Annotated in this window: 52 protein-coding genes and 1 pseudogene (1 of these 53 running past the window's edge); 28 read left to right on the forward strand and 25 right to left on the reverse strand. The window is 65.4% G+C overall.

The window, feature by feature from the left end:
• From EN846_RS20815 to EN846_RS20830, 4 genes are all read left to right on the forward strand, one after another.
• Positions 1 to 388 (forward strand): cobalamin-dependent protein (locus tag EN846_RS20815; protein ID WP_187331410.1); only part of this gene is annotated, 388 nt, incomplete at its 5' end.
• A 90-nt stretch (positions 389 to 478) separates the two neighbouring features.
• On the forward strand, positions 479 to 1588 hold the full coding sequence (locus tag EN846_RS20820) for a mandelate racemase/muconate lactonizing enzyme family protein (RefSeq protein WP_127392542.1): 1110 nt from the start codon (positions 479 to 481) through the stop codon (positions 1586 to 1588).
• A 171-nt stretch (positions 1589 to 1759) separates the two neighbouring features.
• Entirely contained in the window at positions 1760 to 2239 is a 480-nt protein-coding gene (locus EN846_RS20825; protein ID WP_127392541.1) for a DUF3828 domain-containing protein, read from the forward strand.
• Positions 2240 to 2243: 4 nt separating this feature from the next.
• Positions 2244 to 2819 carry a hypothetical protein gene (locus EN846_RS20830; RefSeq protein ID WP_127392540.1) on the forward strand — a complete coding sequence of 192 codons (576 nt, stop codon included), beginning with the start codon at positions 2244 to 2246 and terminating at the stop codon, positions 2817 to 2819.
• 20 nt (positions 2820 to 2839) lie between these two features.
• On the opposite strand, the gene queF is transcribed toward EN846_RS20830, so the two are convergent.
• The gene (gene queF, locus EN846_RS20835; protein ID WP_127392539.1) at positions 2840 to 3301 is read right to left on the reverse strand and encodes a preQ(1) synthase; all 462 of its coding nucleotides are present in this window, start codon (positions 3299 to 3301) and stop codon (positions 2840 to 2842) included.
• 140 nt (positions 3302 to 3441) lie between these two features.
• On the opposite strand from queF, the gene EN846_RS20840 reads away from it, so the two are divergent.
• Positions 3442 to 5487 (forward strand): NADH:flavin oxidoreductase, encoded by a 2046-nt coding sequence (locus EN846_RS20840; protein ID WP_127392538.1) that lies wholly within the window; start codon positions 3442 to 3444, stop codon positions 5485 to 5487.
• A 113-nt stretch (positions 5488 to 5600) separates the two neighbouring features.
• Positions 5601 to 6338, forward strand: coding sequence for a DUF6817 domain-containing protein (locus EN846_RS20845; protein ID WP_127392537.1), 738 nt, complete (start codon positions 5601 to 5603; stop codon positions 6336 to 6338).
• 137 nt (positions 6339 to 6475) lie between these two features.
• Here EN846_RS20845 and EN846_RS20850 read toward each other — a convergent pair whose 3' ends face one another.
• On the reverse strand, positions 6476 to 6883 hold the full coding sequence (locus EN846_RS20850) for a hypothetical protein (RefSeq protein ID WP_127287112.1): 408 nt from the start codon (positions 6881 to 6883) through the stop codon (positions 6476 to 6478).
• Positions 6884 to 7025: 142 nt separating this feature from the next.
• Between EN846_RS20850 and EN846_RS20855 the strand changes: the two genes are divergently transcribed.
• The 3 genes from EN846_RS20855 (at position 7026) to EN846_RS20865 (ending at position 8195) form a co-directional block, all read left to right on the forward strand.
• Positions 7026 to 7424: a MarR family winged helix-turn-helix transcriptional regulator gene (locus EN846_RS20855; RefSeq protein WP_245511343.1), complete on the forward strand. Its 399-nt coding sequence runs from the start codon at positions 7026 to 7028 to the stop codon at positions 7422 to 7424.
• Positions 7425 to 7491: 67 nt separating this feature from the next.
• On the forward strand, positions 7492 to 7734 hold the full coding sequence (locus EN846_RS20860; protein ID WP_127287110.1) for a type II toxin-antitoxin system Phd/YefM family antitoxin: 243 nt from the start codon (positions 7492 to 7494) through the stop codon (positions 7732 to 7734).
• Positions 7735 to 7751: 17 nt separating this feature from the next.
• Positions 7752 to 8195 (forward strand): type II toxin-antitoxin system VapC family toxin, encoded by a 444-nt coding sequence (locus tag EN846_RS20865; protein ID WP_127392535.1) that lies wholly within the window; start codon positions 7752 to 7754, stop codon positions 8193 to 8195.
• 241 nt (positions 8196 to 8436) lie between these two features.
• On the opposite strand, the gene EN846_RS20875 is transcribed toward EN846_RS20865, so the two are convergent.
• Complete coding sequence (locus EN846_RS20875; protein WP_128346368.1) at positions 8437 to 10506, reverse strand: EAL domain-containing protein; 2070 nt, start codon at positions 10504 to 10506, stop codon at positions 8437 to 8439.
• A gap of 1 nt (position 10507) precedes the next feature.
• Complete coding sequence (locus EN846_RS20880) at positions 10508 to 10711, reverse strand: hypothetical protein (RefSeq protein WP_127393983.1); 204 nt, start codon at positions 10709 to 10711, stop codon at positions 10508 to 10510.
• Positions 10712 to 10806: 95 nt separating this feature from the next.
• Here EN846_RS20880 and EN846_RS20885 point away from each other — a divergent pair, with 95 nt between their 5' ends.
• Positions 10807 to 11994 carry a glycine C-acetyltransferase gene (locus EN846_RS20885; protein WP_127393984.1) on the forward strand — a complete coding sequence of 396 codons (1188 nt, stop codon included), beginning with the start codon at positions 10807 to 10809 and terminating at the stop codon, positions 11992 to 11994.
• Between the two features lie 44 nt (positions 11995 to 12038).
• Positions 12039 to 13073 carry an L-threonine 3-dehydrogenase gene (tdh, locus tag EN846_RS20890; RefSeq protein WP_127310564.1) on the forward strand — a complete coding sequence of 345 codons (1035 nt, stop codon included), beginning with the start codon at positions 12039 to 12041 and terminating at the stop codon, positions 13071 to 13073.
• A gap of 203 nt (positions 13074 to 13276) precedes the next feature.
• On the opposite strand, the gene EN846_RS20900 is transcribed toward tdh, so the two are convergent.
• Complete coding sequence (locus tag EN846_RS20900) at positions 13277 to 13723, reverse strand: MarR family transcriptional regulator (protein ID WP_127393985.1); 447 nt, start codon at positions 13721 to 13723, stop codon at positions 13277 to 13279.
• Between the two features lie 129 nt (positions 13724 to 13852).
• Here EN846_RS20900 and hmgA point away from each other — a divergent pair, with 129 nt between their 5' ends.
• Genes hmgA through EN846_RS20925 form a run of 5 tightly spaced genes read left to right on the forward strand, consistent with a single transcriptional unit; the run spans position 13853 to position 17957 of the window.
• Positions 13853 to 15166 carry a homogentisate 1,2-dioxygenase gene (gene hmgA / locus EN846_RS20905; protein ID WP_128346369.1) on the forward strand — a complete coding sequence of 438 codons (1314 nt, stop codon included), beginning with the start codon at positions 13853 to 13855 and terminating at the stop codon, positions 15164 to 15166.
• Positions 15163 to 16116, forward strand: a complete 954-nt coding sequence (locus EN846_RS20910) for an MBL fold metallo-hydrolase (protein ID WP_245493366.1) — start codon at positions 15163 to 15165, stop codon at positions 16114 to 16116. Before hmgA ends, EN846_RS20910 begins: the two co-directional genes overlap by 4 nt.
• A complete protein-coding gene (locus EN846_RS20915; RefSeq protein WP_127393630.1) occupies positions 16113 to 17126 on the forward strand; it encodes a fumarylacetoacetate hydrolase family protein in 1014 nt (337 codons plus the stop codon). Before EN846_RS20910 ends, EN846_RS20915 begins: the two co-directional genes overlap by 4 nt.
• Before the next feature lie 4 nt (positions 17127 to 17130).
• Positions 17131 to 17424, forward strand: coding sequence for a hypothetical protein (locus EN846_RS20920; protein ID WP_127393629.1), 294 nt, complete (start codon positions 17131 to 17133; stop codon positions 17422 to 17424).
• Positions 17421 to 17957, forward strand: coding sequence for a DinB family protein (locus EN846_RS20925; RefSeq protein ID WP_127393628.1), 537 nt, complete (start codon positions 17421 to 17423; stop codon positions 17955 to 17957). Before EN846_RS20920 ends, EN846_RS20925 begins: the two co-directional genes overlap by 4 nt.
• A 20-nt stretch (positions 17958 to 17977) precedes the next feature.
• On the opposite strand, the gene hppD is transcribed toward EN846_RS20925, so the two are convergent.
• Positions 17978 to 19093 carry a 4-hydroxyphenylpyruvate dioxygenase gene (gene hppD, locus EN846_RS20930; RefSeq protein ID WP_128346370.1) on the reverse strand — a complete coding sequence of 372 codons (1116 nt, stop codon included), beginning with the start codon at positions 19091 to 19093 and terminating at the stop codon, positions 17978 to 17980.
• Positions 19094 to 19230: 137 nt separating this feature from the next.
• Here hppD and EN846_RS20935 point away from each other — a divergent pair, with 137 nt between their 5' ends.
• Positions 19231 to 19698, forward strand: a complete 468-nt coding sequence (locus EN846_RS20935; protein ID WP_127284603.1) for an Lrp/AsnC family transcriptional regulator — start codon at positions 19231 to 19233, stop codon at positions 19696 to 19698.
• Here EN846_RS20935 and EN846_RS20940 read toward each other — a convergent pair.
• The 4 genes from EN846_RS20940 to aztA all read right to left on the reverse strand — a co-directional run bounded on the left by EN846_RS20940 (position 19695) and on the right by aztA (position 22856).
• Complete coding sequence (locus EN846_RS20940) at positions 19695 to 20033, reverse strand: TIGR01244 family sulfur transferase (RefSeq protein WP_127393203.1); 339 nt, start codon at positions 20031 to 20033, stop codon at positions 19695 to 19697. The two genes, EN846_RS20935 and EN846_RS20940, sit on opposite strands and share 4 nt — an antisense overlap.
• Before the next feature lie 169 nt (positions 20034 to 20202).
• The gene (gene aztC / locus EN846_RS20945; RefSeq protein WP_135913953.1) at positions 20203 to 21129 is read right to left on the reverse strand and encodes a zinc ABC transporter substrate-binding protein AztC; all 927 of its coding nucleotides are present in this window, start codon (positions 21127 to 21129) and stop codon (positions 20203 to 20205) included.
• A gap of 24 nt (positions 21130 to 21153) precedes the next feature.
• Positions 21154 to 22029: a zinc ABC transporter permease AztB gene (gene aztB / locus EN846_RS20950; protein WP_127311492.1), complete on the reverse strand. Its 876-nt coding sequence runs from the start codon at positions 22027 to 22029 to the stop codon at positions 21154 to 21156.
• Positions 22029 to 22856: a zinc ABC transporter ATP-binding protein AztA gene (aztA, locus tag EN846_RS20955; RefSeq protein ID WP_127393202.1), complete on the reverse strand. Its 828-nt coding sequence runs from the start codon at positions 22854 to 22856 to the stop codon at positions 22029 to 22031. Before aztA ends, aztB begins: the two co-directional genes overlap by 1 nt.
• A gap of 233 nt (positions 22857 to 23089) precedes the next feature.
• Between aztA and EN846_RS20960 the strand changes: the two genes are divergently transcribed.
• Positions 23090 to 23434: a RidA family protein gene (locus tag EN846_RS20960; protein ID WP_127393201.1), complete on the forward strand. Its 345-nt coding sequence runs from the start codon at positions 23090 to 23092 to the stop codon at positions 23432 to 23434.
• 121 nt (positions 23435 to 23555) lie between these two features.
• Here EN846_RS20960 and hutC read toward each other — a convergent pair whose 3' ends face one another.
• Together hutC and EN846_RS20970 are read right to left on the reverse strand one after the other, a co-directional pair.
• Complete coding sequence (gene hutC, locus EN846_RS20965) at positions 23556 to 24302, reverse strand: histidine utilization repressor (RefSeq protein WP_127393200.1); 747 nt, start codon at positions 24300 to 24302, stop codon at positions 23556 to 23558.
• Between the two features lie 24 nt (positions 24303 to 24326).
• On the reverse strand, positions 24327 to 25682 hold the full coding sequence (locus EN846_RS20970) for a formimidoylglutamate deiminase (protein ID WP_127393199.1): 1356 nt from the start codon (positions 25680 to 25682) through the stop codon (positions 24327 to 24329).
• 96 nt (positions 25683 to 25778) lie between these two features.
• Between EN846_RS20970 and hutI the strand changes: the two genes are divergently transcribed.
• The 8 genes from hutI (at position 25779) to EN846_RS21010 (ending at position 43640) form a co-directional block, all read left to right on the forward strand.
• Positions 25779 to 27014 carry an imidazolonepropionase gene (hutI, locus tag EN846_RS20975; protein ID WP_128346572.1) on the forward strand — a complete coding sequence of 412 codons (1236 nt, stop codon included), beginning with the start codon at positions 25779 to 25781 and terminating at the stop codon, positions 27012 to 27014.
• Positions 27011 to 28552: a histidine ammonia-lyase gene (gene hutH / locus EN846_RS20980; RefSeq protein ID WP_127392336.1), complete on the forward strand. Its 1542-nt coding sequence runs from the start codon at positions 27011 to 27013 to the stop codon at positions 28550 to 28552. The genes hutI and hutH overlap by 4 nt, the downstream gene beginning before the upstream one ends.
• A complete protein-coding gene (hutG, locus tag EN846_RS20985; protein WP_127312090.1) occupies positions 28552 to 29370 on the forward strand; it encodes an N-formylglutamate deformylase in 819 nt (272 codons plus the stop codon). The genes hutH and hutG overlap by 1 nt, the downstream gene beginning before the upstream one ends.
• Positions 29371 to 29398: 28 nt before the next feature.
• Positions 29399 to 31069: a urocanate hydratase gene (gene hutU, locus EN846_RS20990; protein WP_127312089.1), complete on the forward strand. Its 1671-nt coding sequence runs from the start codon at positions 29399 to 29401 to the stop codon at positions 31067 to 31069.
• A gap of 2 nt (positions 31070 to 31071) precedes the next feature.
• Positions 31072 to 31659: a HutD family protein gene (locus EN846_RS20995; RefSeq protein ID WP_127392335.1), complete on the forward strand. Its 588-nt coding sequence runs from the start codon at positions 31072 to 31074 to the stop codon at positions 31657 to 31659.
• A gap of 269 nt (positions 31660 to 31928) precedes the next feature.
• Positions 31929 to 40523: a glucoamylase family protein gene (locus EN846_RS21000; RefSeq protein ID WP_135859275.1), complete on the forward strand. Its 8595-nt coding sequence runs from the start codon at positions 31929 to 31931 to the stop codon at positions 40521 to 40523.
• A gap of 354 nt (positions 40524 to 40877) precedes the next feature.
• A complete protein-coding gene (locus EN846_RS21005; RefSeq protein ID WP_127392039.1) occupies positions 40878 to 42647 on the forward strand; it encodes a glucan ABC transporter ATP-binding protein/ permease in 1770 nt (589 codons plus the stop codon).
• A 240-nt stretch (positions 42648 to 42887) separates the two neighbouring features.
• Positions 42888 to 43640 (forward strand): heme ABC transporter permease, encoded by a 753-nt coding sequence (locus EN846_RS21010; RefSeq protein WP_127286087.1) that lies wholly within the window; start codon positions 42888 to 42890, stop codon positions 43638 to 43640.
• On the opposite strand, the gene EN846_RS21015 is transcribed toward EN846_RS21010, so the two are convergent.
• Positions 43641 to 44699, reverse strand: a complete 1059-nt coding sequence (locus EN846_RS21015; protein ID WP_127310220.1) for a D-TA family PLP-dependent enzyme — start codon at positions 44697 to 44699, stop codon at positions 43641 to 43643.
• Between the two features lie 155 nt (positions 44700 to 44854).
• Between EN846_RS21015 and EN846_RS21020 the strand changes: the two genes are divergently transcribed.
• A complete protein-coding gene (locus EN846_RS21020) occupies positions 44855 to 45541 on the forward strand; it encodes a D-lyxose/D-mannose family sugar isomerase (protein ID WP_127287325.1) in 687 nt (228 codons plus the stop codon).
• A 223-nt stretch (positions 45542 to 45764) separates the two neighbouring features.
• On the opposite strand, the gene EN846_RS21025 is transcribed toward EN846_RS21020, so the two are convergent.
• The 6 genes from EN846_RS21025 to EN846_RS21050 are packed head-to-tail and all read right to left on the reverse strand — an operon-like array spanning position 45765 to position 51718.
• Complete coding sequence (locus tag EN846_RS21025) at positions 45765 to 46631, reverse strand: RDD family protein (RefSeq protein WP_127392038.1); 867 nt, start codon at positions 46629 to 46631, stop codon at positions 45765 to 45767.
• Complete coding sequence (locus EN846_RS21030; RefSeq protein ID WP_128346378.1) at positions 46618 to 47637, reverse strand: stage II sporulation protein M; 1020 nt, start codon at positions 47635 to 47637, stop codon at positions 46618 to 46620. The genes EN846_RS21025 and EN846_RS21030 overlap by 14 nt, the downstream gene beginning before the upstream one ends.
• Positions 47634 to 48938: a DUF58 domain-containing protein gene (locus tag EN846_RS21035; protein ID WP_127392036.1), complete on the reverse strand. Its 1305-nt coding sequence runs from the start codon at positions 48936 to 48938 to the stop codon at positions 47634 to 47636. Before EN846_RS21035 ends, EN846_RS21030 begins: the two co-directional genes overlap by 4 nt.
• Complete coding sequence (locus tag EN846_RS21040) at positions 48935 to 49891, reverse strand: MoxR family ATPase (RefSeq protein ID WP_127286825.1); 957 nt, start codon at positions 49889 to 49891, stop codon at positions 48935 to 48937. The genes EN846_RS21035 and EN846_RS21040 overlap by 4 nt, the downstream gene beginning before the upstream one ends.
• Positions 49878 to 51089: a DUF4350 domain-containing protein gene (locus EN846_RS21045; protein WP_127392035.1), complete on the reverse strand. Its 1212-nt coding sequence runs from the start codon at positions 51087 to 51089 to the stop codon at positions 49878 to 49880. The genes EN846_RS21040 and EN846_RS21045 overlap by 14 nt, the downstream gene beginning before the upstream one ends.
• A complete protein-coding gene (locus EN846_RS21050; RefSeq protein WP_127392034.1) occupies positions 51086 to 51718 on the reverse strand; it encodes a DUF4129 domain-containing protein in 633 nt (210 codons plus the stop codon). The genes EN846_RS21045 and EN846_RS21050 overlap by 4 nt, the downstream gene beginning before the upstream one ends.
• 145 nt (positions 51719 to 51863) lie before the next feature.
• On the opposite strand from EN846_RS21050, the gene EN846_RS21055 reads away from it, so the two are divergent.
• Complete coding sequence (locus EN846_RS21055; RefSeq protein WP_127392033.1) at positions 51864 to 52652, forward strand: hypothetical protein; 789 nt, start codon at positions 51864 to 51866, stop codon at positions 52650 to 52652.
• Positions 52653 to 52776: 124 nt separating this feature from the next.
• Here EN846_RS21055 and EN846_RS21060 read toward each other — a convergent pair whose 3' ends face one another.
• The 6 genes and pseudogenes from EN846_RS21060 to EN846_RS21085 all read right to left on the reverse strand — a co-directional run.
• Complete coding sequence (locus tag EN846_RS21060) at positions 52777 to 53610, reverse strand: hypothetical protein (RefSeq protein ID WP_128346377.1); 834 nt, start codon at positions 53608 to 53610, stop codon at positions 52777 to 52779.
• A gap of 81 nt (positions 53611 to 53691) precedes the next feature.
• Positions 53692 to 53901 carry a hypothetical protein gene (locus EN846_RS21065; protein ID WP_127394366.1) on the reverse strand — a complete coding sequence of 70 codons (210 nt, stop codon included), beginning with the start codon at positions 53899 to 53901 and terminating at the stop codon, positions 53692 to 53694.
• A gap of 3 nt (positions 53902 to 53904) precedes the next feature.
• Positions 53905 to 54142, reverse strand: a pseudogene (locus EN846_RS21070) (hypothetical protein); the annotation flags it as partial.
• Positions 54143 to 54267: 125 nt separating this feature from the next.
• Positions 54268 to 55908 (reverse strand): ABC transporter substrate-binding protein, encoded by a 1641-nt coding sequence (locus EN846_RS21075; RefSeq protein WP_128346376.1) that lies wholly within the window; start codon positions 55906 to 55908, stop codon positions 54268 to 54270.
• A 343-nt stretch (positions 55909 to 56251) separates the two neighbouring features.
• Complete coding sequence (locus EN846_RS21080; protein ID WP_127393565.1) at positions 56252 to 57217, reverse strand: alpha/beta hydrolase; 966 nt, start codon at positions 57215 to 57217, stop codon at positions 56252 to 56254.
• Between the two features lie 10 nt (positions 57218 to 57227).
• Positions 57228 to 57263: the 3' portion of an isochorismatase family protein gene (locus tag EN846_RS21085; protein WP_127393566.1), read on the reverse strand. The gene runs 642 nt beyond the window's last position; 36 of the gene's 678 nt are visible here — the last part of the coding sequence; the start codon falls outside the window, past its right edge — the gene reads right to left on this strand; its stop codon occupies positions 57228 to 57230.

Consider the following 57263-nt stretch of genomic DNA (forward strand, 5'->3'; position numbering starts at 1 on the left):
CAAGATGGTGATCGGCACCGTCAAGGGCGACATCCACGACATCGGCAAGAATCTGGTCGGCATGATGATGGAGGGCGCGGGCTTCGACGTCATCGACCTCGGCATCAACAATGCGGTCGAGAAGTATTTGGAGGCGATCGAGCAGCACCAGCCCGACATCATCGGCATGTCGGCGCTGCTCACCACCACCATGCCCTACATGAAGGTCGTCATCGACACGATGAAGGAAAAGGGCATCCGCGACGACTACGTCGTGCTGGTCGGCGGCGCGCCGCTCAACGAGGAGTTCGGCAAGGCCGTCGGCGCCGACGCCTACTGCCGCGACGCGGCGGTGGCGGTCGAGACCGCCAAAGACTTCATGAAGCGCAAGCACAATGTGCGCGCCTGAGCACGGCGGCGCGATCCGGGTTTGTGAACGTCAGGCGTGAGGTCGGCTGGGTGGCCAAAATCGCTTGGCTCGAAGGGGGCAGATCTCCGTATGCGTATCGCGTCGATCAAGGTCTATCAGATGCTTTTGCCGGTCAAAGGCGGCGCCTACCGGATGGCCAGCGATACCGTGGAGAATCTGGACAGCACGCTCGTTGAAGTCACCACCGAGGATGGACTGTCAGGCTGGGGTGAGACGTGCCCGGTCGGCCCTGTCTACCAGCCCCAACACGCGCTGGGTGCGCGAGCGGCAATTGCCGAAATGGCGCCCGGGCTCATCGGCGAGGACACCGCGTCCATGCGCCGCCTCGCGAAAAGAATGGACGAGCGGCTGAACGGCCACAACTATGCCAAGGCGGCCTTGGACATAGCCTTCCTCGACCTCACCGGCCAGCGGCTGGGCGTGCCGGTTTCAACACTCCTGGGCGGCGCGCTCACCGATCGTGTGCCTTCCTACTACTCGACTATCGTCGGTGCGCCCGACGAGACGGCGCGTATTGCCGCGGACAAGGTCAAGGCCGGATACAAACGGCTTCAGATCAAGATAGGCGGAGGGGATATCGAACAGGACGTCGCCACCGTGCACAAGGTATGGGAGGCGGTGGGCTTCAAGGCCCGCATCGCGGTCGACGCCAATCGTGGCCTCACCACCGCGGCGGCGCTGCACATCGACCGGCTCTGCCAGGCAATCCCGTTCGTCTTCGAACAGCCCTGCAACACCATGGAGGAAGTCGCGAGCCTCAAGGGACGCGTGACCCATCCGGTCTACCTCGACGAGAATACCGAGGATTTGAATGCCGTCCTGCAGGCAATTTCTTCAGGCATCGCGGACGGATTCGGACTGAAGGTCACCCGCCTTGGCGGCCTCACCAAGATGGTCACCGTCCGCGACCTGTGCGCGATACGATCGCTGCCGCACAGCTGCGACGATGCCTGGGGTGGGGATATCATCGCCGCGGCATGCGTGCACCTCGCCGCTACCGTCGAGCCGAGACGTTTTGAGGGGGCCTGGATCGCGCAGGAATACATCGAAGGGCACATGGACCCCGCAAACCCGATCATTATCGAAAACGGGCATATACGCGTCCCCCAGATGCCAGGGCTCGGCGTCAAGCCTGAGCGCTCCCAACTCAAAGCGCCTGTCGCGACGTTCGGAGGCTGAGAATACAGTGACGGTCGCGGCGATTGCATATGGCCAGCATCGTCGGCGATTGCGACCCTCCGCGACATCCGGCGGGCCGCCCGAGGCCGGCGATCCGGGACTTCATGAGCCGCAAAAAAGCCGATATGCAAGGGGCGTCTTGCCATTTTTGCCGATGCCCGGAGATCCTCGATGAGACCGATAGTGCTGGCCGCCGTCCTTTCCGTTGCCATGCCCGCCGCCGCTCTGGCGGGCCCGGCCTCCAACGCCGTGAAGTTCTTCTATGTTCCGCAGGTCAGGTTCGAGGGCGACGAGCAATATCGCGACCGTTTCACCGAGCCGGTGACCAAGCTGTTTGCCCTCAACGATCAGGCCGCCAAGAACAATCCGGACGAGGTCGCCTGCCTCGACTTCGATCCGGGCCTCGACGCGCAGGACTTCGATCAGAAAACCCTGGCGAAAACGCTGAAGCTTGCCGAAGCCGTCAACGGCGATAGCGCCGAGGTCACGGCGACTTTCAGCCTGTTCCCGGAAGGCGATGATTCCAAACGCGAAATGGTCTGGTCACTAAAGAAGGTCGACGGCAAGTGGAAGATTGCCGACATCGCCTCCAAGACCAGCGGCTGGACGCTGAGCGCGCTGGAATGCATGCCCGACAAGGCGCCGGAGTAATGCCATGGTGCGTGGCATTGTCCTGGCGTTTGCGACCATCTCGATGCTGGCGGCGGGTGTGAGCGGCGCCTGCGCCCAGGGCCTGTTCGGCGCGCCACCGGCAAATGCCCCGGCCGACAACGCGCCTTCCGACGACACGGCAACCCCGCCGGCCGCATCGCCGCAAGCGGAAAGTGCGCCGGCAGCACCGGTCCTGCCGGGCTCGCCGACGGCGCTGGTGAAGCCGTTCTACGAGCATCTCGGGCTTGAGCTTGATCCGGCTGAGCGCAAGAACTTCATCGACCCAGCGAAAACCGTGCTCGACAAAAGCGATGCGCTGCGCAACTCCGGGCAGGGCGAATGCCTCGATCCCAATATGGCGCTCGACAATGCCGACTACGACAAGGCGGCGATCGACGGCAGCCTGAAGACCATCGAGGCGGTCAGGGGCGACGAGGCCAAGGTGGTCGTCGCCTTCGTCGTCGCAAACAACGCGCACCGGCTGGAATGGAAGCTGAAGAAGGTCGGCGGTGACTGGAAGATCTCCGACCTTCTGTCGGTCACCGGCGAATGGGCGCTCAGCCAGTACCAGTGCGAATGAGGGCGATCACGCCATCCCGCTCAGCCGCGCCCGCGATAGGGTGCCACGCCGGTGTCGGGCAGCCAGGCGCCTTCGGGCGGCGCGCCGGTCTGCCAGAACACGTCGATCGGGATGCCGCCGCGCGGGAACCAGTAGCCGCCGATGCGCAGCCAGAGCGGCTTGGTCGCTTCAATGATGCGGCGGCCGATCATCACGGTGCAGTCTTCATGGAAGGCGCCGTGGTTGCGGAACGAGGTCATGAACAGCTTCAGCGACTTCGATTCCACCAGCAGAGCATCGGGCGCATAGTCGATGACGATATGGGCGAAATCCGGCTGGCCGGTGACCGGGCAGAGCGAGGTGAATTCCGGGCAGGTGAAGCGCACGATCGCCGGCGGCCCGTCGCCGCGCGTAAACGGCACGGTCTCCAGGACCGCCTGTTCGGGGCTCTGTGGCGTCTCGACGTGCGCCCCGAGCTGGGTGAGGTTTTTGGTGTCGATCATGGGTCCGAGTTCCTTGAGTTTTGCCGCTCATTAGCACCGGACCGAAAGGCGCGCAGCGGTTTTCGGACCGATCCGATGCGAGAAATGGACGCTGGGCGGCGCGCGCTGCTCAACCACAATCTTGAACCAGCAGGAAGACGATGACCAGCAACGACCCGCTTCTCCAGCCCTACCAGCTCAAGCACCTGACGCTGAAGAACCGGGTGATGTCGACGAGCCACGAGCCGGCTTATTCCGAGGACGGAATGCCGAAAGAGCGCTACCGGCTCTATCATGCCGAGAAGGCCAAGGGCGGCATGGCGCTGACCATGACCGCTGGGTCGGCCATCGTCTCGCGCGACAGCCCGGCCGCCTTCGGCAATCTGCATGTCTATGACGACCGCATCGTGTCGTGGCTCGCCGAACTCGCGGATGCCTGCCACGAGCACGACTGCAAGGTGATGATCCAGATCACCCATCTCGGCCGCCGCACCGGCTGGAACAAGGCCGACTGGCTGCCGGTGCTGTCGGCTTCGCCGGTGCGCGAGCCGGCGCATCGCGCCTTTCCGAAGACCATCGAGGACTGGGATATCGAGCGCATCGTCGCCGACTATGCGTCCGCCGCGCAGCGCTGCCAGGCGGCCGGCCTCGACGGCATCGAGTTCGAATCCTACGGCCACCTGATGGACGGCTTCTGGTCGCCGGCCACCAACCATCGTGACGACGAATATGGCGGCTCGCTCGACAACCGCCTGCGCTTCACCAACCTGGTGCTCGACGCCGTGCGCGCCGCGGTCGGCGAAAAGTTCGTCGTTGGCATCCGCATGGTCGCCGACGAGGATTTTGAGAAGGGCCTGTCGAAGGAGGAGGGCGTCGAGATCGCCAGGCGGCTCGCCTCCTCGGGCAAGGTCGATTTCCTCAACATCATCCGCGGCTCGATCGAGACCGATGCAGCACTGACCAAGGTCATCCCGGTGACCGGAATGCGCTCCTCGCCGCATCTCGATTTCGCCGGCGAGGTGAGGGCGGCGACGAAGTTCCCGACCTTCCATGCGGCACGCATTTCCGACGTAGCGACCGCGCGCCACGCGATTGCGACGGGAAAACTCGACATGGTCGGCATGACCCGCGCCCATATCGCCGATCCGCACATCATGCGCAAAGTGATGGAGGGCCGAGAGCATGAGATCCGGCCTTGCGTCGGCGCCACCTATTGCCTCGACCGCATCTACGAGGGCGGCGAGGCGCTGTGTATCCACAACGCCGCGACCGGCCGCGAGGCCGAGATACCGCACATCATCAAGAAGAGCGGCGGGCCCAGGCGCAAGGTGGTCGTGGTCGGCGCCGGCGCCGGCGGCCTGGAGGCGGCGCGCGTCGCGGCAGAGCGCGGCCATCAGGTGACGGTGCTCGAAGCCTCCAGCCAGGCCGGCGGCCAGGTGCGGCTGGCGACGCAGAACCCGCGCCGCAAGGAACTGATCGGCATCATCGACTGGCGGCTGGCGGAGCTGGACCGTCTGGGCGTCGAGATCCGCTACGATACCTGGGCCGAGAAGGATGATGTGCTGGCACTGTCGCCGGATGTGGTGATCGTCGCCACCGGCGGCTTGCCGCAGAATCCGCCGCTGACGGCCGGCGATAACCTCGTCACTTCGAGCTGGGACATCATGGCGGGCGCCGTCAAACCGGCCGAGAGCGTGCTGCTCTATGATGACAATGGCGGCCATCAGGGCATGGGCGCTGCCGAGCTCATCGCCAATGGCGGCTCGAGGCTGGAGCTGGTCTCGCCGGAGCGCTTCTTCGCGCCGGAGATGGGCGGCCTGAACCATGTGCCCTATATGCGCGCTTTCCAGGAGAAGGGCGTCACCATCACCATCAACACCAGGCTGCGTTCGGTGCAGCGCGAGGGCAACCAGCTCGTCGCCGAGCTCGCCTCGGACTTCGCCGACGGCTGGCGCGTCGAGCGGCGGGTCGACCAGGTGGTGGTCGAGCATGGCACCGCGCCGCTCGACGACCTCTATCTTTCGCTGAAGCCGCTGTCGAACAATGGCGGCGCGGTCGACTATGTGCGGCTGGTGAGCGGCGGCGATATTTTCCCCAAGCGCAATCCGGAGGGCGGCTTCATCGTGTTCCGGATTGGCGACGCGGTCGCCTCGCGCAACATCCATGCCGCCATCTACGACGGCATCCGATTCGGCCTGAGAATCTAGGCCGCGGTGGCTGATGGCCGGACTGGACTTGGCCTGTCATATTTGCAATTTTCTGTCGCCGATCCGGGGCTGGCACAGGCTGTGCTGAAGGGTCCGCACAGCCGGGGGCTTACTTGACCGCACAAGACCTGTTCGTTCCGCGCCAGACCAATACGGCGCTTTACATCCAGTTGCACGACGCCGGGCACCCGGTGGAAGATATCCTGCGCGTCCAGAGGGCCTACGGCGTGGCCTGCGCCATGTTCAATGGCCGCTACCGCAAGACCGGGCGACCCTTTATTTGCCATGCCGTCGGCGCCGCGTCATCGGTCGCGCATTTCGACAAGGATCTCGATCTTGTCGTCGCCGCGATGTTCCACGCCGCCTATGACAGCGCCCAATATCCGGACGGCAAATCCAGCCGGCGCAGCGAGACCCACCGCAAGTGGCTGGAGCAGAAGCTCGGACCCCGGGTGGAAGGTCTTGTCGCCAGGGTCGGCGCGATGAAGTTCGACACCGGGGATCCCGAGCGCCTTGTGGCGCAAGGCGTGCCGGCCGGCGACGAGGACATCCTTTTCCTCGTCCTTGCGCATGATGTCGACGATATGGCGGATGGCGGGCTGGCATTCGCGCCCAAATATGGCCGGTCGATTGAATCGCGGGTGGCTGCCTGCGCCATTCTGGCCCGGCGCATCGGCCGCGAGAGCCTTGCTGCCACTATCGAAGCCTATGGCAGCCGCTATGCGGCGCTGGGGTGGGCGGCTGCGCTCGAGGATAGCAGGTTGGAAGGTTTTCGCATTGCGCCGAATGTGCGCAACTACCTCAAATTGCGCCGCGACAGGCTGCGTGGAGCCCGGGTGGAGGTGCTTTGACGGCCGTGCCGCCGCCAGCGCAATTCTAGCGAGGCACGCGCACCGGACCTTCGCAAGGAGAGCCACCTGCCGCTCCGGTCCGGTGCGCGCCGCGCCCGACACCGGCTTGGCGCCGGCGCCCGGCGGTTCTTTCCGGGCTAGAACATCCTTGCGGTTGCCATGCACAGCACGGTGAGCACCAGCAGCCAGGCGGCGATGCGTTCGCCGACGGCCATCTTTGCGCGCAGCATAGGTACGGTGGCTGCATCGGCACCGGCCAACTGGCTGCTCGGCCGGCGCACCATGGCGCCGAGGACGCCGGCGGCCGCGATGGCCGCCACGATGCCGATTGCCAGCACGATCTCCATCGAGCCGAAGCTGCCCTCGTGGAAGAAATACCAAAGCAGCGCGCCGGTCAGGAACACCATGCCCGATGCGCCGAGTTGCGGCCGGATGAAGCGCTCAGCCTTGATCTCGGGATCGCGGGCGAGCGTGATTGTCGTGCCGGCCCAGAACACGCCAGCCATGACGTGAAGGCCGATGACGATGATGTAGACATATTGCATGACCGCATTCCTTCCTTTCCCCCCGCCGACCAAATAATTAGATATCGAATGATTTGATGTCAATGTATAATGGCGCGTTCCAACGCCCCATGCCTTGTTCTACTGTCGGATCATGACACCCTTTGACCGCCCGCCCGTCGGAATGAACCTTGCCCGCACCGCCAAGGCGGTGGCGCAGGCCTTTGACGCCGCCCTGGTCGAGGCCGGCGGCACGCTGCCGGTGTGGCTGACGCTGCTCTCGGTCAAGTCGAAGGAACTCGCCAACCAGCGCGAACTCGCCGGCATGATCGGCATCCAGGGTGCGACGCTCACGCATCATCTCAACGCCATGGAGGCGCAGGGGTTGCTGACGCGGCGACGCGATCCGCAAAACCGCCGGGTCCATCAGGTGGCATTGACCGAGGCCGGCGAAGCGATGTTCGAGAAATTGCGATTGGCCGCTGTCGCCTTCGACAAGCGGCTGCGGGCGGGATTGCCGGACGAGCGGCTGGCAGAGTTCGCGGAGGTATTGGCGGCGCTGCGGGCGAATGTCGGCGGCTGATCAGTCGGATTGTTTCCGCCGGTCATAAGTGCTATATGACTACAATAGTCATAAGCGGAGTTCGCCCATGCGAGAGATTCAATTGAAGGATGCCAAGGCGACGCTCTCGGCGGTGGTCGATCAGGCGGTCGCCGGAAAGCCTGCCGTCATCACGCGGCATGGTCGCAAACAGGCTGTCATTCTGTCATTCAAGGACTATGAACGGCTGTCGCGGGTGCCCAGCTTTGGGCGATTGCTGGCGGCTTTTCCCGGCGCAGAAGCTGACATTCCGCCTCGCTCCCGAAAACCAGCTCGCACGGTTGACCTCTAACGCGGGCTTTGCGTTTGATGTTCCTGCTGGACACCAACATCATTTCGGCGCTGGCGTCTTCCAAGACGGTCGAGCAAGCGGCCTTGGCGGATTGGCTTGATCGGGCCAGCGACTACCTGTTCCTGTCTGTGGTTACGGCATCCGAAATTACCTCGGGAATAGCGAAGGCCGAGCGCGAAGGCGCTAAGAAAAAGACGGCTCTGCTTCGCCAGTGGTGGCAGGCGGTCGAATATCTCTACAACGAAAGAATACTCCCCTTCGATCTGCGTGCCGCTCATGCGGCGGGATCTATCTTGGATCGGGCCAGGGCCCATCAGCCAGGGTTCGAGGACATTGCGATCGCCGCGACGGCCGAAGTTCATGCCTTGACGATATTGACCGTCAACGAGCGTCATTTCGCCCCTCTCGGGGTGCCGATGCTCAATCCGCTAAAGGCTTTGCCGCCTCTGCCGGCAACATAAATGCCGACCATGAACAGCGTCGCCGGAAGCTGCTCGGCCTGCAGCACGTCGAGGATGTTGCTGGTGCCGTTCAGCGGCCGTCGTCGAAGGTGAGATAGATGGTGCGGTCCGCTGCCAGTGCCGCCACGGGATGAGCAGCAGGAACGACAGAACGAGACGAGGGGGCATCCGCGAGATCCGTTTGCGATCTCCGCAGGCCGCCATGGCCGGACCGGCCTTGTCAAGTTTGTCGACGAACGAGCTAAGCCAGGCTGCCCTGCAGCACCTTGAGCTTCGCCTTCTTCGGGCTGCGCGCCAGCAGCCAGTCGCGCGCCTTGTCCTGCGGCATCGGGAAGGCGATCGAATAGCCCTGCACCTGGTCGCAGCCGATCGCCATCAGCGAATCGAGCTCGGCTTCGGTCTCGGCACCTTCCGCCACGATCGAGATGCCCAGCCCGCGCGCAAGCTCGGTGATGGCGCGCACGATCTTGGAGTTGTCGCCGTTCTCGTTGATGTTCTGGACGAAGCGGCGGTCGATCTTCAGCCGGTCGATCTCGTTCGGGTTGACATGGCTGAGCGAGGCATAGCCGGTGCCGAAATCGTCGAGTTCGAGATGCACGCCGGCGGCGCGGATGTGCCTGAGCTTGGCCGCGATGCCGGTCTTCTCGTCGTCGAGGATCACGGACTCGACGATTTCCAGCGACAGTTTCTGCGGCGCCAGCCCGGCCTTCTCCAGCGTTCCGAACAGGAATTTGTCGAAGTCCGGCTCGCGCAGCTCGGTGCCGGAGACATTGACGGCGAGCCGCCCGAAATCGATGCCGGCCTGGTCCCACTCCGCCGCCTCGTTGATCGCCTTGGTGATGACGATGCGGCCGATCTCCGGCATGAAGCCGCATTTCTCGGCGACCGGGATGAACTCGCCCGGCGAGATCATGCCGCGCGAGGCGTGCTTCCAGCGCACCAGCGCCTCGATGCCGCTGATCTTGCCGCTGGTCAGCGACACCTGCGGCTGGAAATAGACCTCGAACGTCTTGTCGGCGATGGCGGCGCGGATGTCGTGCTCGAGCTGCTTGCGGTAGTCGAGCTCGCGCCGCAACTCCTCGGAGAAGAACGAGAAATTGCCGCCGCCTAGCTTCTTGGCCGAGTAGAGCGCAAGGTCGGCGTGGACAAGCAGGTCCTCCGCATTGTCGGCGTCGACCGGATAGACCGCGATGCCGGCGCTGGCGCCAGGCAGGATGGTCGTGCCCTGGAAGGTGATCGGCTCGTTGATCTGCTCCAGGATGCGCCTGGCCAGCATGTTGATGTCCTCGGTGCCGCCGGCGCCGTTGAGGATCATCACGAATTCGTCGCCGCCAAGCCGGGCGCACAGATCCGAGGCGCGGCAGGAGTCGCGCATGCGCTGCGCGGTGACGACCAGCACGTAGTCGCCGGCCGCGTGGCCTAGCGTGTCGTTGATCTGCTTGAACCGGTCGAGGTCGAGCTGGATCACCGCCAGCCGCTCGCGCCGGCGATGCGCGCCCTTGATCAGTGTGTCGAAATGATCGGTCAGGAAGGTGCGGTTGTGCAGTCCGGTCAGCCCGTCATGCACGGCGATGAAGGCCATCGAGTTGCGCGCGTCGACCAGCTCATGCGTCTTGCGCAGGATGGCCTTCGACATCGGCCTGAAGATGAACAGCGCCACCAGCACGATGACGCCGATGGTGGCGAAGAACAGGGTGCGGTGGAGATCGAGCAGCTTTCCCGAGCGCTCGTCGGCGAAGGCACTGATGCGCTGGCCGAGCGCGGCATAGCCCGACAGCGTCGCATTGGCCACGGAAGCGTCGAGATCGACCCGGTCGGCGCCGCCCTTGTAGCCGTCGACGCCCGTCGTCAGCTTGGTCTCGAACGAGGAGATAAGGCGTTTGCCATTGGCGATCAGGCCGACCGAGAAGTAGTCGAGATGGAACGGCTTGGCGAACAGCACGTTCTCGATCGACTTCGGATCGAAGCGCGCCGGCGACATCGGATCGGCTCCCGTCTTGTCCAGGAGCAGGTCGTAATTGGTTTCGAATTCGACGGTCGCCTGCTTGAGCGCGGCAACGAGGGCTGGCTGCTTGTCGCGCGAGGCCGCACCGGTCGCGCCGGCCAGGAAAACGATGCGCTGCGACAGCGCCTTCTGCATGCTGACGATGTTGATCAGCGTGTCGTTGTTCTGCTGCGCCGCCATCATCTGCTGCAAGAGCACGAACGAGCCCATCACCATGGCGGCGATGATCAGCAGCGCCAGCCAGTAGCCGCTCTTGATCAGCAAGATCAGCTTGCGCGAAACGCTCTGCACCGGCTGCTGCGACATTTCAGGGCGACCCCTCCCGCCGACGGAATCCCGCCTTGGTTTCGTTCTGCGAACACCATTGACTTGAAAGGGTTAACAGGCAGGCAAGCAGCCCGGCCGGTTGCGCGGGCAGAGAGGGAAAGCTGCGGAGATGGTTATCATGTTCTTTCACCGCGTCGATGCATTTGAACGCATCAACGCTCGCGCCGCCGAAATTGGGAGCCATGCGGCTTTCGCCGCGCCACCGAAGCCGTCGCTTTTGCGGTGGATTTTTCGGTCGCGCGGGGCGACAGTCCGGCTCGAACCGAACAGGGCTGGATCATGAGCACAGCATTCCTTTCCCACATCGACAATGAACTTGCCGGGCTGAAATCGGCCGGCCTCTACAAATCCGAGCGGGTGATCACCTCGACGCAGTCGGCTGAGATCGAGGTTGGCGGCGACAAGGTGCTGAATTTCTGCGCCAACAACTATCTCGGCCTCGCCGACAGCGCCGAACTGCGCGAGGCGGCGAAGCAGGCGCTCGACCGTTACGGCTACGGCATGGCCTCGGTGCGCTTCATCTGCGGCACGCAGGAGGAGCACAAGCAGCTGGAGGCGACGATCTCGTCCTTCCTCGGCATGGACGACACCATCCTCTACGGCTCCTGCTTCGACGCCAATGGCGGCCTGTTCGAGACGCTGCTCGGCGAGGAGGACGCCATTATCTCCGACGCGCTGAACCATGCCTCGATCATCGACGGTGTCAGATTGTCCAAGGCCAAGCGCTTTCGCTACGCCAACAACGACATGGCAGATCTCGAAGCGCGGCTGAAGGAGGCGAAGGATTGCCGCTTCCGGCTGATCGCCACCGACGGCGTGTTTTCTATGGACGGCATCATTGCCAACCTCAAGGGCGTCTGCGATCTCGCCGAGAAATACGACGCCATGGTCATGGTCGACGACAGCCACGCCGTCGGCTTCGTCGGCAAGAACGGCCGCGGCTCGGCCGAGCATTGTGGCGTCGAGGGCAGGGTGGACATCATCACCGGCACGCTCGGCAAGGCGCTGGGCGGTGCTTCCGGCGGCTACACTTCCGGTAAAGCCCAGGTGGTCGACTGGCTGCGCCAGCGCTCGCGGCCCTACCTGTTCTCCAACACGCTGATGCCGGCGATCGCCGGCGCCTCGATCAAGGTGTTCGACATGATCCGCAATGGCGGCGCCTTGCGCGAGCGCCTCTATGCCAATGCGGAACGCTTCCGGTCTCAGATGGGCAAGCTTGGCTTCACGCTGGCTGGTGCCGATCATCCGATCATCCCGGTGATGCTGGGCGATGCGGCTCTGGCACAGGAGATGGCGGCACGCATGCTGAAGCGCGGCATCTATGTCATCGGCTTTTCCTTCCCGGTGGTGCCGAAGGGCCAAGCCCGTATCCGCACCCAGATGTCGGCGGCGCATTCCAGCGCCGATATCGACAGGGCAGTTGAGGCATTTGGCGCCGTGGGACGCGAGCTCGGCGTGATTTCCTGAGCGCCGAAAACGATTCCAGATCAAAGAAATCAAGGAACAAAAGAATGTCCAACATGATGAAGGCGCTGGTGAAGGCCAAGGCCGAGCCCGGCATCTGGATGGAAGAGGTGCCGGTGCCGGAGATTGGCCCCAACGACGTGCTGATCAAGGTCAGGAAAAGCGCGATCTGCGGCACCGACGTGCACATCTACAATTGGGACCAGTGGGCGCAAAAGACCGTACCGGTGCCGATGGTGACCGGCCATGAATTCGTCGGCACCGTCGCCGACTTCGGCGCCGCGGTCACCGAATACAAGCTCGGCCAGCGCGTGTCCGGCGAGGGCCACATCGTCTGCGGCCATTGCCGCAACTGCCGCGCGGGCAGGGGGCATCTCTGCCGCAACACGCTCGGCGTCGGCGTCAATCGCCCCGGCGCCTTCGGCGAGTACGTGGCGATCCCGCAGCACAATGTCGTGCCGATCCCCGACGACGTGCCGGACGAGATCGCGGCGATCTTCGATCCGCTGGGCAATGCGGTTCACACCGCATTGTCCTTCGATCTGGTCGGCGAGGACGTGCTGGTCACCGGCGCCGGGCCGATCGGCATCATGGGCGCGCTGGTGGCGCAATGCGTCGGCGCGCGAAAGGTCGTCATCACCGACATCAATCCGGTCCGGCTGGACCTGGCACGCAAGCTCGGCGTCCAGCACGTCGTCGACGCCTCGAAGGAAAAGCTGCGCGACGTCATGCCGAAGCTCGGCATGACCGAGGGCTTTGACGTCGGCCTGGAGATGTCGGGCGCGGCCCCCGCCTTCCGCGACATGATCGATACCATGAACAATGGCGGCAAGATCGCCATCCTCGGCATCGCGCCGACCGGCTTCGAGATCGACTGGAACAAGGTCATCTTCAAGATGCTGCACCTTAAGGGCATCTACGGCCGCGAGATGTTCGAGACCTGGTACAAGATGATCGCCCTGGTGCAGGGGCCGCTCGATGTGTCGGGGCTGATCACGCATCGCATCGGGATCGACGACTTTCAGGTTGGGTTCGATGCGATGCGGAGCGGCAATTCGGGTAAGGTTGTGATGGATTGGTAGCGGCCTTTAAAGAAGCGTCTCGTTCCTTCGCCCCCCTCTCTGTCCTGCCGGACATCTCCCCCTCAAGGGGGGAGATTGGCTGCTTCGGCGCCGGCTCTCATCCTGTAACGTTGGCGATTGGCGAAAGCCGGCGTGACATCTAATCTCCCCCCAAGAGGGGGAGATGTCCGGCAGGACAGAGAGGGGGGCCTCGCGCCAGCCTATCAGCTTTTTTCTTCCAAAGCTTCCTCCAGCGCCGCCACCCCACTAGCAATCGCCGCCCGTTCCTCCGCGCTCAGCCTCTCCAGCAACTCCCTCTCAAACGCCTTCGCCAGCGGCACCATTTCGCGATAGGCGGCAAGCCCCGCCTTGGTCAGCGCCAGGCGCTCCACCCGCCGGTCGTGCTCGTCCGCCGTCCGCGTCAGCCAGCGCCGCCGCTCCAGTTCGGCCACCGCTCGCGAAACCTTGGTCTTGTGCATGGCCGACTGCTCGCCGAGCGCCGTCGCTGTCATCGTGCCATGCTGGCCGAGCCCCGAAAGTGTGCGCCATTCCGGCCGGGTCAGGCCGTGGCGATCCCGGTAGATTTTCGAGAATTCGCGGCTGACGACATCGGCCAGCCGGTAAAGCCGGTAGGGCAGGAAGCTTTCGAGTTCGAGGATTTCCGATTCCATGATGCACCGTGGATGCGACGTTCGCCGTTGATAGTTACATTTTCGATGGTTACAAATGAAACCAAGTTGGTCAACATCGCCGGCAGGCCGCGCCTAGCGAGGCTGAGAACCGGGATCAGGGAGGATCGGATGGGCTTTTCCTACATGCCGGGCTTCGGCAACGACTTCGAGACCGAGACGCTGCCGGGTTCGCTGCCGCAGGGGCGCAACTCGCCGCAGCGGCCGGCCTACGGGCTCTATGCCGAGCAGCTTTCGGGCTCGCCCTTCACCGCGCCGCGCGGCACCAACGAGCGCTCCTGGCTCTACCGGATCCGGCCGAGCGTCCGCCACACCGGGCGCTTCAAGTCCACCCTCTATCCGCTCTGGAAGACCGCACCCAATCTCGGCGACCACGAACTGGCGCTCGGCCAGTATCGCTGGAACCCGGTGCCGATGCCGAAGGAGCCGACCGACTTCATCGAGGGCATGCGCACCATCACCACCGCCGGCGACGTGCTCGGGCAGTCCGGCATGGCGGCGCATATCTATGTCGCCAACCGCTCGATGACCGACGACCACTTCTTCAACGCCGACGCCGAGATGCTTGTCGTGCCGCAGGTCGGCGCCTTGCGCTTCGTCACCGAGATGGGGGTCATCGAGCTCAGACCCGGCGAGATCGCCGTGCTGCCGCGCGGCCTCGTCTTCAAGGTCGAGCTCGCCGATGCCGAGGTGCGCGGCTATGTCTGCGAGAACTACGGCGCCAAGCTGACCATGCCCGATCGCGGGCCGATCGGCGCCAATTGCCTCGCCAATCCGCGCGACTTCAAGACGCCCTGCGCCTGGTTCGAGGACAGGGAGACACCGTGCCGGCTGATCGTCAAATGGTGCGGCTCCTTCCATGTCACCGAGATCGGCCATTCGCCGCTCGACGTCGTCGCCTGGCACGGCAACTACGCGCCCTACAAATATGATCTGGCGACGTTTTCGCCCGTCGGCGCCATCCTGTTCGACCATCCGGATCCGTCGATCTTCACCGTGCTGACGGCGCCGAGCGGCGAGGAAGGCACCGCCAACATCGACTTCGTCATCTTCCCGCCGCGCTGGCTGGTGGCCGAGGATACGTTCCGTCCGCCCTGGTACCATCGCAACATCATGAGCGAGTTCATGGGTCTGATCCACGGCCAGTACGACGCCAAGGAGGAAGGCTTCGTCCCCGGCGGCATCAGCCTGCACAATCTGATGCTGGCCCACGGGCCTGACGCGACTGGCTTCGAAAAGGCCTCGCGCACGGAGCTGAAACCGGTCAAGCTCGACAACACCATGGCCTTTATGTTCGAGACCCGATTCCCGCAGATGCTGACCCGCTACGCCGCCGAGGTCGAAACCAGGCAGGACAACTACATCGACTGCTGGGCCGGGCTGAAGAAACGCTTCAACGGCACGCCCGAGGGCGACTGGTCTTGAGTCTGGACCGCCTCGTTCTGCTCGGGTCCAAGGGCGGCCCGGCGATCCGGCCGGGTGGGCCGTGGCCAAGTTCCTCGCTGCTCGAGATCGGCGGCCGCGCTATCGTCGTCGATTGCGGGCTGGGCGTCACCCGCGCGCTGACCGATGCCGGGCTCGGCCTGAAGACGCTTGACCTGGTCTTCATCACCCATCTCCATTCCGACCATCTGCTGGAGCTCGGACCGCTGATCCACACCGCCTGGACGGCGGGCCTCGCCACGCCGGTGACCATCTTCGGTCCGCCCGGCACCGGCCACTACTGGCAGCGCTTCTGCCAGGCGATGGATTTCGACATCGAAATCCGCATCGTCGACGAAGGCCGGCCGGATATCAGGGATCTGGTCTCGGTCGAGGAGTTCGGCGAGGGACTGGTTGTGGAGGAGGGCGGGCTGAAGGTGACGGCGTTGCGCGTCGACCATCCGCCGGTGACCGACTGCTTTGCGCTGCGCGTCGAGCATGGCGGCAGGAGCATCGTGTTCTCCGCCGACACGGCCTTCTTCCCGCCGCTGGCCGACTTCGCCAAAGGCGCCGATATCCTCGTCCACGAAGCGATGCTGGAAGAGGGGATCGAGCGCCTGGTGGCGAAGACCGGCAATGGCGCGCGGCTGCGCGAACATTTGCTCGCCAGCCACAGTTTCGCCGAGGAGGCAGGGCGCATCGCCAGCGATGCCGGGGTCGGGCGGCTGGTGTTGAACCACCTCATCCCGGCCGACGATGCCGCGATCGGCGAGGCCGACTGGATCGCCGCCGTCAGGAAAACTTGGGCCGGCGACTTGACGATCGCCCGCGACGGCCTTGTTGTGGGGTTAGAGCATGACCCCGAAAAGTGGGACCCGGTTTTCGGAAAAGATCAGGCGACAGACAAAGACCAAAGCGGCGAACAAGCCGCGCAAGGAGAGGAAACCGCATGAAGCTTGCAACATTGAAGAACGGGACCCGCGATGGAAAGCTGGTCGTCGTCTCGCGCGATTTGACGCGGTTCTCCGACGCCTCCTTCCTGGTGCCGACGCTGCAAGCCGCGCTCGACGACTGGCGGCGGATTTGGCCGCATCTGGCGACAATAGCGGAATCGCTGGAGAACAATGCCGTGCCCTCGGCGCGCTTCCACGAGCATGACGCCCACTCGCCACTGCCGCGCGCCTATCAGTGGGCTGACGGCTCGGCCTATGTGAACCATGTCGAACTGGTGCGCAAAGCGCGCGGCGCAGAAATGCCGGCAAGCTTCTGGACCGATCCGCTGATCTACCAGGGCGGCTCGGACAGCTTCATTCCGCCGCGCGATCCGATCCGCATGGCCGACGAGGCCTTCGGCATCGACATGGAGGCGGAGGTCGCCGTCATCATTGACGACGTGCCGATGGGCGCCGGCCCCGACCACGCGCGGGACGCGATCCGGCTGGTCATGCTGGTCAACGACGTGACACTGCGCGCCATCACCGGCCCCGAGCTTGCCAAGGGTTTTGGCTTCTTCCAGTCGAAACCGTCCTCGGCCTTCTCGCCGGTTGCGGTCACGCCGGATGAGTTGGGCGACGCCTGGGACGGCGGCAAGGTCAGCCTGCCGCTGCTCGCCGATCTCAACGGCAAGCCGTTCGGCCGTGCGAACGCAGGGGTCGACATGACCTTCGATTTCCCGGCGCTGATCGTGCATGCCGCGAAAACGCGGCCGCTCGCCGCCGGCAGCATCGTCGGTTCGGGCACCGTCTCCAACAAGCTGGACGGCGGGCCGGGCAAGCCTGTCTCGGCCGGCGGCGCCGGCTATTCCTGCATCGCCGAACTGCGCATGATCGAAACCATCGAGAGCGGCGAGCCCAAGACGCCGTTCCTGCATTTCGGCGACACGGTGCGCATCGAGATGAAGGACAAGGCCGGCCATTCGATCTTCGGCGCCATCGAGCAGAAGGTCGAGAAATACGCGGGGTGAGGGGATGCCAGGCGAAGCGGTCTATTTGCTGTTTGGCGTGTGGGCGCTGGCCATTCTGGCGGTCTTCATCCAGGCGATCCGCCTGAGCTACCGCATCGAGGCGCGCTCGCCTGATCTCACCAACCGCACCGGTGTGCCGCGCAACGCGATGATGTTCCACACCATCACCAATCTCAGCGTCGCGCGGGATGAAGAAACGCAAGGCCTGCGGCGGAAAATGATCCGGCTGCTGCTGATCGTTGTCGGCGGCTTCGTCGTTCTGGCGGTCGGCATCGGCCTTGTCGACAGGACCCCATGACGCTGCTTGATCATCTGCGCCGCATGGCGCGCAACAATCACTGGTCGAACGACCGCCTGTACCGCGCCGTGCTGTCCCTTGAGCCTGGGGAATTTGAGGCCGCGCGCACCAGCTTCTTTCCGTCAATCAAGGACACGCTGAACCACATCCTCGCTGTCGACCATCTCTATCTCGATTTTCTGACGGAGGGTGGTGTCGGCGCTGCCGCCTATGATGATTTCGTGCCGTTCGATAATGTCGCCGATTTGGTAGTGGCGCAGATCACCTTCGACCGCAAACTTATCGCCTTCTGTGATGCCCTGTCCGAGGCCGATCTCGACCGTCGTGTCATCACCGATAGACGCGAGGACGGCATGATCCCTGAAAAGATCGCCGACATCCTCGCCCATGTTTTCCTGCACGACATCCATCACCGCGGCCAGGTGCACGCCATGCTCGCCGGCACTTCCGCTCCGCCGCCGCAACTGGATGAGTTTCTGCTCGACTATGATCTGAAGCTCAGGAAGGACGAGGTCGAGCGGCTCGGTCTTTGAACCGCTCGCCCTCATGGGCCTTACGCCGCCTTGCCGTCCAGCTTGATCACGCCGCGCTTGATCTGGTCCTGCTCGATCGACTCGAACAGCGCGCGGAAATTGCCTTCGCCAAAACCTTCGTCGCCCTTGCGCTGGATGAACTCGAAGAAGATCGGGCCGATCACTGTTTTCGAGAAAATCTGCAGCAGGATCTTGGTCATGCCGCCGTCGACGACGCCTTCGCCGTCGATCAGGATGCCGTGCTTCTTCATCCGCTCGACCGGCTCGTCGTGATCGTGCACGCGCTCGTGCGACATCTCGTAATAGGTGTCGGGCGGGCCGGGCATGAACTTCAGGCCGTTGGCAGCAAGCCTGTCGGTGGCCTCGTAGATCGCGTCGGTGCCCACCGCGATGTGCTGGATGCCCTCGCCATTGTACTTCTTCAGATATTCGGCGATCTGGCTGGTCTCGTCCTTGGACTCGTTCAGCGGAATGCGGATCTTGCCGCAGGGCGAGGTGATCGCACGGCTGACCAGACCGGTGATCTTGCCGTCGATGTCGAAGAAGTGGATCTGCTTGAAGCCGAACAGGTCGCGATAGAAGTCCCACCACTTGTCCATGTTGCCGCGATAGACATTGTGGGTGAGATGGTCGAGGAAGTAGAAGCCGACGCCCTCGGGCTTCGGATCGCGCTCGCCCAGCCATGCGAACTCGGCGTCATAGGCCGAGCCTTTCTCGCCATAGGCCTCGATGAAATAGAGCAGGGAGCCGCCAATGCCGACGATGGCCGGCACGTCGAGCGCCTTGTCGGTGCCCTCATAGGGCGTCGCACCCTTCGACACGGCATGCTCGAAGGCGTGTTTCGCGTCGACCACGCGCCACGCCATAGAGGCTGCGCAGGGTCCGTGCTTATCGACGAACTTCATCGCATGCGAGCCGGGCTCTGCATTGACGACGTAGTTGATGTCGCCCTGCCGCCAGACCGTGATGTCCTTGGTGCGGTGCTTGGCCACCGCGACATAACCCATGCGGGTGAAGAGTTCGGCGAGCTTTTCCGGCTCGGGATGCGCGAACTCGACGAATTCGAAACCGTCTGTGCCGGCGGGGTTCGCCTTGCTGATCCTGGCGGGCGGGGCGTCGTGCGGGAAGGGGCCCATGGCGGTTCTCCGAAGCTGTTGCGGCCGTTCCTGGCCATCTTTGCGCATGATAGCGCCTGAGGGCCGCACGGTGCTTGCATTCGAACGCCTGAAATGCTCATGTCATGCGTGGAATGTGCATGAATGGAGGAAAATCCGTGGATGATGCGCGGCTTGACCAATTTGATCGCAAGTTACTGGCGCTTCTGCAAGGCGACGCGCGGCTCACCAACAACGACCTTTCGGAGCGGGTGAACCTGTCGGCGTCGCAATGCTCGCGCCGCCGCCAGCGGCTGGAAGAGGACGGCTACATCAAGGGCTACCGCGCCGTGCTCGACCGCGATCGGCTGGGCTTTTCGCTGGTCAATGTCATCTCGGTGACCTTGGCCACCCACAATCGCGACAATGCCCGCCGCTTCGGCGAGTTGGTGGCGCGGCTGCCCGAAGTGCAGGAGGCGCACGCGCTGACCGGCGAGATGGACTACATATTGAAGGTGGTGACGCCCGACCTCAAATCATTGTCGGAGTTCGTCAACGGCGTGCTCCTGCCGCATGAATCCGTCCAGCACGTGAAGACGGCTATCGTGCTGGAGACGCTGAAGGAGACCGGCGCGCTGCCGATTTAGCCCCTCGACTGTTGAATCAGCCCATAGAGATTGGTGCAGCGCGCGCCGGAGCGGCAGTAGGCGAACACCGGGCCTTCGAGCGCGTCGAGCGCCGCGGCCTGGTCCTGGACATTCTCGAAGGTGATCTGGCCGCTGATGACCGGGATGAAGCGGAAGGCGAGGCCCGCCGCCTCGGCCGCCGCCTGGACGCTTTCGGCCGAGGGCTGGCCGGGCTGCTCGTCGTCCGGCCGGTTGCAGATCACGCTCTTGAAGCCGGCCTCCTTGATGGCGGTGATATCGCTGGGCTGGATCTGGCCCGAGACGGAATAGTCGTCGCTGATCTCTCGGTATTCCATGGTCGTCCTCGCAATCTGCTTCGGCGGCAGTCTTGCCATCCCCTGACGCGGCCGGCAACTGCTCCCGCCGATCGCGTATCGTCGCACGCCGTCGGCGTCGTCTTTGCAGATAGACATTCGCGGCGGAAAATCCAGCCGGATCGTCGCGATCCGGCTGGATGAGCCGACTTCAGCTGCCGAGGATCGCGCCTTTGATCTGGGCGATGTTGTTGTGCATCATGTCGATATAGGTCGAGGCCGGGCCGTCGGGCTGCGACAGCGCATCCGAATAGAGCGTGCCGCCGACCTTGATGCCGGTCTCGCTGGCGATCTGCTCGATCAGCCGCGGATTGGTGATGTTCTCGATGAACATCGCCGCCGCCTTGTCCTGCTTGACCTGGTTGACCAGCTTGGCGACATCGGCGGCCGACGGCTCGGAGTCCGTCGAAATGCCCTGCGGCGCCAGGAAGGTCAGGCCGTATTCGTGCTCGAAATAGCCGAACGCGTCGTGCGAGGTGATGACGACGCGCTTCTCCTCGGGGATCGACTGGATCGCGGCCTTCACTTCGCCTTCCAGTGCATCGAGCTTCTTGGTGTAAGCCGCGGCATTGGTCTGGTAGCCGACGCAGCCCTCGCTGTCGGCGGCGCAGAAGGCCTCGGCGATGTTCTTCACATAGATCCTGGCGTTGGCGATCGACTGGAAGGCGTGCGGGTCGGTAACGGTCTTGCCGGCGCCTTCGGCAGCATCCGCGTCAGCAAATTCCGGCTTGAAGTCGATCGGGGTGACGTCCTTGGTCAAGGTCACGATCGCGGCCTTGGTGGCGCTGGCGTCGACCAGGCGCTGCAAAAAGCCTTCGAAATGCAGGCCGTTGACCAGCACCACGTCCGCGTCGGCCATTGCGACAGCGTCGGCCGGGCTCGGTTCGTAGACATGCGCGTCGCCATCCGGCCCAACGATGGTGGTGATGCTGACCCGGTCACCGCCGACATTCTTGGCGAAATCTGCAATCACCGTGAAGCTCGCAACCACCTTGAGCGGCGCGGCGAGGGCCGATGTTCCGAGAGCGGTTAATGTTATAACGCTCAGGGTCAGCGCGGCACGGAAGGATTTCAGCATTGGGCGGGTCTCCTTGCTTGGGGATCAGGCGGTGCGGTGGCGGTGGTGGACGATGCGGGCGCGCAACGCGCCGCGCGAGCCGAACACGATCGAGAAGAAGTAGACGACACCGGCCGACAGGATGATGGCCGGGCCGGACGGCAGCGAGGCGTGGTAGGACAAGAGCAGCCCGGCGATGCAGGAGGCAAAGCCGATCAGCACCGCCAGCACGCACATCGGCTCGACCCGCACCGTCCAGAAGCGGGCAGCGGCGGCCGGCAGCATCATCAGCCCGACCGACAAAAGCGTGCCCAGCGCCTGGAACCCGCCAACGAGGTTGAGCACGACGAGGCCGAGGAAGATGAAATGCACCGGGCTGCCCATGCGGCTCACCGAGCGCAGGAACAGCGGGTCGAGGCATTCTGCGACCAGCGCCCGCCAGAAGATGGTAAGGCTGACTAAAGTTACCAGCACGATGCCGCCGATCAGCGTCAGCGCCTCGTTGTTGAGCGCAAGCACGGTGCCGAACAGCACATGCATGAGATCGACGCTGGAGCCCCGAATTGACACCATCAGCACACCGACGGCGAGCGAGATCAGATAGAAGGCCGCCATCGAGGCGTCCTCGCGCTGGATGGTGAAGCGCGAGACCGCGCCCGCGCCGAGCGCGACGATGATGCCGGCGATCAGCCCGCCAATGGTCATCGGCAGGATTTCCAGGCCGTAGAGCAGGAAGCCGGCGGCGGCACCTGGCAGGATGGCATGCGCCATGGCGTCGCCCGACAGGCTCATGCGCCGTAGCATCAGGAAGACGCCGACCGGACAGGCGCCGAGCGACAGCAGCAGCGAGCCGAACAGCGCCCGCTGCATGAAGGCGAAATCGGCGAAAGGCGCGATGAACAGGTTGTAGAGGAAATCCATCAGGCGGCCCTCGGTCCGGAGCCGTGCTGGTGGTCGTGATCATGCGCATGGCCGTGGGCATGGTCGTGATGATCGTGCCCATGATGGTCATGGTCGTCCGGCTCGCACCAGGGCGCGTTCTCTTCCCAGGCCTCGTGGAAGCGCCGTGCCTTGAGAAGGTTTTCCGGCCGCAGTGTCTCTTTTGTCTCGCCCCAGGCAACAGGCTGGCGGGCAAGCAGCAAGGTCTCGGGGAAATTCTGTCGCACGAGATCGAGATCGTGGACGACGACCATGATCGTGCGCTCCTCGCCATGCCAGCGCTTGATGAGCTGGATCAGGTCGCCGACGGTCTTGGCGTCGACGGCGTTGAACGGCTCGTCGAGCAGGATGAGGTCGGCATCCTGCAACAGCACGCGAGCAAACAGCGTGCGCTGCAACTGGCCGCCCGACAGCGTGTCGATCGGGCGCTTCTCGAAGCCGCCGAGGCCGACCGCCATCAGCGCCTGGCTGACGGATTCGCGGTCCTCCTTAGTGTAGCGGCCGAGCAGGCCGCGCTTTGGCCACAGGCCGAGCGAAACCAGGTCGACCACCCGGGCCGGGAAGGAGCGGTCGAGCTCCGACTGCTGCGGCAGATAGGCGGTGCGCACGCCGGACGCGCGGGTGACCGCGCCTTCCATCGGCTTCAGCACGCCGACAATGCCCTTCATCAGCGTCGACTTGCCCGAGCCGTTGGCGCCGACCACGGCCGTCAGCGATCCCTTGCGGATCGTGCCGTTGAGATGGTGGATCGCCGGGTGGCTGCCATAGCCGAGCGTCAGGTCGCGGAAGGTCAGGCAGGCATTGGTCATCGGCGGTCCGTAAGGGCGGCGGCCCGTCGTGCGGGCGGCTCAAGTCGATATGTGATGTTATTACATTAGTCAACAAGATGGCCCGACGCAATTTGGTCACGGCCGGTCAACTCGCCGTGTACGCAGCGGGCAGGGGTCACACAATTGGCTCAATTGGTTTCGTCCCTGCCGGCCTTGCCCGAAACCGGCGCGGACTCTAAAGAGGCGCGACCGACAATAGGAAGGAACGCCCCATGAGCATTCGTCGCATCGATGTTGGCCCGCGCATGAGCCAGATCGTCATCCACGGCAACATCGTCTACCTGGCAGGCCAGGTCGGCGAGCCCGGCGGCAATGTCGCCTCGCAGACCCGCGACATCCTGAAGACCATCGACGAATTGCTGGCCAAGGCCGGAACCGACAAGACCAAGATCCTGCAGACCATCATCTGGCTGGCCGACATGAGCACCTTCGCCGAGATGAACGCGGAATGGGACAAGTGGGTGCCGCAGGGCCACACGCCCGCCCGCGCCACCGGCGAGGCCAAGCTGGCCGGCCCGGAATATCTGGTCGAGATTATTATTACGGCGGCGATCTAGCGCCTGCCTTCTACCTCCCCCTTGTGGGGAGGTCGGACCGAAGGTCCGGGTGGGGGCTGCGCCGACCCCCGACCCGCTGCTGCGCAGCGACCCTCCCCGCATGGGGGAGGGTAGAGAGGCACTACCCCTGCGACGGCGTGAACCTTGCCACCAGCGTGTGGCTCTCAGCCGGATAGATAAAGCGCACATGCGTCACCGGGTGCTCCGCGCTCCAGGTGCGGCGCTCGACCACCAGGCAGGGCGCGCCGGTTTCGATGTCGAGCGCGTCGGCGACATGGTCGGCCGCGGCCGTGGCGCGGATGCGGTGCTCGGCTTGGCTCCACGGCACGCGGCCGATCAGCCAGGGGCCGGGCGCTATGCCCAGGAATTCCTCCTCGCCGGCTTCCGCGACGGCGGCGAGATTGATCAGCCGCTGCTCGTGCGCGAAGGGCCGCTGGCCGGCGAAATGCAGGCATTCCAGCGAAAGCACCAAGCCTGGGGCGGAAAGCCCGAGCAGCGCCCGGTCGTCGGCGCTGCTGCGCCGCTTCAGCCGCGCCAGCCTTTCGTAGCGGTAGGGCAGGCCGAGCGCCTCGACCTCGATCCGGATGTCGTGCAGTTCCAGCACCGCCGCCTGCGACTGCGGCTGGCGGACAAAACTGCCGGACCGGCGACGGCGTTCGATCAGCCCGGCCTTCGCCAGCTGCGACAGCGCCTTGTTCACCGTCATGCGCGAGCAATTGTACTCGGTCGTCAGCTCGTGCTCGAACGGGATCCTGTGACCGGGCGCCCAGGCGCCGGACAGGATCTTCTCGCTGATGTCGGACAGGATGCGCTGGTGCAGCGAGACAGCCTCGCCTCCTTCCGCCTCCATTGTCTCGATCATGCTCATGTCGCGGTTCGGCTGTTGAACGAGCTAGGCTGCCGACAGCGCGGTCATGACGGCACGGAACCGCTCGGCGATCGCCTCGCGCCCGATATGCCTGCCGCCGCTGACTTGCTTCTTGCCGTGCACCCAGACGCAATCGACGCTGGTGCCGTTGGCGAAGATCCAGGCATCGAGGATGGCGTCGCCCGTCTTGCCGGCGAGCGAAGGATGGTTTTGGTCGAGCGAGACAAAATCGGCCGAGGCACCGACAGCGATCCGCGCCGGGCCGGTGCCAAGCGCTGTGCTGCCGCCATCGAGCGTGGCATCGAACAAGGCGCGGCCGGTCGAGCCGCCCGCCACTGCCAGCACGTTGCGGGCGCGGTGCGCCAGGCGCTGCGAATATTCAAGTTGCCTGAGCTCGTCCGGCAGACCGATGAGCACATTGGAGTCTGAGCCGACGCCGAAGCGTCCGCCATGTTCGACGAACAGCGGCGCGGCGAAGGTGCCGTCGCCGAGATTGGCCTCGGTGATCGGACAGAGGCCGGCGATGGCGCCGCTCTCGCCCATGCGGACCGTCTCTGTCTCGGTCATGTGCGTGGCGTGAATCAGGCACCAGCGCCGGTCCACCTCGGCATGGCCAAGCAGGAATTCGACCGGCCGCGCACCCGACCAGGCGATGCAGTCTTCCACTTCCTTTGTTTGCTCTGCGATATGAATGTGGATCGGGCCGTCCGGCGCCATTGCGGTCACCGCATTGAGTTCGTCCAGCGTCGCGGCGCGCAGGCTGTGTGGGGCGACGCCGACAACGGCCTGATCGAGCGAGCGAACGCTCTCGCGGCTTTTCTCAAGCAAGCGTCCGAACCGCTCGACATCGTTGATGAATCGCCGCTGGCCCTCATTGGGCGCCGCGCCGCCGAAAGAGGAATGAGCATAGAACACGGGCAACAGCGTCAGCGCGATGCCGGTTGCGCCGGCCGCTGCGGCAATCCGCTCCGCCATCTCGGCGATGTTGCCATAGGGTTTTCCGTCGCGATCGTGGTGGAGATAGTGAAACTCGCCGACTCGCGAAAAGCCGGCCTCCAGCATCTCTATATAGAGCTGCGCCGCCACCGCCTCGACTTGGTCCGGCGTCATCGACAGCGCGAACCGGTACATCACCTCGCGCCAGCTCCAGAAACTGTCGGCCGAGGGGCCGCGCAGTTCGGCGAGCCCCGCCATGCCGCGCTGGAAGGCGTGGCTGTGCAGATTGGGCATGCCGGGGACAAGGACGGCATGGCGCTCGTCGCCGGGCAGCAATGAGGCGCCCGGTTCGACCGCCGCGACGCGGCCGCCCGCCAGCCTGATCCTGACATTGTTGTTCCAGCCGTCCGGCAGAAGTGCCTGTTCCGCGAAGATCGCCGTCACGATTTTCTCCGAATCCCGCTTTCCGATGACAATAGGACTTGCAGTGCGTCTCAATATGTATATACATAATTGCCATCTAATCAAACGGAAAAGATGATGGCGGCAGAAATCAAAAGCCGGGCAGGGGGCCTTCACCTTTGGCGCAATGCGCGCCTGGCGACCATGGCCGAAGGCGCGCCGGGATTGGGCATCGTCGAGAACGGCGCGATCGTCGCGCGCGACGGCCTGATCGCCTATGCCGGATCCGAAGCCGCCATGCCTGCGGCGCTCGTCCAGGGCGCTGACATCACCGACTGCGAGGGTCGCTGGATCACGCCCGGCCTGATCGACTGCCACACCCATCTCGTCTACGCCGGCAACCGCGCCAACGAGTTCGAGATGCGGCTGTCCGGCGCCACCTATGAAGAGGTCGCCAGGGCCGGCGGCGGCATCGTCTCCTCGGTGAAGTCTCTTCGCGCGGCGAGCGAGGACGAACTGGTCGCCCAGACGCTGCCGCGCCTCGATGCGCTGCTGGCTGAAGGCGTGACCACCATCGAGGTGAAGTCGGGCTATGGCCTTGATGTCGACAATGAGAAGAAGTCGCTGCGCGCCGCGCGCCGCCTGGGCGATCAGCGCAGCGTGACGGTCCGGACCACATGCCTGGCCGCCCATGCGCTGCCGCCGGAGGCCAGGGGCGACAAGGACGCCTTCATCGATCTCGTCGCTACGGACATACTGCCGGCGGTCGCGGCGGAAAATCTTGCCGATGCGATCGACGGTTTCTGCGAGGGGATCGCCTTCTCGCCGGAGCAGATGGCGCGCGTCTTCGACAAGGCCAGAGCGCTTGGCCTGCCGGTAAAACTCCATGCCGACCAGTTGTCAAACCTGCATGGCGCGGCGCTTGCCGCGCGCTATGGCGCGCTGTCGGCCGACCACCTCGAATACACAGACGACGAGGGCGCGGCGGCGATGGCCGGCGCCGGAACCGTGGCGACGATCCTGCCCGGCGCCTATTACTTCATCCGCGAGACCAAGAAGCCGCCGGTCGAGCTGTTCCGCCGGCATGGCGTGAAGATGGCGGTCGCCACGGACAGCAATCCAGGTACCTCGCCGCTTACCTCTCTGCTGCTCACCATGAACATGGCCGCGACGCTGTTCGGCCTGACTGTCGAGGAATGCCTGTCCGGCGTCACCCGCGAGGCGGCGCGCGCGCTTGGCCTGCAGGAAAAGACCGGCACGCTCGAGGCGGGAAAGTCCGCCGACCTCGCCATCTGGAACATCGAGCGCCCGGCCGAACTCGTTTACCGCATGGGCTTCAACCCGCTGCATGCCCGCATCTGGAGAGGACAATGACCGAACTCGTTCTGAAGCCCGGCAACGCAACGCTGGCCGACTGGCGCGCCATCTATCGCGGCGCGGTGCCGAAGCTGGACGCCGCCTGCAAGCCCAGGATCAAGGCCAGCGCCGAGGCGGTTGAGCGGATCGTCGCCAAGGGCGAGCCGGTCTATGGCATCAACACCGGCTTCGGCAAGCTGGCCAGCGTGCGCATCCCCGCCGCCGATCTCGAAACGCTGCAGCGCAACATCGTGCTGTCGCATGCCGCCGGCGTCGGCGAGCCGATGCCGGTTGCCGTCACCAGGCTGATGATGGCGCTGAAGCTCGCAAGCCTCGCGCAGGGCGCCTCCGGCGTGCGGCCGCAGACCATCGCGCTGCTGGAAGCGATGCTTGCCAACGACGTCATTCCGGTGGTGCCGGCGCAAGGTTCGGTCGGAGCCTCCGGCGATCTCGCGCCGCTGTCGCACATGACGGCGGTCATGATCGGCGTCGGCGAATGCTTCACCCCGCATGGTCGCTTCCCGGCCAAGGTCGCCTTCGTTTCGCACGGACTGGAACCGGTGACGTTGGGCGCCAAGGAAGGCCTGGCGCTGCTCAACGGCACGCAGTTCTCGACGGCTTTCGCGCTCGCCGGCCTGTTCGAGGCCGAGACGCTCTATCAGTCGGCGCTGGTCGCCGGCGCGCTGTCGACGGACGCCGCCAAGGGCTCGGACGCGCCCTTCGACCCGCGCATCCATCTGCTCAGGAAGCATCGCGGCCAGATCGAGACGGCGGGCGCGCTGCGCGATTTGATGGCGGGCAGCGCCATCCGTGAATCGCACCGCGTCGGCGACGAGCGCGTGCAGGACCCGTATTGCCTGCGCTGCCAGCCGCAGGTGATGGGCGCCGCGCTCGATGTGCTGCGCAAGGCGGCCGACACGCTTGAGACCGAGGCCAATGGTGTCACCGACAACCCGCTGATCTTCGCCGAGGACGACACCGCGCTCTCCGGCGGCAATTTCCACGCCGAGCCGGTGGCCTTTGCCGCCGACATGATCGCGCTTGCCGTCTGCGAGATCGGCTCGCTGTCGGAGCGCCGCATCGCCATGCTGGTCGATCCGGCGCTGTCCGGCATGCCGGCCTTCCTGACGCCCAAGCCCGGACTGAATTCCGGCTTCATGATCCCGCAGGTGACGGCGGCGGCGCTGGTTTCCGAAAACAAGCAGAAGGCCTATCCGGCAAGCGTCGATTCGATCCCGACCTCGGCCAACCAGGAAGACCACGTCTCGATGGCCGCGCACGGCGCCCGCCGGCTGCTCGGCATGATCGAGAATGCGACCGCGGTCATCGGCATCGAACTCCTGGCGGCCGCTCAAGGCTGCGATTTCCATGCGCCGCTGGCGTCTAGCGAAGCGCTTGAAGCGGTGCGCAAGCTGGTCCGGGCCGAAGTGCCGCATCTCGACAATGACCGCCATTTCCATCCCGACATGGAAAAGGCCATCGCCATGGTGCGCAGCGGCGCCGCGGTGAGTGCGGCGAGCGCCGTGGCGTTGCCGGCGATCGCGGGAGCGGCGTGATGGCCACGCCCTCCTGGCTCAGCGTAACCCGAGGCACCGCACCCTTGCTGGTCTCGATCCCGCACACCGGCATCGACCTTGCCGGTCTCGACAGCCGGCTGGTCTCGCCCTGGCTCGGCCGCCGCGACTGCGACTGGTGGATCGACAAGCTCTACGATTTTGCGGCCGACCTCGGCGCGACGGTGGTGCACACCGCGATCTCACGCACAGTCATCGACGTCAATCGCGACCCGTCCGGCGTCTCGCTCTATCCCGGCCAGGCGACGACTGGCCTTTGCCCGACCGAGACCTTCGACGGCGATCCCCTCTACCATATGGGCGAGGAGCCGACGCCTTCGGAAATCGACGAGCGCCGCGAGACCTACTTCAAGCCTTACCATGCCGCCCTGCAGGCCGAGATCGACCGGCTGCACGGCATGCACGGAAGAATCGTCCTCTACGACTGCCACTCGATCCGCTCGGTGCTGCCGCGCCTGTTCGGGGGCACGCTGCCGGTGTTCAACCTTGGCACCAATGACGGCAAAAGCACCGATCCCGCGCTGCAGGCCAAGGTTGCCGAGATCATGGCTGGTACCGGTCAGACCTGGGTAGTCAACGGCCGCTTCAAGGGCGGCTGGATCACGCGCAATTTCGGCCACCCGCAAAACGGCGTCCATGCGCTGCAGATGGAGCTTTCCAACCGCGGCTACATGCATGAGCCCGAAGGCAGAGGCGCGCCGGACAACTGGCCGGTGCCCTACGACCCCGAATACGCGGCGCCGATCCGCGGCACGCTGAAGACCATTCTCGAAACCGCCATTGACTGGGCCGGGCGCTGACGCGCCGCCTTACTCGAAAGGGACAATGATGACCAATCCTCGTCACAATATCCGCGAAATCCGCAGCCCGCGCGGCGCCGAGCTCAATGCCCGCAGCTGGCTGACCGAGGCGCCGCTGCGCATGCTGATGAACAATCTCGATCCCGACGTCGCTGAAAACCCCAACGAGCTGGTCGTCTATGGCGGCATCGGCCGTGCCGCGCGCACCTGGAACGATTTCGACCGCATCGCCGCCTCGCTGAAGACGCTCGGCGACGACGAGACGCTGCTGGTGCAGTCCGGCAAGCCGGTCGGCGTGTTCCGCACGCATGCCGATGCGCCGCGCGTGCTGATCGCCAACTCCAACATCGTGCCGCACTGGGCGAACTGGGAGAAGTTCAACGAGCTCGATAAGAAGGGCCTGATGATGTACGGCCAGATGACGGCCGGCTCCTGGATCTATATCGGCACGCAAGGCATCGTCCAGGGCACCTACGAGACCTTCGTTGAGGCCGGCCGCCAGCACTATGGCGGCAACCTCAAGGGCAAGTGGATCCTGACAGCCGGCCTCGGCGGCATGGGCGGCGCCCAGCCGCTGGCCGCCGTCATGGCCGGCGCCTGCTGCCTCGCCATCGAATGCAACCCGGACTCGATCGATTTCCGTTTGCGCACCCGCTATGTCGACGAGAAGGCCGAGACGCTGGACGAGGCGCTGGAGAAGATCGAGCGCTGGACGAAGGCCGGCGAGGCGAAGTCGGTCGGCCTGCTCGGCAATGCGGCGGAGATCGTGCCGGAAATGTACAGGCGCGGCATCCGCCCCGACATGGTCACAGACCAGACCTCGGCGCACGATCCGGTGAACGGTTATCTGCCGAAGGGCTGGACAATGGCCGAGTGGCGCGAGAAGCGCGTCTCGGATCCGAAGGCGGTCGAGAAGGCGGCGCGCGCGTCGATGCGCGAGCATGTCGAGGCGATGGTCGCGTTCTGGAACGCCGGCGTGCCGACGCTGGACTACGGCAACAACATCCGCCAGGTTGCCAAGGAAGAGGGCTTCGAGAACGCCTTTGCCTTCCCCGGCTTCGTGCCGGCCTATATCCGCCCGCTGTTCTGCCGCGGCATCGGCCCGTTCCGCTGGGCGGCGCTGTCGGGCGATCCGGAGGATATCTACAAGACCGACGCCAAGGTGCGCGAACTGACCCCCGGCAACACCCATCTGCACAACTGGCTGGACATGGCGCGCGAGCGCATTGCCTTCCAGGGCCTGCCGGCGCGCATCTGCTGGGTCGGCCTTGGCGATCGCCATCGACTGGGTCTCGCCTTCAACGAGATGGTGGCCAAGGGCGAGCTCAAGGCGCCGGTCGTCATCGGCCGCGATCACCTCGATTCCGGCTCGGTCGCGTCGCCCAACCGCGAGACCGAGGCGATGAAGGACGGCTCCGACGCCGTTTCCGACTGGCCGCTGCTCAACGCGCTGCTCAACACCGCCTCGGGCGCCACCTGGGTGTCGCTGCACCATGGCGGCGGCGTCGGCATGGGCTTTTCGCAGCATTCCGGCATGGTCATCGTCGCCGACGGCACGCCGGCCGCCGCCAAGCGCCTGGAGCGGGTTTTGTGGAACGATCCGGCGACCGGCGTCATGCGCCATGCCGATGCCGGCTACGACATCGCCATCGAGTGCGCCAAAGAGCACCAGCTCAACCTGCCGGGCATACTGGGCTGAGCATGCGCATCCTTCGTGCCGCCGGCTACCGCGTCATGCCGTGGAAGAACGGCGGCGGCACAACGACCGAAATCACTGTTTCGCCCGACGGCGCCGGCCTTGACGATTTCGACTGGCGCGTCTCCATGGCGCGCGTCGAGACGGGCGGGCCGTTCTCGAGCTTTGCCGGCATCGACCGCACGCTTTGCGTGCTGGAAGGGCAGGGGATCGTGCTCGATATTGCCGGCGAGCCACCGGCTGAACTGACCGGGCCCTCCGCCCCGTTTTCCTTTGCAGCCGATGTGCCGACCGCAGCCGCGCTGATCTCCGGCCCGATCACCGACCTCAATGTCATGACCCGGCGCGGCCGCATGACGCACACCGTCGAGCGCCTGACGCCCGCGACGCCTCTGGAAATCGAGGCCAGGGCGGACACGACCCTTGTGCTGCCCCTCGATGGCGAGATCGTGCTCGCCGGCACTACGCCCGAGAGTCTCGGCCCGCTCGATGCGCTGGTGCTGGATCGGGGTACCCCGAGACAGCGCCTGGAGCCGGCCGCCAGCACGATCCTGTTCGTGATCCGCATCGATCGGGCTGGCAGTAACCATTAACGCCTGTTGCCAAACATGATCGCGACGCCGGCGAAAATTGGCGTAAGCTCTTGCCCGCATCACGAAAAAGCCGGATTCCTTGCCTCGATCAGATACGGGACGGGGAGCGTGGGGCGCTCGTCCACCGCGTTGCTGAGAGATGACGCCCTGGGTGGTGCGGAAAACGAACTTTCGGCCTAAGTTGACATGCAACCAATTGCATTTGAGCAGGTTTTAGGGCCATTGCCGTGGCGGGGACGCCGCACCGTGCCCGCCATACGGAATTATAAATGAACATACAGACGAATCCCGCCAAAATCGAACTCACGAGCGCCAGCTTTCCGGTCATCACCGAAGCGCCGATACGCTCCAATTTCATGCCGGAAGACCGGCTGCGTGAGCTTGGCGCGGGTCTCGCCAAGGGAGACGTCAAGGATCTGTTCGGCCTGGCGCCGTTCGAATTCCAGGGCCGCATCCGCGACAGCGCCAAGCGAATCCTCGAGGTCTACCGCTCGACCAATGCCGCGCAGGCCAAGGGCGAAACCATCACGCCGGCGGCGCAATGGCTGCTCGACAACAATTATCTGGTCGAGGAGACGATCTTTCAGGTCAAGCGCGACCTGCCGCGCCGCTTCTACCGCCAGCTGCCGACGCTGAAACTGGCGGACGGAACCAGTGTGCCGCGCGCCCTGGCGCTGGCCTGGACCTATGTCGCGCATTCCGACAGCTCCGTCTCGGCGACGATGTTCAAGGCGATCGTCGAGGGCTTCCAGTCGGTCGAGCCGCTGAAGATCGGCGAGCTCTGGGCGCTGCCGTCGCTGCTGCGCTTCGTGCTGATCGAGAATCTTCGCCGCATAGCCGTGCGCGTCAACCGCACCAGGCAGATGCGCCAGATCGCCAACGAGGTCGCCGACCGCGTGCTGGCGACCGACGACAATGCCGACCGGCAGAAGATCCTGTCGCACTACGGCACCCATGCGCAGGACACCACCTTCGCCACCCAGTTGCTCTACCGTCTGCGCGACGGTTCCCAGAATGCCGGCCGGGCGCTGGAATGGCTGGAAAGCGAGCTGGAGAAGAGCGGCTCCGATGCCGAGGAGATCATCATCTCCGAGCATCACACGCTGTCCAGCGGCAATGTCACCACCGGCAACATCATCCGCGGCCTGCGCCTCATCAACGACGTCGACTGGACTGTCTGGTTCGAGGGCGTCAGCCGCATCGATACGCTGCTGCGCGAGAAGACCGACTTCGCCGCGCTCGACTTCTTCTCGCGCGACCAGTATCGCACGGCCATCGAAGAGCTGGCGCGCCGCTCGGAGCTCTCCGAATTCCGCGTTGCCGAAAAGGCCATCGAACTTGCCGGCCATGTCGTCATCGCCGACGCCTCCGGCGCCGAGGTCCCCCAGGCCGAAGCGACCGACGTCGACGGCACGGTGCATACCGATGTCGGCTTCTTCCTTGTCGGCCCGCGTCGGCTGGAGCTGGAAAAGGCGATCGGCTACCGGCCGACCATCAGTGTCAGGGCCAAGCGCGCCTTCACCAGCACTGGCTGGCTGGGCGTCGTCGTGCCGGTCTTCGCGCTGACGGTGCTGCTGCTGGCGCTCGCCGGCAACGCCCTCGACCATCTCGGCCTGTCGCTGCCGTCCATCGTCCTGATGCTGGCCCTGTTCGCCGTGCCGGCCTCGGAAGGCGCGCTCGCCTTCTTCAACACCGTCGCGTCGCTGTTCCTGAAGCCGACGCGGCTGGTCGGCTATGACTACAAGCATGGCGTGCCAGCCGAGGCGCGCACGCTGGTCGTGGTGCCCTCGCTGATCGGCTCGCGCGACGATGTCGAGGAAAACATCCGCAACATCGAGGTGCATCACCTCGCCAATTCGGCGGGCGAAATCCATTTCGCGCTGCTTTCGGACTGGCCGGATTCGAACACCGAGATCGACGCCGCCGACATCGAGATTCTGCAATATGCGCGTGACGAGATCGCCAGGCTCAACGCTCGCTATCCCACCGACGGCGCGCCGCTCTTCTACGTCCTGCACCGGCGCCGGCTCTACAACGCCGCGCAAGGCTGCTGGATGGGCTGGGAGCGCAAGCGTGGCAAGCTGCACGAGCTGAACCTTCTGCTGCGCGGCGATAGCGACACCACCTATTTGCCGCTCGACGTGCCGCTGCCGGAAAACGTCGTCCATGTGATGACGCTGGACGCCGACACGCGCACCACCCGCGATGCCGTGGCCAGTCTGGCCGGCAAGCTCTGCCATCCGCTCAACCGCCCACATTTCGACGCCGCCAAGCGCGTCGTCACCGCCGGCTACACCATTCTGCAGCCGCGCATCACTGCTTCGCTGACCAGCGGCGACGACGCCTCCTTCTTCCAGCGCGTCTTCTCCGCCAACCGTGGCCTCGACCCCTATGTGTTCGCCGTTTCCGACGTCTACCAGGACGTCTTCGGCGATGGCTCCTTCACCGGCAAGGGCCTCTACCATGTCGATGCCTTCGAGGCGGCGCTGAAGGACCGCATCGAGGAAAACACCGTCCTCAGCCACGATCTGCTCGAAGGCGCGCTGGCGCGCTCGGCCCTGGTCACCGACGTCGAACTGGTCGAGGACTATCCGACCCGCTATTCGGTCGACGCGTCGCGCCACCATCGCTGGGCGCGGGGCGACTGGCAGCTTCTCGGCTTCATCCTCGACCCGCGCTCCGGCGTGCCGGCGCTGTCGCGCTGGAAGATGGTCGACAATCTGCGCCGCTCGCTCACCCCGATCTTCTGGGTGATGGCGGCGATCGCCGGTTGGACGCTGCTGCCCTTCACGCAGGCCGCGCAATGGCAGGCGCTCTTGATCCTCAGCCTGTTCATGGCGCCGACCTTCGACATCGTCAACGGCATCCTGCCCAAGAGCGGCGACCAGACGCCGCGCGGCCATTTCTCGGCGCTGGCGCGCGACACCATCTTCGGCACCGCCCTGGTGGCGTTGAAGGTGCTTTTGATGGCGCATCTCGCCTGGATGATGGGCGATGCCATCGTGCGCACGCTCTACCGACTGTTCGTCAGCCGGCAGAACCTGCTCGAATGGCGCACCGCTTCGCAGGCGCACAAGAGCGGCGGCAGCGACCTCGCCGCCTACTACGGCATGATGTATGGCGCGGTGATCATCGGTGTCGTTGGCCTTGCCATCCCGGTGCTTGCCGATTCCACCGGCGCCTTCGTCGCCTTCTTCTTCGCCTTGTTCTGGATCGGCTCGCCGGCGGTCGCCTGCTGGATCAGCCGCTCGGCCGAGACCGAGGACCGGCTGCGCATCTCGGCCGCCGACATCCATACGCTGCGCACCATCGCGCGCCGCACCTGGCACTATTTCGAGACCTTCGTGACGGCCGAGCATCACCATCTGCCGCCCGACAATTTCCAGGAAAGCCCGGCGCCGGTGGTGGCGCCGCGCACCTCGCCGACCAATATCGGCGTCTATCTGCTGTCGGTGGTTTCGGCGCGCGACTTCGGCTGGATCAGCCTGTCCGACGCGATCACCCGCATCGACGCGACGATGACGACCATCGAGAGCATGCCGCGCGACCGCGGCCATCTCTTCAACTGGTACGATACGACAACGCTGAAGCCGCTCTATCCGCTCTACATCTCGGCGGTCGACAGCGGCAATCTCGCAGGCCACCTGGTGGCCGTGGCGGCGGCTTGCGCCGAATGGGCGGAAGCGCCCTCCGTCCACCTGCAGGGCGATTTCGAGGGCATCCTCGACACGGTGACCATCCTCGACGAGAGCCTCGAGGAACTGCCCGACGACCGCCGGCAGCTCCGGCCGCTGCGCCAGCGGCTGGCCGACCGTCTCGACGGCATGCGCCGCGCCGTCATGACCATCAAGGCACAGCCCGAGATGGCGTCGATCCGCACCATCAACCTGGCGGTGCTGGCAGGCGAAATCCGCAAGCTCGCCGCCGCCATCCACACCGAGGCGGCGTCGCCGAAGAGCGACGTCATCGCCGACTGGGCGGCAAGGCTGGAAGCCACCTGCGAGGCGCATGTGCACGACTCGCACAATGACGAGAACGCGGTCGAGGCCTTGCGCGCCAAGCTGCTCGCGTTGCGCGAGCGCACCCGTCGCTACGCCTTCGAGATGGATTTCTCCTTCCTGATGCGGCAGGAGCGCAAGCTGCTGTCGATCGGCTACCGGGTCGAGGAGCATCAGCTCGACGAGAGCTGCTACGACCTGCTCGCCTCGGAGGCGCGGCTGACCAGCCTGTTCGCCATCGCCAAGGGCGACCTCCCGACCGAGCACTGGTTCCGGCTTGGCCGGCCGATCGTCGAGATCGGCTTCCAGGGTGCGCTGATGTCCTGGTCGGGCTCGATGTTCGAGTACCTGATGCCGCCGCTGGTGATGAAGGAGCCGCATGGCTCGATCCTCAACCAGACCAGCAAGCTGATCATCAAGCGCCAGATCCAGTACGCCCGCTCCAAGAACGTGCCGTGGGGCATTTCGGAAGCGGCCTACAACGCCCGCGACCGCGAGCTCACCTACCAGTACACCAATTTCGGCGTGCCCGGTCTCGGCCTCAAGCGCGGCCTTGGCCAGAACACGGTGATCGCGCCCTACGCGACGATCCTCGCGGCGCAATTCAGTCCGCGCGAGGCGGTGCACAATCTCGCCCGGCTGAAGGCGATCGGCGCGCTTGGCCGGCACGGCTACTACGACGCGGTCGATTTCACCCCGCAGCGTGTGCCGGAGGGCACCGACCATGCTGTGGTGCTCAACTACATGGCGCACCATTCCGGCATGTCGATCGCTGCCGTCGCCGACGCCATCTTCGAGGGCCGCCTGCGCGATCGCTTCCACAGCGATCCGGTGATCGAGTCGGCCGAACTGCTGCTGCAGGAGAAGGCGCCGCGCGACATTCCGGCCGCCACCGTCAGGACCGAGGCCGACGAGCGCGCCAAGGACGAGACCGAGACCGAGAGCCCGGACACGCGCGTCATCCTCGACCCGGCCAAGGCACTGCGCGCCACCAATGTCATGTCCAACGGCCGCTATTCGGTCATGGTCACCGCCACCGGTTCCGGCTACAGCCGCTTCGGCGAGCTTGCCGTCACCCGCTGGCAGCCGGATCCGAGCGAGGACCGCCTGGGCTCCTACATCTTCCTGCGCGATGCCGGCACCGGCGACTGGTGGTCGGCGACGTCGGAGCCGCGGCGCGCCGACCATGAGCGCGTCCAGACCCTGTTCTCCGATGACAAGGCGAGCTTCGTCAAATCGGTCGGATCGCTGCGCTCCGAGGTCGAATGCATCGTCATCTCGGAAGGCAATGGCGAGGGCCGCCGCGTCACGCTCTACAATGACGGCGCCACGGACCGGCACATCGAAGTGACCTCCTTTGCCGAGCTGGTGCTGGGCAACGAAGCCTCCGACAACGCCCATCCGGCTTTCTCGAAGATGTTCGTTGAGACCGAGATTGCGCCCAACAATGGCGCGATCTTTGCCATCCGTCGCAAGCGCGACAAGAACGACCCCGACATCGCCATGGCGCATTTCGTCACCGATCCTTCGGGGCCTTCGCGCGATGCCGAGGCCGAGACCGACCGGCGCGCCTTCATCGGCCGCGGCCGCACCATCGTCGACGCGGCAGCTTTCGATCCGGGCGCCAAGCTCGGCGGTCATTCGGGCTTCACGCTCGACCCCGTCGCCTCGCTTCGCCGCCAGGTGCGTGTGCCCGCCAACAAGAAGATCTCGCTGACCTTCTGGACCATCGTCGGCGCCAGCCGCGCGGAACTCGACGAAGCGGTTGCCCGGCTCGACCATCCGGAAAGCTTCGCCCGTCAGGCGATGCTGGCCTGGACCCGCAGCCAGGTGCAGACCCGCCATCTCGGCCTCAGCCTGACCGATGCCGCCAATGTGCAGAAGCTGGCGCGCTATCTGATCTATCCCGATCCGTTCCTGCGCCTGCCGGCGGATTCCATCGCCTCCGGGCTCGGCAAGCAGTCGAGCCTGTGGCCGACCAGCATCTCCGGCGACTTCCCGATCTTCCTGGTCCGCATCGGCGACGTCGCCGACCTGGAGATCGTCGCCCAGGCGCTGCGCTTCCAGGAATACATGCGGGCGCGCGGCATGATGATCGACTTCGTCGTCGTCAACGAGCAGGCATCGTCCTACGTGCAGGACCTGCAGCGGGCGGTCGAGACGCTGTGCGAGAACAGCCGCCTGCGCGGCAAGGAGCTCGGCCCGCGCCAGCACATCTTCGCCGTGCGCCGCGACCTGATGGACGAGGCCACCTACAAGACCCTGCTGGCGGTCGCCCGCGTCGTTCTACACACGCGTAACGGCACCATCTTCGACCAGATCGAGCGCGCCGAGGCGGCGGCACTGCAGGCGCGCGACGCCCTGCAGCAGGCCGGCGGCGTCGGAGCTGCATCGACCTTGCCGGCCATTGCGCCGCCGCCATTCGCGGCGCCAGGGCCGGCGAGCGCCAGTGCCGATGGCAGCGGCTTGAGCCTCTGGAACGGTTTTGGCGGCTTCGACGGCGACGGCCGCCACTATGTGACGCGTCTCACCGGCCGGCGTACGACGCCGCAGCCCTGGATCAACGTCATCTCCAACGCCTCGTTCGGCTTCCACGTCTCGGCCGAGGGCGCCGGCTTCACCTGGAGCCGCAACAGCCGCGACTACCAGCTGACGCCATGGTCGAACGACCCGGTCACCAATCGGCCGGGCGAGGGCATCTACATTTACGACCAGGCCAGCGGCAAGGCGTTCTCGCCGATGGCGGCGATCGTGCGCGATCCGGCCATGACCTACGAGACATGGCATGGCCAGGGCTTCTCGACGTTCCGCTCGAAACGCGGACCGCTGTCGATGGACCTGACCCAGGTGGTCGACCCGGCCGACCCGGTCAAGATCACCCGGCTGCGCATCCAGAATGCGGGGCCCGTGCCGGCCAGGCTGCGCGTCTATGCCTATGCCGAATGGGTGCTGGGCGGTCATCGCTCGCGGACGGCGGCGACCATCGTGCCGACCAGGGATGCGGCGACCGGCGCCCTCCTGGCGCAGAACCCCTATGGGCTCGACTTCAGCGAGCGGGTGGCGTTCCTCGCCGCTGCCGGCGCCGTCCAGTCGGTGACAACCGACCGCGGTGAGTTCATCGGCCGGCACGGCAGCAGCGAATATCCGCAGGCCGTGCTTGCCGGCGCTGCCCTGTCCGACCGCGTCGAGGCGGGCGACGATCCCTGCGCGGCGATTGCCAGCGACATCGACATCCCCGCCGGTGGCGACGTCACGCTCATCTGGCTGCTCGGCGACGCGGCCACGCCCGCCGAGGCGAGCGCGCTGGTTCAGGGCCATCGGGGCAAGGATTTCGACCAGCGGCTGGCCGACAACGAACGCGTCTGGCGCGGCTTCCTCGACACCATCCAGGTCGAGACGCCCGACAAGGCGCTCAACGCCATGGTCAACCACTGGCTGCCCTATCAGAGTCTGGCCTGCCGCATCCGCGCCCGATCCGCCTTCTACCAGGCGAGCGGCGCCTTCGGCTTCCGCGACCAGTTGCAGGACACGCTGGCCTTGCTGGCGCACGATCCGAAACTTGCGCGCGACCAGATCCTCAACGCGGCGCGCCGGCAATTCCCCGAAGGCGACGTACAGCACTGGTGGCTGCCGCGCACCGACGCCGGCGTGCGCACCATGATCTCGGACGACGTCGTCTGGCTCGCCCACGCCACCGCCCGCTACATCGACGTGACCGGCGATGCGGCGATCCTCAAGGAGCAGCTTCCCTTCATCGACGGGCAGCCGCTCGGCGAGGACGAGCACGATGCCTTCTTCACGCCGGAGGTCTCCAAGACCACCGCCTCGCTCTATGATCACTGCGCGCGGGCGCTGGATCTCGCCATCAAGCGCAGCAGCCCCGCCGGCCTGCCGCTGATCCTCGGCGGCGACTGGAACGACGGCATGAACCGCGTCGGCGAGGGCGGCAAGGGCGAGAGCGTGTGGCTGGGCTGGTTCCTGCTGAAGACGCTGGGCGACTTTGCCCCGGTGGCCAAGGCGCAAGGTGACGCCAAGCGGGCGCAGGCCTGGAACAAGCATGCCGACGTGCTGAAACGGGCGCTGGAGACCACAGCCTGGGACGGGCAGTGGTACCGGCGCGGCAGCTTCGACGACGGCACGCCGCTCGGCTCGCATGACTCAAAGGAATGCAAGATCGACTCCATCGCCCAGTCGTGGAGCGTGCTTTCAGGCGAGGGCGACCCGGCGCGTTCGACCACGGCCATGCACCAGGCGACCAAGATGCTGGTCGACGACGAGCTCAAGATCCTCAAGCTGTTCACACCGCCCTTCTCGAAGACCGAGAAGGACCCCGGCTACATCAAGAGCTATCCGCCCGGCGTGCGCGAGAACGGCGGCCAGTACACCCACGCGGCCACCTGGTTCGTCATCGCGCTGGCCGAGATGGGCCGCACCGACGACGCCTACCGCTGCTTCTCGATGCTGAACCCGGTCAATCACGCCTCGGACGAGGCGGCGGCCGAGCACTACAGGGTCGAGCCCTATGTCGTGGCGGCCGACATCTATGCCGGCGAAGGCAAGGGCGGTCGCGGCGGCTGGACCTGGTACACGGGTTCCGCCGGCTGGCTGTACCGCGCGGCGGTCGAGGGCATTCTCGGCATCGAGCGGCGCGGCAAGCACATCACATTCAGGCCGAAGCTGCCCGGCCACTGGGACGGCTATGCGGCGACGCTCAAGATGCTGGGCGCGGAAGTCAAGGTTCGCGTCATCCGCGACAAAAAGACCAAATCCATCTCGCTCGAAGTCAATGGAACCAAGACAAAATCCTCGTCTTTCGAGCCGAAGGCCGGCGAGGCGAGTGAGGTTGTCGTCAAGATACCTGCGTAAAATCAATGACTTGATACTAGAAGCGCGCGCCCTTGGGGGCGCGCGTTGTTTTTGCGCCGTTATTTGCGCATGCGCTTTGCCGGCATGCGGGCGGGCGCATTAGCTTCCGCTACGCAAGCTCTTGATGATTAAAAATGTGGCAGCTCCCGGCTGCTGCCATGATTTCGCCGCAAGGCTGACATTTCACCTTTTATCTCAAACCGTTAGGTGATCACGGCAGATTTCGCAGCGTCGTCATCTTTTGTTCGCAGAATGGGAACGGAAGAGCTAGACGGGCATTGTTTTGCGACCCGTTAACCGGTACGTGTCAAGAAATGGTGCACTGCACAATGAAAGTTTGGCGGAGTAGCTGAAGTGTCACTTCTGCAGATCTACTGGAGAGCCCTGGGTTATCTGGCTGCCGACAAGAAGCGCGTCGCGCTGATTTGCGCCGCCAACGTCGCCCTCGCTGCGATCGCGATCCTCGAACCGATCCTGTTGGGCCGGGTGATCGGTGCCATCTCTGAAAACGGCCCGGTGTTTTCGACGCTCGCCGTCTGGGCTGCTCTCGGCGCGTTCAACGTCATCGCTGTCGTGCTGGTGGCGCGCGGCGCCGACCGCTTCGCCCATGCCCGCCGCTCGGAGGTGCTGTGCCAGTCCTTCGAGCGCGTCATCACCATGCCGCTCGCCTGGCATCACCAGCGCGGCACGTCCAATTCCCTGCAAACGCTGTTGCGCGCCATCGAGACCCTGTTCAGCCTGTGGCTCGAATTCATGCGCGTGCATCTCTCGACGGCTATCGCGCTGGTGCTTTTGGTGCCGACCGCGCTTGCCATGGACATTCGCATGTCGCTCGTGCTGCTTGGCCTTGGCGTGCTCTATGTCGCCATCGGCCGCATCGTCATGCGCCGCACCAAGTCCGGGCAGACCGCCGTCGAGCGCCATTACCACACCGTGTTTGCCCATGTGACCGACAGCGTCAGCAATGTCGCCGTGCTGCAGAGCTACAACCGCATCGGCCATGAGACCGCGACGCTGAAGCGCTACGTCAAGGATCTGCTGGACGCCCAGAAGCCGGTGCTCGACTGGTGGGCGATCGCCAGTGCGCTGAACCGGCTGTCGTCGACCATCTCGATGATGATCGTGCTCTCGATCGGCGCCTACCTCGTCACCCGTGGTCAGCTCCGCGTCGGCGACGTCGTTGCCTTCATCGGCTTTGCAGGGATGCTGATTGCCCGCCTCGATCAGGTGTCGGCTTTCTCCAGCCAGATCTCAGAGGCGCGCGCCAAGCTCGAGGACTTCTACCGTCTCGAGGACTCTGCCGCTGACACCGCCGAGCCGGACGGCCTGCGCGAGTTGACCAACGTCACCGGCCACGTCCGCTTCGAGAATGTCGGCTTCGAGTTCGCCAATTCGGGCCAGGGCGTCGACGACGTCTCCTTCGAGGTCCAGGCCGGTCAGACGGTCGCCATCGTCGGTCCGACCGGCGCCGGCAAGACGACGCTCATCAACCTCTTGCAGCGCGTCTTCACGCCGTCCAGCGGCCGTATCCTGATCGACGGCATCGACACCCGCTCGGTGACCCGCAAGTCGCTGCGCCACTCGATCGCCACCGTGTTCCAGGATGCCGGCCTGCTCAACCGCTCGATCGAGGACAACATCCGCGTCGGCCGCGCCGAAGCGACCTACGACGAGGTGCACGCCGCCGCCAATGCCGCCGCCGCGCAGGATTTCATCCTGTCGAAGAGCAGCGGCTACGACACCGTCGTCGGCGAGCGCGGCGGCCAGCTTTCGGGCGGCGAGCGCCAGCGCATCGCCATTGCCCGCGCCGTGCTCAAGGATGCGCCGATTCTGGTGCTCGACGAGGCGACCAGTGCGCTCGACGTCGAGACCGAGGACCGCGTCAAGGAAGCGATCGACGAGCTGCGCCGCAACCGCACCACCTTCATCATCGCCCACCGCCTCACCACCGTTCGCGACGCCGACCTGGTCGTGTTCATGGACAAGGGCAGAGTGGTCGAGCAGGGAGGCTTCGCCGAGCTGTCGCTCCGCAACGGCCGCTTCGCCAGCCTGCTGCGCGCCGGCGGCCTGCTCAACGACGAGGAAGTCCGCCGCCTCAGCCGTACGGTGACGGAAGCGGCGTAACCAAGCGCCTTTCCCTTCTCCCCTTGTGGGAGAAGGTGGCCGCGAAGCGGCCGGATGAGGGGTGCTCCAGCTTGGCATAGCCTTGTTGCGAACCGCCTCATTTCTTCCAACACCCCTCATCCGTCTCGGCGCTGCGCGCCGACGCACCTTCTCCCACAACAAGGGGAGAAGGAAGAGCCTGCCCTGCCTGCGACAACCGCTCGATTGCCCAACACACGCCGCCGGTCTATTTAAAGCCGCATGAGCGACACCACTTCACGCCTGAGCGGCTGGGCCGACCTCGCCAACCCGACGCGCTTCGTCGGGCTGGCCGACAGGCTGGTGCCTTGGCTGGCCGCGGCCGCGGCGCTCCTTCTTGCCGCCGGGCTCTATATGAGCTTCACCGCGCCAGAGGATTTCCAGCAGGGCATCACGGTGCGCATCATGTACATCCACGTGCCTTTCGCCTGGCTCGCCATGATGTGCTACTCGCTGATGGCGGTTTCTGCGCTCGGCACGCTGGTCTGGCGCCATCCGCTGGCCGACGTCGCGCTGAAATCGGCGGCCCCCATCGGCGCCACCTTCACCGCGCTTGCGCTGGTCACCGGCTCGATCTGGGGCAAGCCGATGTGGGGCACCTGGTGGGTGTGGGACGCAAGGCTCACCTCGGTCTTCGTGCTGTTCTTGATGTATCTCGGCATCATCGCGCTGACCCGCGCGCTGGATGACGTCAGCCGCGCCGCCTGGGCCGCCGCCATCATCACCCTGGTCGGCTTCATCAACATCCCGATCATCAAATTCTCGGTCGACTGGTGGAACACGCTGCACCAGCCGGCCTCGGTGTTCCGCATGGGCGGCTCGACCATCGACGCCTCCATGCTGAGGCCGCTGCTGGTGATGGCGCTCGGCTTCACCGTGCTGTTCTTCGCCCTGCATTTGATGGCGATGCGCACGGAGATTTTCCGGCGCCGGGTGATCGCGATGCGCAGGGTCGCGGCGCGCCAGGCTAACTGATCAACCCATCCGTCCCCGCGCCGCCACCGGCAGCGTTTCCAGCACCTTGTCGCCGTCGATCAGATGCACCTGGTCGAACAGGTTCGTCACCACGCAGCAATGGTCCGGCACCACGCGAACGCGCTCGCCGATGCGAAGCTTTGCATCGCCGGAAAGCGTGACGTTGCCGTGTTCCTCGCTGAGGCCCGTCACCCTCGCGCCCGGCATTCCCAGCAACTCGCCGAAATCGGCCAGCCCCAGCGTGTCGCTGGACAGCGCCTTGCTGCCGCTATCGAGGATGGCGCGGGTCGGCGTCGGGTGGCTGACCACGGTGGCGAGCACCGTCAGCGCGCAATCGTCGAGGCTGCCGACGCCTTTGGCGACCTGGTAGCGGTCCAGGTAAATGTAGGTGCCAGGCCGGTATTCGGTGACGACGCTATCGTCGCCCGAGCGCCACATGTCCGGCGTGCCGCCGCTGGAGATGCGCTGGCACTCGAGCCCCGCCGCGGCAAGGGCCTGCTTGGCCCCTGCCAGCCATGCCTCCGCCTCCGCCTGTTTGCCGGCAGCCGGATAGGTCATCAGCCCGCCGAAGGTCAGTCCCTTGGCGCTGTCGATCGCCTTCGCCAGCGCCAAGGCTTCGGCCGCCGTCTGGACGCCGCAGCGGCCCATGCCGGTATCGCACTCAACCAGCACCTGAAGCGGGTGACCGGCATCGGCAAAGGTCGCGGCAAGACCTTCCAGCGTCTCCTTGCTGTCCGCCGTCACCGAAAGCGTCACCCGGCCATGCAGCGCCTTCAGCCGCTCCAGCTTGGTGCGCCCGAGAATGTTGTAGGGGAGAAAAATGTCGGTCAGGCCGGCATCGGCCATCACCTCGGCCTCGCCGATCTTCTGGCAGGTGATGCCGACCGCCCCGGCCGCCACCTGCTTCTTCGCCCAATAGGGCAGCTTGTGGGTCTTGATGTGCGGCCTGAGCTTCAGGCCATGACGATCGGCATGCGCCTGCGCCTTCCTGATGTTGGCTTCGGCGCGTGCGGCGTCGATCAGGATCGCCGGCGTATCGAGGTCGTCTATGCTTGGCATGAGATTGTCACCACCACAAAAACCGGTCGCGTTATGGCCCCGATCCGGCCGGATGTCACGAGGCCAGAGCCGTCGGTTTGCGTCGACAGCCGACCGGCATTGAGCTATTCGGATTGGCAGATTGCAGCAGTCAGCGGCCGGAAGGAAGGGAACCCATGAAGCGCTCCAAAATCAACGACATCATCCGCGAAGCCGACGCCTTCATCCGCTCCTTCGGTTATATCATGCCGCCCTTCGCCTATTGGTCGCCGGAAGAGATGAAGGCGCATAAGGGAGACTCTTCGGCGATCTTCACCTCGCGCCTCGGCTGGGACATCACCGACTACGGCCAGGAGAAGTTCGACGAGCTCGGTCTGTTCCTGTTTACCGTCCGCAACGGCCGCTACGAGGACATGAAGCTTGGCATGGGCATGCTCTATGCCGAGAAGATCATGATCTCGCGCAAGGACCAGCTCTCGCCGATGCACCGCCACAACATCAAGGCCGAGGACATCATCAACCGCGGCGGCGGCAAGCTGGTGCTGGAACTGTTCATGCACGACCGCGACGGCGGCATCGATCCCAAGGCCGAAGTGTCGGTGCCGGTCGACGGCACCATCCACAGACTGCCGGCGGGCGGGCTGTTGAAGCTCGATCCGGGCCAGAGCGTCACGCTTTTGCCCGGCGTCTGGCACGCCTTCTGGGCCGAGGGCAAGGACGTGCTGATCGGCGAGGTCTCGACCGTCAACGACGATCTGACGGACAATGTCTTCCGCGAGCCGATCGGCCGCTTCTCCAACATCGACGAGGACGTCGTGCCGCTGCACCTCCTGGTGTCGGACTACGAGAAGTGGGTGGGGTAAGAAATCAGCCCAGCGAGCCAGGTTTCGGTTCAAAAGTATTGTGAGTCGGCGCTGCCCCTCATTGCCCTGCCGGGCATTTCTCCCCGTATAGTGACGGGGAGAAAGGACTTGTCGCGTGGGGTTTCGCCAACCGCAGGCGCGGCTATGGCCTTCTCCCCGTTTACGGGGAGAAGGTGCCCGAAGGGCGGATGAGGGGCGGCGCGCCAGGTTCCAGTATCTGCCGCTACCGCGCATGCTTGTCCGCCTTGCGGTTGCCGAGCAGCAGTTTGCGCTCGAGATGCGCCCTGAGCTCGCCGTAGTAGGCCGTGAGGAACGCCCTGGAATCCGGCGCTTCGATCGTCACGCCGATCTTCTTCCCGATCATTTCGGCCACTGTCTTCAGCGCGAAATAGTCGTCGCGGCGTAGCACTTCTTCCAGCTTGTGCAGTTCGGCGATGCCGTAGGCATCGAGTTGGGCCGAGCTGAAACGGAAACGGGCGGCGACCGGGTCCTGCCTGCGCGACAGGTCTTCGACCAGCTTCAGCTTCGGCGCTTCGACCACCCAGGTTCCGGCGAGCAGGTCGCCGATGCGCAGGCGGTCGCGGTTGAACAGCGGGAAGAGCGCGAAGAGCAGCGCCCACGCCAGCCCGAAAATGGTCGTCAGCGTGTCGGCGACGCCGGCGCCGCCGCGCCCGGCGATGATCGACAGCGGCAGGAAGATCTCGATCTCGCGCATCAGATTGCGCGCGATGACCTGATCGACCGACAGGCCGGCGCCGCTGCGCGAGGCGACGCGGATGCCGACGATGCGCTTGCCTGGCGTCGCGGCGCGGCGGCCGGCTTCGAAGGCGATGAAATAGGCGTTGCGCAGCAGGAAGATCAGGATGATCCAGACGACGAACAGCGGCTGCAGCCCGCCGAAGCCGATGCCGCGCAGCCCGAACAGGGCGACGATCGTGATGACGATCGCAGCAGTGGTGATGATCACCACATCGAGCACGAAGGCCGCGGCCCGCGTGCCGGCATCGGCAAGCCTGATGCGCAGATCGACGCCTTCCGGTGTGATCAGCGGCCGCGTCGGCGCGAGGGTGGCGCGTCTAACCGTCGCCATGCCGCACAATCCTCAACAGATAGAAATAGGCGCACCATAGCGCCAGCATGCCGCCGCCGATGGCATAGCGGGCGCCGTCGCCGGTGATGGTCTGCCGGCCGATGCCTTCGAGCAGGCCGGCGAACAGAAGCATCACCACGACGCCGACCATGGCGGTCGCCGCGATGCGCCCGGCCTGCGCCGCCGCCGCCATGCGGGTCAGTTCGCCGGGGAAGGCGATGCGCGTGCCGATGCGCATGCCGGCCGCACCGGCAAGCGCGATGGCGAACAGCTCGGTCGTGCCGTGGATGGACAGCCAGCCGCCGAGCTCGAAGCCGAGCCCCTTGGCGGCGTAGATCTGGAATATCGCGCCGAGCATGCAGCCATTCATCAGGATGATCAGCACGCTTGGCACGGCAAAGGCAAAGCCGAGCGCGAAGGCAAGGATCGCCACCTGGGTGTTGTGGGTGAAGAGATAGGCGGCGAAGCTCGACAGGAACTGGTTGTCGGCGCCGTCATAGAGCACGCTGCGCAGCATCGCGGCCGACGAATCCGGATTGCGGCCGCCGGCAAGGCTGGGCGCGATGATGGCGGCGTACCAGCCCTTGTTGGAAGCCACCAGCCAGTAGCCCGCGCCCGCGCCGACCGCCGTCAAGCCGACAGTGACCAGGGTTTCGCGCCACAGTGCGCGTATGGCGTTCGGCCAGTCGTGAAGGAAGAAATCGCCGATGCGCTGCCGCAAGCCGCGCCGGGCGCCATAGAGGTAGAAATAGCCGCGCAGGCAAAGTGCTTCGAGATACGCGACAAGCGCATGGTCGAGCGAGGTCGCCCTGGCCACCGACAGTGACGACAGCGCCGAGCGATAGAGTAGCGGCAGCGACAGCAGTTCCTCTTCCGAAAGCGTGCGCGGCGCCCGCTTCTCGACCCGGGCCAGCAGCGCCTCGAATGCCTTCCAGTCGGCCTCGCGTTCCTGGCGGAAGCTGGCCAGCGTCTGGCGCACCGCATCGGTGCCGGCCGGGTTCGTCACAGCAGATTCTCCTGCTTGAGCTCGAGATAGCGCTCGACCAGCGCCGGGCCGAGCCGCTGGTGGTCGGCCTCGATCACATGCGCGCCGAGCAGCCTCAGCCGGCCGATCACGACCTGCCGTTCCCGCAGCAGGCCGCCGGCGGTGACGGCGCGCGCCACATCCTCCGGCGTCGCGGGCGGCATGTCGGCGAGGCTCTCCAGTTCGACATCCTTCATCATCATGAACAGCACCAGATGCCGCTCGGTCAGCCGGCCGACGGTGCGCAGCATCAGCTCGGCGCTGATCGGATCGACGAAATCGGTGAAGATGATGACCAGCGAGCGCCGGTCGAGCTTGCCCGAAAGCGTCGTCAGCGCCAGCGTGAAATTGGTTTCCTCGCTGGAATAGTCGATTTCGGCCGCCCGCTTCTGGATCATCGGGAAGCTGGCCGAGCCGCGCACCGCGCCGCTGGAGATGCGCGGCCTGGCATCGAAGGAGAACAGGCTGACGAGATCGCCGCCTTTCAGCGCGATGAAGGCCGATAGCAGCGCCGCCGTCACCGCGCGGTCGACCTTGGGCACGCCGTCGACCGGCTCGCACATCAGGCGTCCGCTGTCGATGGCGAGCACGATGCTGTTGTTCTCCTCGATCCGGAATTCGCGGGCCAGGAGCTTGCCGTGGCGGGCGCTGCGCTTCCAGTCGATCATCCGCCGGCCCATGCCGGGCTGGTAGTCCTTCAGCGCCTCGAATTCGCGGCCCTGGCCAGCCCGCTTTTGGGCATGGCCGTCAGCCTGCGCCGAGCGTTGCAAAAGCGTGATCGCTTCGTCGCGGGCGCGGCTGACGTCGGGCAGCACAGCGACCTTCTCGTCCATCGGCAGCACGACCTGGTTCCAGACCAGCCCGAACGGCCCGCGCCAGCGCAGCCACAGGCGGTCGAAATTGGCCATGCCGCGCCTCAGCGCCGTGAATTCGAGGTCGAGCGTTCCGCCATTCGCCGGCAGCGCGCCGCCGGTGCCATGGATCGGCTCCAGCCGCTGGTCATGGCCCACGCGCGCCTGCAGCATGCGCGCCTGCTTGCCGAGACCGGCAGCGACGCGGACGGCGAAACGCCCGCCGACGCCGACCTGCGGCGGCGCGTCGAGGCTGGCGCTGAGCGAGGCGCGCCCGCGTCCGGCGGCCGCGTCCACCGCCAGGAAGGCAAGCAGCAGGCAGATCCAGAGCAGGCCGATATACCAGAAGGACGGCAGCGCGAGCGCGATCAGGAAGGCGGGAATCGCGCCCGCCGCCGCTGCCCAGACCGCTCTACCGCTCGGATAGATCAACGCGGCGCTTCCGTCTGGTCGACGAGGTCGGACACGATCTGCTCCACCAGCCGCCCGTCGATCTGCGCGGCCGGCGAGAGGATGACGCGGTGGCGCAGCGCCGGCACGGCGAGCGCCTTGACGTCGTCGGGGATCACATAGGAACGGCCGTCGAGCGTCGCCCGCGCCCGGGCCGCCCGCGCCAGCATGGCGCCAGCGCGGGGGCTGGCGCCAACCTCCAGGTCGGGGCTCTCGCGCGTGGCGCGCACGAGCGCCGCGATATAGTTGACGACATCGTCGACGAGGGTGACGGAGCCGACGGTGTCGAGCGCCTTTTCCAGCGTCTTGCGGTCGGTCTGCGCCTTGATGCCGTATTGCGCGATGTCGTGCGAGGCGGAGCCGCCGCCGTGATGGACGATGATGGCGCGCTCCTCCTGCAGGTCCGGATAGCTCACTCGGTGCTTGAACAGGAAGCGGTCGAGCTGCGCCTCGGGCAGGGGGTAGACGCCCTGATGCTCGATCGGGTTCTGCGTCGCCACCACCATGAAGTTGCGGCCGAGCGAGTGCGTGGTGCCGTCGAAGGTGACGGCATGCTCCTGCATGGCTTCCAACAGGGCGGCCTGCGTCTTCGGCGGCGTGCGGTTGATCTCGTCGGCAAGCAGCAGGTCGCAGAAGATCGGGCCGCGCGTCAGCGTGAACTGGCCGGTCTGGAAATTGTAGATGTTGGAGCCGACGATATCGCCGGGCATCAGGTCCGGCGTGAACTGGATGCGTCCATAGGCGACGCCGAGCGCCTGCGCGAAGCAGCGCGCTGTCATGGTCTTGGCGGTCCCCGGCGGCCCTTCGAGCAAAATATGCCCGCCGGCGAACAGCGCGGTCAGCATCAGGTCGACCGTGTCGCGCTGGCCGGTGATCGCTTTCGCCACTTCTTCCCTGATCGCTGTCGCCAGGGCCTTCACATCATCGACGTTCACCGAGCCTCCTTGCCGTCCAGTCGTGCAGCCGCTCGGCTGCCTCATGCATGTCCGCCAGCGAGCTGGCATTGTCCGCGGCCTTGAGCCGCGTCGTGAACCCCTGGGCCTCGCCCTTGTCGCGGGAATCGAGCCAGCGGTCGAGCGCCTCGCCCTGCAGCCCGTGCGGCGCGCCGAGCAACGCGCCGGCGCGCTGCCGCATCAGCGCGCCATAGCGGTCGCCCAACTCGTTCAGCCGTCCGGCGCGCTTGAACAGCATCGCCGTAGTGTCGACCAGCGCCCGCTTGCCGAAGGCTATCGCCCGGCCCTCGGCGCGCGGCGGGCCGAAACGGCCAAGCCCGTGCAGGAAGGCCAGCGCAGCGGCGGCCAGGATCGACAGCGTCAGCGCCAGGAAGGGCGGTTCGACCAAAAGCTTGGCGAGATCGTATTTGCGCCCGGCGCCATGCAGCGTGAGGTCGAACATCACGGCGCCCTTGCCAGGCTCAAGCATGGCGATCAGATCGAGCGCCGCCCTGGCCCTGTCTGGATCCTTGAGCGCTGCGTTGTTGATGAGGTCCGGATCGGTCAGGATGTAGAATGGCTTGTCGTCGAGTTCGGTGAGAACGCCCTTGCCGTTGCCGGCCGAGATCAGCGGATGATCGTCGGCCACCCATTGCATGTCTTCCGGCGCGGCAACGAGATGGCCGTTGATGTCGAGTTGCTCGACCGTGCTCTTTCCTTCGCCAAGCTTTGCCTTGCCGATCCGGCCCAGCCATTGATTCACGGCCGTAGCGGGCAGCCGCTCGATCTTGATATCCCAGCCTTCATGCTGCTCGAGCGGCGTGGTCTGCCATTTGGGCAGCACGAACAGCGTGGCCTTGTCTTCGCGGAGCTTGACGATGCGGTCGAGCGCGGCTGGGTCGCTGTCGGGCGAAATGGTGACGATCAGCAGGAAGCCAGACATCAGGCCGGTGCTGAGGTCCTCCTCGCTGCGCGCCATCGGCGAAGGAGTCCCGGTCAGCTTGAGCCATTCCACCAGCCCCGCATAGCCGGAGCCGCCCTTGGACAGCGGCGTCGCGCCGCCGCCGGGTTGGCGAAAATCCGGCGCATAGGTCGATAGCAGAAAGAACCCCGCGGCGGCGAACAGGCTGGCGAAAATGCCCCAGAACAGCGTTCTGCGGCTGAACGGTTCCTGTACCGTCTCGGCCGCCGGCGCGCTCATGCCCAGGCATCCCGGAAGGCGAACCGCTCATAGGCGCCGCGCGCTTGCTGCCAGCCTTCGGCGCCGACCGGCCGGCGGGCGAACAGCGCCGCCTCGACGATGCGTGCGATCTCGCTGAACGCGCCGCGTGGCCGCGCCGGCAGGGAAGGAGCATTGGCGATGTCGCGCGCCGTCAGCGAGGGACGCAGGAAGTCGGGCAGGCGCCCGGCTATGTCGGCGACGCTGCGACGAAGCAGGAGATGGACCGCCTCGTCATAGTCGCCGCGCGCCGCGAGCGCGTCGGCTTCCGACAGCAGGATCTGCGCCATCGCGGCATCGGGGCGCCATTCCTCCTGCGCCTCGGCTTCGCCCCGCGCGCGTCGCCACGGCAGGCGCCAGGCGATGCCTTTCATTTCGAGGGCGATCAGGAACAGGATGATCACGGCGCCCGATATGACCGCGCCCCAGAACAGGTAGATCATATAGGGGCCGAGCTGTGACAGGAAATCCAGCAGCGGCTTCAGCCAGGCCGGCGGTTCGGGCTGCGCGAAGGCCGGCAGGTCGAACTGTATGGACGTGTCGGCCAGCAGCTGCTTGTGCACTTTCGCCAGCCATTCGGCGTCCACTGTGCCCGGCTGTGCAACTGCCACCCGCTCGCTCCCCCGTAAACCCGCCGCGCCGACACTGGCAACGCGACACAACAATTGCAAGTAGGCTAGACGCTAAGTGTTAATCTTGTCACATTTACTGTCATGCGAACCAGCCATTATGCGGCTGTGGTTAAGGGGGCAGACTATGACTTCGACGACACTGGCACGGCCAGAGAAATTCCAGATCGGCAAGGTACTCAACAACAGCTTTGCCGTCATCAATCGCAATATCGGTCTTTGCCTGGGGCTTGCCGCGCTGTTCTCGGGGCTGCCGACATTCGTTTTCCAGTTCTGGAACGAGGTGCGAATGGGCGGCCTGGCGGCTGGCGATCCGGCGGCGCTGGCTATGGCCGATCCCGCCACCATGTTCCGCGATTCGATGCTGACCCTGGTCTTCGCGATGCTCTATTTCATCCTGTCGCTGCTGCTGCAGTCGGCGCTGGTCAGGGCAACGATCGACGACATGAACGGCAAGAAGCCGACTTTCGGGGATTGCATCCAGATCGCGCTCCGCTGCCTGCTGCCGACCATCGGCATCGGATTGATGGTTGCCCTCGGCGCCGGCCTCGCCTCGATAGCGCTGCTGGTGCCTGGCATCATCCTGTGGCTTGGCTGGTCGGTGGCGGTGCCCGCCCTGGTGCAGGAGAGGCTCGGCGTCTTCGGCTCCATGTCGCGCAGCCGTGCGCTCACCAAGGGCAGCCGCTGGGCGCTGTTCGGCCTCTTCCTGATCCTCATCCTGATCGCCTTTGGCATCCAGATGGTGCTCGGCACGGTCGTGCTGCTCTTTGGCGGATATATCGCCATTGTCCTCGGCGCTGTGGTCTCGGCGTTCATGTCGACGCTGATGTCGATTGCCTCCGCGGTCACCTATGTCGAGTTGCGCCAGGTCAAGGAAGGCACCAGCGTAGAGGATCTGGCGGAAATCTTTTCCTGACGGAGAAGATCGCCGCCTTCACCACATGATGGAGGCGGCGTCGTCGGAGACCTTGCCGGCGCCGCCATCGGCGAGCGCCTCAGGCCGCCCGCTCGGCAGCACCGCCGTGATGCAAGCAGCCTTCTCACGGTTCCAGGGCCTTGAGCGCCGCCGGAACCGGATAGCGGTTGCCGTCATAGCGGAGCCGGTAGGTTCGTTTCACAGGCTTGCCGGGGTGCGACAGGCATTCGCCCTGCGTGTCGAGGTCGGGCTCGTCGGTATCCCTCCGCTCGACCACGCTGATGTCGCGATAACCGTGGTGGCTCGCCGATCGCATCGACAGGCCGGCCTTGCTGGAATGAAAGGATCCGGCGCAATTGGCGTCGCCTTCGCCGCCATAGCTGTCGACGACGAGGCCGTCGAGCACCAGGCGCAGCCCATCGCGGGTGAGGGCATAGAGCCTGAGGTCGGTTTCACGGAAGGGATTGGGCCGAGAATCGCTTGCCATTTCGATGCGCAGGCCGAAGGCGCTTACATCGGGCGCCAGCCTGTAGCGGCCGGTATCGAACTCGATCTTGCGGATGTAGATGGCATCATCATTCATCAGCCCGGGCTGGAGCAGGCGCTGGCGCACCCGCAGGCTGTTCATGTCGAGGACGAGAATCTCGATATCGCCGACATGCTGGCCGTCGCCGGACTTGGCGCTGTCGATCAGTGGCACAGCGACCAGCAGCAGGTCGTCATGGGCGGGCCAGACCTTGCAGACCAGGCCGAATGAATTGTCACCTTCCCGCAGCGTCAGGGAGATGCTGGTATGGGGTTCCAGCGTGAACGATCTTTCGTCGGCGCTCTTCTGCGCATTGGGATAGGCCAGTTGCACCAGCGCGGCGGCATCGCCGCAATCGTCCGCCGCGGCCCGGGCGGGCGACTGGCCGGCGGCGGCGAGGCCGAGGAAGAGACTACTTAGCACCAATCGCATGGGGTTCTCACGTCGCGGGGCCGGGTTGGATCAGGACTTGTGTACGCGAGATTGGTGACGGCGCACAGGGGCGGGCCATCCTCAATGGCAGCAGTCGTGCCCTGAATGCACGCTTGTCCTGCACAGGCAGGACGAGGTGATCGGCACGTCGGTCTTTGCCAACGCCGTGGCGAGCCTGGCCTGGAACCCAGGCAACTGGTCGGTCTCGCCGCGCCGCCCCAAGCATTCGACCAGCCCGTGCAGCGCCCAGACATTGTCCGGGATGCTGGGCGCGGCGCTGAACTGTGCCACTCAGGCCTCGGCCTCGCCATGCTCCTTCCAGGTCAGGTTGTAGAAAGGCCCCGCGGCATAGGCGATGCCCCAGTGCACGAAGGCGCAATCGGGATCAGTCCGCAGCGCCTTCGCGAAGCATTTTATGCCTTCCGTGGTTGAAGCCGTAGCACCAGTTCAGCCCGATATCGAACCAGCGCTGCGTCTCTGCCGAGGATGTGGAAATTGGGCGGCGGTAGGTGCCGAGGTCGAAGTGATCCATGCCTGACTGCTTCCGCGCTTGCCGGTCTGAGGCCGCATGCAATCTGTGCTGAATGGGCGCATATGGCAACGGCCGGCGCGGCTCAGCAAGAGCCGTGCCGGCCGGGGTTGCCACCCTGGGAGGGATCAGGACTCCAGCCACACTTTCTCGAAATGCTGCTCGAGCGACTGGTGCTGCTCGCAGCCTTGCACGCCCTTGCGGTAGGTGCGGTAGACCGAGCGCCAGTAGGGCTGGATGATGATGCCGCTATCGCGCAAATTCTGCTCAATCTTGGCCATGATCTCCTTGCGCTGGGCGGCATCGGGCATCGCCAGCGCCTTGTCGAGAAGCTCGTCGAACTCCTTGTTGGCATAGGCGCTTTCGTTCCAGGCGGCGCCCGATTTGTAGGCAAGCGCCAGCACCTGCACGCCGAGCGGCCGCCCCAGCCATTCCGTGCAGGAGAAGGGGTATTTGCTCCAGTCGTTCCAGAAGGTGGCGGCCGGCAGCACGGTGCGCTTGATCTTCAGGCCCGCCTCCCGCATCTGCGCGGCGATCGCGTCGCCGGTGCTCTTTTGCCATTCGACGTCGACCGAGATGAGGTCGAATTCGTGGTCCGCCTTGCCGGCCTCGGCGAGCAGCTTTTTCGCCGCGTCGACGTCGCGCTTGGCCGGGCCGATATCGGCGAATTCCGGATGCATCGGGCCGACATGGTGGTTGTCGGCGGGTTTGCCGCGACCGTCGATGCCGAGCTTCAGCACGGCCGAGTTGTCGACGGCAAGCTGGGCGGCGCGGCGCACCTTGGCGTCATCGTAGGGCGCATTGCCGACGTTGAAGCGGGCGACGATGGTCGAGCCGGTGGCGATCTCGGAATTTTCGAGCCCCATCTCTTCGGTCTGCGATACGGCGTCCGAAGCCGTCTCGTGGTCGGTGTCGATCTCGCCGGATTCGAAGGCCGACAGCATGGCGTTGGGATCGGAGCCGTAGTCGACCCATTTGATGCCATCGAGATGGAACTCGCCCTTCCACCAGGGCTTGTCCTTGCGCTTCACCTCCGCACCCGTCTCGGCGTCCCAGCTCACCAGTTCGCAAGGGCCGGTGGTGATGGCTAGAGCCTTCTTCGGGTCGCCGTCGCCCTCATAGGAGCGGTGCATGATCAGAGCCGGATAGTCGGCCATGCCGGCGATCAGCGAGATGTCGGGCTTGGGCAGGTTGAGCTTGACGGTGAAGTCGTCGACCTTCTCGATGCCGCCATCGACCGGCTTCTTGGTGTCGGCGTTGACCAGTGCGCCCATGCGCGCGGCGACCGAATTGCCGGCGACGGAGGCATCGCACCAGCGCGTCAGATTGTGGACGACGTCATCGGCGTTGAAGGCGTCGCCGTTCGACCAGCTGATGCCCTTGCGCACATGCAGAGCGATCGTCCTGGCGTCATCGCTGGTTTCCCAGCTTTCCAAGAGCCACGGCTCGAAGCTGAAGTCGGTGTTCCAGCGCACCAGATATTCGTTGCAGTGGCGCGCCACGTTGGACATCTCGACACCGTCGAAGGTGCGCGGATCCTTGAAACCCTTGACGTTCATGGCGACGCGCAAGATGCCGCCCTTTTTTGGCTCCTCCGCGCGGGCAGGCGACGTGCCGAGCCCGCCCAACGCGAAGGCGCCGGCGGCGCTGACGCCGAAGCCGGCCATGATGGCAAGATATTCGCGCCGGCTGATGCCGCCTTTCCTGAAATCGTCGGCGGAGGGCTTTGCCCGCGGGTGCAGTTTTCTGTCGGTCAGCATGAATTTCATCGTCGTTCCCTCCCTGTTGGGCGCCCCGGCCGGTCGCGGTGCGGGGGGCGGATGCGTCTCGCCGGAGCGCCCGTTGGCCTGCGGCGATGATAGGGCGGGGTTACTCAGGGAAATGTTCGCTTTTCCGCAGTTCTTGTGCGCTGTTCCGCACGTGGGTAGCGCCAATCTCCCCCGTGTGGGGGAGATGCCCGGCAGGGCAGAGGGGGGCGCTGTCCCGCCCAGCATCTCGGCTATTCAGCGCCGCTGCGATGACGAATGGTTTTGAATCCTAAGGATTCTGAGGGGCCGCGATCCTTCGCGCCCCCCTCTGGCCTGCCGGCCATCTCCCCCACAAGGGGGGAGATCAGCGCTCCATCGCCGCGCCAAGCCTGCCAATATCCGCAACAATTCTCGCAAACGCTTCGCCGGCGCGCGGCACGCTGTTGCGGGCGCGCAGGAAACTGTGCACCAGCCGCGGCTCTTCCTGAAACCAGGCCGAGCCGCCGGCGGCGACGATGCGGTCGCGATAGGTCTCGCCGTCGCACGACAGCGGATCACACGCGGCCGTGATGATGAAGGTCGGCGGCAGATCGGTAAAATCGCTGTCGCGCAGCGGCGAGAAGGTCGGATCGTCCAGCGATTGACCCGGCGCGGACCGGAAGCGGCGGTAGGACTCGATATCGCCGACGTCGAGCAGCGGCGCCTCGGCATGCTCGAGATAGGAGCGGCCCGTCTCGCCGCCGAGTTCGGGGTAGATCAGCACTTGGCCGGCGGCGTGGCGCTGGCTGCGGCGCGTGGCGTGCGCGACAGCCGCGGCGAGATTACCGCCGGCGCTCTCGCCGCAGAGCACGATCGGCAGCGCGCTTGTCGCCGCCACCCATTCGAACACGGCGAGGCAATCCTCGAAGGCGGCGGGATGGAGATGCTCCGGCGCCAGGCGGTAGTCGGCCGAGATCACCTCGAAGCCGGTGGCGGCGCAGATCTCGGCGCAGATGTCGTCATGGCTGTCGAGATCGCCGAGCACGAAGCCGCCACCATGGTAGTAGACAACGATCGCCCGCGCCACCTTGCCGGCCATCCGGTAGCGCCGGACCGCGATGTCGCGTCCGTCGGCCGAGACCACATCGTCACTCGCCGTGACACCGGCCGGACAGCCTTGGTGGAAGGCACGGCACATCGCGTTGTAGACCGCCCGTTGCTCCGCGATCGGCCGCGCCGCGATCCCGGGCGGAAACCAGGCATTGACCTGGTCGATATAGTCCCACAGCTCCGGGTCGAGCAGGGTGGCGTATTTCCCCCGCCTGGTCGCTTCGATCTGGTTCGCGCCCATCGGCTTGCCGTCAGAGCTCGTCGTAGAGCCGCGCCGCGTTCTCGTA

Source organism: Mesorhizobium sp. M4B.F.Ca.ET.203.01.1.1 (assembly GCF_004791025.1).
In the GTDB taxonomy this organism is placed as follows: Bacteria; Pseudomonadota; Alphaproteobacteria; order Rhizobiales; family Rhizobiaceae; genus Mesorhizobium; species Mesorhizobium abyssinicae.

Excerpts from the sequence above, each read along its gene's own strand:
- EN846_RS20820 (WP_127392542.1), top strand. The coding sequence starts at position 479 with ATGCGTATCGCGTCGATCAAGGTCTATCAGATGCTTTTGCCGGTCAAA.
- EN846_RS20825 (WP_127392541.1), top strand. The coding sequence starts at position 1,760 with ATGAGACCGATAGTGCTGGCCGCCGTCCTTTCCGTTGCCATGCCCGCC.
- EN846_RS20830 (WP_127392540.1), top strand. The coding sequence starts at position 2,244 with ATGGTGCGTGGCATTGTCCTGGCGTTTGCGACCATCTCGATGCTGGCG.
- queF (WP_127392539.1), bottom strand. The coding sequence starts at position 3,301 with ATGATCGACACCAAAAACCTCACCCAGCTCGGGGCGCACGTCGAGACG.
- EN846_RS20840 (WP_127392538.1), top strand. The coding sequence starts at position 3,442 with ATGACCAGCAACGACCCGCTTCTCCAGCCCTACCAGCTCAAGCACCTG.
- EN846_RS20850 (WP_127287112.1), bottom strand. The coding sequence starts at position 6,883 with ATGCAATATGTCTACATCATCGTCATCGGCCTTCACGTCATGGCTGGC.
- EN846_RS20855 (WP_245511343.1), top strand. The coding sequence starts at position 7,026 with ATGAACCTTGCCCGCACCGCCAAGGCGGTGGCGCAGGCCTTTGACGCC.
- EN846_RS20860 (WP_127287110.1), top strand. The coding sequence starts at position 7,492 with ATGCGAGAGATTCAATTGAAGGATGCCAAGGCGACGCTCTCGGCGGTG.
- EN846_RS20865 (WP_127392535.1), top strand. The coding sequence starts at position 7,752 with ATGTTCCTGCTGGACACCAACATCATTTCGGCGCTGGCGTCTTCCAAG.
- EN846_RS20875 (WP_128346368.1), bottom strand. The coding sequence starts at position 10,506 with ATGTCGCAGCAGCCGGTGCAGAGCGTTTCGCGCAAGCTGATCTTGCTG.
- EN846_RS20880 (WP_127393983.1), bottom strand. The coding sequence starts at position 10,711 with ATGGCTCCCAATTTCGGCGGCGCGAGCGTTGATGCGTTCAAATGCATC.
- EN846_RS20885 (WP_127393984.1), top strand. The coding sequence starts at position 10,807 with ATGAGCACAGCATTCCTTTCCCACATCGACAATGAACTTGCCGGGCTG.
- tdh (WP_127310564.1), top strand. The coding sequence starts at position 12,039 with ATGTCCAACATGATGAAGGCGCTGGTGAAGGCCAAGGCCGAGCCCGGC.
- EN846_RS20900 (WP_127393985.1), bottom strand. The coding sequence starts at position 13,723 with ATGGAATCGGAAATCCTCGAACTCGAAAGCTTCCTGCCCTACCGGCTT.
- hmgA (WP_128346369.1), top strand. The coding sequence starts at position 13,853 with ATGGGCTTTTCCTACATGCCGGGCTTCGGCAACGACTTCGAGACCGAG.
- EN846_RS20915 (WP_127393630.1), top strand. The coding sequence starts at position 16,113 with ATGAAGCTTGCAACATTGAAGAACGGGACCCGCGATGGAAAGCTGGTC.
- EN846_RS20920 (WP_127393629.1), top strand. The coding sequence starts at position 17,131 with ATGCCAGGCGAAGCGGTCTATTTGCTGTTTGGCGTGTGGGCGCTGGCC.
- EN846_RS20925 (WP_127393628.1), top strand. The coding sequence starts at position 17,421 with ATGACGCTGCTTGATCATCTGCGCCGCATGGCGCGCAACAATCACTGG.
- hppD (WP_128346370.1), bottom strand. The coding sequence starts at position 19,093 with ATGGGCCCCTTCCCGCACGACGCCCCGCCCGCCAGGATCAGCAAGGCG.
- EN846_RS20940 (WP_127393203.1), bottom strand. The coding sequence starts at position 20,033 with ATGGAATACCGAGAGATCAGCGACGACTATTCCGTCTCGGGCCAGATC.
- aztC (WP_135913953.1), bottom strand. The coding sequence starts at position 21,129 with ATGCTGAAATCCTTCCGTGCCGCGCTGACCCTGAGCGTTATAACATTA.
- aztB (WP_127311492.1), bottom strand. The coding sequence starts at position 22,029 with ATGGATTTCCTCTACAACCTGTTCATCGCGCCTTTCGCCGATTTCGCC.
- aztA (WP_127393202.1), bottom strand. The coding sequence starts at position 22,856 with ATGACCAATGCCTGCCTGACCTTCCGCGACCTGACGCTCGGCTATGGC.
- EN846_RS20960 (WP_127393201.1), top strand. The coding sequence starts at position 23,090 with ATGAGCATTCGTCGCATCGATGTTGGCCCGCGCATGAGCCAGATCGTC.
- hutC (WP_127393200.1), bottom strand. The coding sequence starts at position 24,302 with ATGAGCATGATCGAGACAATGGAGGCGGAAGGAGGCGAGGCTGTCTCG.
- hutI (WP_128346572.1), top strand. The coding sequence starts at position 25,779 with ATGGCGGCAGAAATCAAAAGCCGGGCAGGGGGCCTTCACCTTTGGCGC.
- hutH (WP_127392336.1), top strand. The coding sequence starts at position 27,011 with ATGACCGAACTCGTTCTGAAGCCCGGCAACGCAACGCTGGCCGACTGG.
- hutG (WP_127312090.1), top strand. The coding sequence starts at position 28,552 with ATGGCCACGCCCTCCTGGCTCAGCGTAACCCGAGGCACCGCACCCTTG.
- hutU (WP_127312089.1), top strand. The coding sequence starts at position 29,399 with ATGACCAATCCTCGTCACAATATCCGCGAAATCCGCAGCCCGCGCGGC.
- EN846_RS20995 (WP_127392335.1), top strand. The coding sequence starts at position 31,072 with ATGCGCATCCTTCGTGCCGCCGGCTACCGCGTCATGCCGTGGAAGAAC.
- EN846_RS21000 (WP_135859275.1), top strand. The coding sequence starts at position 31,929 with ATGAACATACAGACGAATCCCGCCAAAATCGAACTCACGAGCGCCAGC.
- EN846_RS21010 (WP_127286087.1), top strand. The coding sequence starts at position 42,888 with ATGAGCGACACCACTTCACGCCTGAGCGGCTGGGCCGACCTCGCCAAC.
- EN846_RS21015 (WP_127310220.1), bottom strand. The coding sequence starts at position 44,699 with ATGCCAAGCATAGACGACCTCGATACGCCGGCGATCCTGATCGACGCC.
- EN846_RS21020 (WP_127287325.1), top strand. The coding sequence starts at position 44,855 with ATGAAGCGCTCCAAAATCAACGACATCATCCGCGAAGCCGACGCCTTC.
- EN846_RS21025 (WP_127392038.1), bottom strand. The coding sequence starts at position 46,631 with ATGGCGACGGTTAGACGCGCCACCCTCGCGCCGACGCGGCCGCTGATC.
- EN846_RS21045 (WP_127392035.1), bottom strand. The coding sequence starts at position 51,089 with ATGAGCGCGCCGGCGGCCGAGACGGTACAGGAACCGTTCAGCCGCAGA.
- EN846_RS21055 (WP_127392033.1), top strand. The coding sequence starts at position 51,864 with ATGACTTCGACGACACTGGCACGGCCAGAGAAATTCCAGATCGGCAAG.
- EN846_RS21060 (WP_128346377.1), bottom strand. The coding sequence starts at position 53,610 with ATGCGATTGGTGCTAAGTAGTCTCTTCCTCGGCCTCGCCGCCGCCGGC.
- EN846_RS21075 (WP_128346376.1), bottom strand. The coding sequence starts at position 55,908 with ATGAAATTCATGCTGACCGACAGAAAACTGCACCCGCGGGCAAAGCCC.
- EN846_RS21080 (WP_127393565.1), bottom strand. The coding sequence starts at position 57,217 with ATGGGCGCGAACCAGATCGAAGCGACCAGGCGGGGGAAATACGCCACC.